Source organism: Sabulicella rubraurantiaca, assembly GCF_017355885.1.
In the GTDB taxonomy this organism is placed as follows: Bacteria; Pseudomonadota; Alphaproteobacteria; order Acetobacterales; family Acetobacteraceae; genus Roseococcus; species Roseococcus rubraurantiacus.
The window spans coordinates 111,286-166,585 of record NZ_JAFEUU010000007.1 but is presented as its reverse complement, the minus strand read 5'-3'; the positions used below and the strand labels follow the sequence as shown (position 1 = coordinate 166,585).

Genomic DNA, 55,300 nt, shown 5'->3' with positions numbered 1-55,300 from the left:
GGAGCCGGCAGCGCAATGGCAGGCTGGGCGACGTCGCGGGGCTGCCCGCTGCTCGCAGGCTCGGGCGATGGTTCCGGTTTCGGCGAAGTGTCCGGCAAGCCGCCCACCGGCTCGACCGCCGAGCCGCGGGGTTGCTCGAAGGCTTCAGCCTCGACGTGCGGACGCCAGCCCGTGGCCTCGGGCTCCGGGGCTGGGCGTGGCTGGGCTTTCGGCGCGGCGCCCGGCGCCTCGATGTGCGGGAGAACGGGGGCCTGAGGCCCGGGCGTGCCGCGCTCGAACTGCAGCGCCACATAGACGGAGAAACTTTCAATCGTCGCCTGCGTCGGAAGCGCGAAATTCACATGGAATTCCATCGCGTCCGGCCCCGGCCCACCACTGCCGGGCGAGGCGCGACGCGCGGCGCCGTTCATCGCATCAACACTCCAGGAGACGCCCAGGCCACCCGGCCAGTCCTGCTGCGGCGCCAGCAGAGCCATGTCCTCAGCCGTCGCCATCATAGGGGCGAGAAGCGAGACGGCACTCATGCCCTGGCCCGCCCGGAGGAAGGCCGCCTGGTTCACACCTCCATCGGGCAGGTGCGAGGACAGGACGCGGATGTATTCGGGGCCGCCCACGCCGGCCAGGGCGCCCTCGATGGAGTTCGGGCGCGGGCGGGTCGATCCGGCAGCCCTCTTCCTTGGGTTCTCTTCCGTCTTGCCCGAAGCGCCCTCCTTATCCTCGGCGGGGTCTTCCTCAAGGAAAGGCTCGTCGAGTTCCGTCAGCTGGGCTTCCTTGTCCAGCAGGATGGGCGCGACGGGTTCGGGACGTGGTGGCGGCACAGGGGCCGGAAGACCGAAGGGCAGGGCCTGCGCGGGGCGGTCCGAGAAGGTCAGGTGGAGGTTGGGAAGCGCGTCGAGGCTCAGCGGCCCGGGCCTTTCCAAGCCCTCGGCGCGAGAAGCGGCAGGAAACATCGCACCCCCTTCACCGGGGCCGCCCTGCGCCCCCGACCCTGAAACAGTGCGAAGGAATGAAAGTTTCGCGGCTAAAGCCTGCGCGCGAAATTATATGCCGGCGCGTCACATGAAGACCCATGGGCGCTTGCGCCATGCTGTGCGGCGCGTCCGCCGCTGCTGAAGTGCCCTGAGCGGCCCGCTGCCCGGCTCAGTCGCCTTCGAGTCGCGCGATATCCTCGTCCGAAAGTCCGAAATGATGGCCGATCTCATGGATCAGCACGTTGCGGACGAGGCGGAATAGATCCTCCCCCGTCTCGATCCATTCGAGCAGGATCGGCTCGCGGTAGAGGTGGATCGTGTCCGGCTCGGAGGGCGCGTCCAGGCTGGATTTCGCGGTCAGCGGAACGCCCCGGTAGAGGCCCGTCAGCTCCCAGGGGCTGTCGAGGCCCATCGCCTCCACCACATCCTCCTCGGCCACGTCCTCGACGATGATCGCGGCACCCTGCACCATGCGGCGCAGCTCCTCCGGAATGGCGGCGAGGGCGTCCTCAGCCATCTCCAGGATATCCTCGACGGTGGGGGGCGTGGTGGGGCGCATGCCCCTTTAAGGCACGGAGAGGCGCGATGGTCGAGAAGCTGGACGAGGCGGCGCGGAAAGCACTGCCAAGCACCCTGCCGGATTGGGAAATGGTGGAGGGGCGCGACGCCATTCGCCGCCGCTTCCGTTTCCGCGACTTCTCCGAAGCCTGGGGCTTCATGACGCGGGTCGCGCTGCTCGCGGAGGCGCAGAACCATCACCCCGAATGGTCCAATGTGTGGAACAAGGTCGAGATCGTGCTGACCACCCACGATGCAGGCGGGCTGTCGAAGCGCGACCTGCGCCTGGCTGAGGCCATCGACGACCTCCCACGCTAGTCCGGTTGCGCGGGCCGGAGCTTGGGAACAAATAGCGGACATGGACGAAGTTCTCTCCATTCCTGCCCGCACCGCCTCCGTGACCCGCGCGGCAATGCGCCTGTGCATCGCGCGGGCCTGGGCGCCGGTGCTGGAGGTGCCGCTGCCCAATGGCCGCCGCGCCGACATCCTGGCGCTGCGCCCCGATGGCGGCTTCGTCATCATCGAGGTGAAATCCTGCGCCCGCGACTTCCTGAGCGACGGGAAGTGGCCGGAGTACCGCGAGTTCTGCGACGAGATGCACTTCGCCGTGGACATGGACTTCCCACAGGAATTGCTGCCCGAGGATTGCGGGCTGTGGGTGAGCGACGGCTACGAGGCCACCGCCATCCGGGAATCCTTCCAGCACAAGATGGCCCCGGCGCGGCGCAAGGCGCTGACCCACCGCTTCGCCTGCATCGCCGCCTCGCGCCTCGCCGCCGAGGTGGACCCGGTGGGGGCCATGGAGCGCCGCGCCGCTCTGCTCTCCGACTGAGGCATCGGCAGTGATCCTGTTCTTCTCAGCCGGCAGCCCCTATGCCCGGATCATCCGCATTCTGGCGCGGGAACGGGGCCCGAGGCTGGAGGAGCAGGAGGTGCCGTTGCGCGATCCAACCTCGCCCCTGCTGCCCCTTCACCCGGCCGGGCGCGTCCCGGCGCTGCTGGATGGCGATGCGCTGATCGCGGAAACGCTGCTCATCCTCGCCCATCTCGGATGGCTGTCGGCGGATGTGGCGGGCCGGTCCCGCCTGGGCCGGGCGCTGTCGCTGCTGGACGGCATCGCCGTCTGGAACCGCGAGATGCGGCGCCCGGAGGAACTCCGCTCCCCCGCCGTGCTGGCGCTGGAGGAGACGCGCGCCGCCCGCATCCTCGACGCGCTGGACCCGGCGGAGTTCGACCCGGCCTCGGCGGAGGGGACCGCCCTGCTCTGCACCCTCGGCTATGGAGAGCGGCGCCATCGCGTCTGGCGCTGGCGCGAAGGTCGGGGCAGATTGGCGGCGTGGTTCGATGACGCGGCGCGGCGTCCCGCCTTTTCGGAGACGTTGCCGCCCATTTCCGGGATCTGAGCGAATGAGCAGCAACAGCGAGGCCATCTGGCGCCATGTCGAGGCGAAGCAGGAGGAGGCCATCGCCCTCTCCGACCGGGTGTGGGGCATGCCCGAGCTGGCCTATGCCGAGACGCGCTCCGCCGCCGAGCATACCGCCTACCTGAAGGCCGAGGGCTTCCGCGTCACCGAGAACCTCGCTGAGATCCCGACAGCCATGATGGGCGAGGCGGGCGAGGAAGGCCCGGTCATCGCCATCCTGGGCGAGTTCGACGCCCTGCCCGGCCTGTCCAACGAGGCGGGCGTCACCGAGCACCGCCCCATTCCGGGCGACGGCAACGGCCATGGCTGCGGCCACAACCTGCTGGGCGCCGCCTCGCTGCTGGCCGCCACGGCGGTGAAGGACTGGCTGGCCGCCAACGGGCTCAAGGGCCGCGTGCGCTACTATGGCTGCCCGGCCGAGGAAGGCGGCGCCGCCAAGGGCTTCATGGCCCGCGCCGGACTGTTCGACGACGTGGACATCGCGATCTCCTGGCACCCCTCCTCCTTCGCCGGGGTGAATGAGCCGCTGTCCCTCGCCAACACGCGTATCGACTTCACCTTCCATGGCCGCGCCAGCCACGCCGCCGCCTCGCCGCATCTGGGCCGCTCTGCCCTCGATGCGGTGGAGCTGATGAGCGTGGGCGTGAACTATCTGCGTGAGCACATCCCGCAGGAAAGCCGCATTCACTACGCCTATCTCGATGCGGGCGGCGTGGCGCCGAACGTGGTCCAGGCCAAGGCCAAGGTGCGCTACCTGATCCGCGCCGCTGATGTTGCCTCGTTGAACAAGCTGGTGGAGCGCGTCCGCAAGATCGGCGACGGCGCGGCGCTGATGACCGAGACGCGCGTGGAGACGACCGTAATCTCCGCCGTGTCCAACCTGCTCGGCAACGACCCGCTGGAGCGGCTGATGCAGGACAATCTCGACCGCCTCGGCCCGCCGCCCTTCGACGCGGAGGACCGCAAGCGCGCCGCCGAGTTCCAGGCGACGCTGAGCGAGGAGGACATTGCCTCCGCCTTCCGCAAAGTAGGGCTGCCGCGCACCGACGCGCCGCTGACCGACCGCATCGTGCCGCTGGACAGCAAGCGCGCGCCGATGGTCGGCTCGACCGACGTGGGCGACGTGTCCTGGGTGGTGCCGACGGTGCAGGCGCGCGGCGCGACGCACGCCATCGGCACGCCGCTGCATTCCTGGCAGGCCACGGCGCAGGGCAAGCTGCCGCACGCGCATAAGGGCCTCGTCCATGTCGCCAAGGTCATGGCGGGCACGGCGGTGGACCTCATCCAGCGCCCCGACGTGATTGCCGCGGCCAAGGCGGACCACAAGGAGCGCTCGGGCGGCACCTATGTCAGCCCGCTGCCGGCGGACGCCAAGCCCGCCATCGGAATGTCGCTCGCGGTCTGATGATCGTCGCGCGGGACGCCGCCTCGCTGCGCGAGGCGGTTGGCGGCTGGAAAGCCGCTGGGCAGCGCGTCGCGCTGGTGCCCACCATGGGCTATCTGCACGAGGGCCATCTCGCCCTCGTGCACCGTGCGCGGGAACTCGCGCCGCGCGTCATCGCCACGATCTTCGTGAACCCGACGCAGTTCGCGCCGCACGAGGATCTAGGCCGCTATCCGCGTGACGAGGCAGGCGACATGGCGAAGCTGGAGGCGGCGGGGTGCGACCTGCTCTTCGCCCCGCCGGTGGAGGTGGTCTATCCGCCCGGCTTCAGCACCGCCATCACGATGCGTGGTCCGGCCGAGGACCTCGAAGGCGTCTTTCGCCCGCAGATGTTCGGCGGCGTCGCCCTGGTCTGCACTCGCCTCTTCGGCCTGACCGGTGCCGATGTCGCCGTGTTCGGCGAGAAGGATTGGCAGCAGGTGATGGTGGTGCGGCAGGCCGTCTCCGACCTCGCCCTGCCCATCGCCATCGAGACGGTGCCGACCGTGCGGGCGGAGGATGGCCTCGCCCTCTCCTCCCGCAACGCCTATCTCGGCCCGGAGGAACGGCGCGTGGCGCGGGCGCTGCATGCGGCGCTGGCGCGTGCCGCGGAGCGGCTTCGGGCGGGTGCGAATTCTGCCGAGGCGACGGCGCAGGCGGAGCGCGAGCTGCTGGAGGCCGGGTTCCGCCAGGTGGATTACGTGGCGCTGCGCCGGGAAGCCGATTTCGCGCCGATGGAGCATGGCGGCGAAAAGGGCCGCCTCCTCGCCGCCGCGTGGCTCGGTCAGGTGCGTCTGATCGACAACCTTCCGGTTTGATTCACCCCCGCGCCGGGCTTTGCGTCCGGCGCGGAAATCGCGGCGCTGAGCCGAGGGCCGGAGCACAAGGTTCCGGAAATCCTCAGCAGCCGTGCCAGCCGCCGCCCCTCACCGGCGCGAACTCGATGATCCCATGGAGCTGGTCAGGCGCCTCCAGCACCAAGGCGGCGCCCTCCGGGAATGCGCGACCGCCGACCCGCCCGTCGCCGAGGACCATGATGGCCGGGGCCCGGTGCCCTACGAGGACACGCACCATGCCGGGCGGAACCGGCGCGAAGAACAGGCGGCGATGCTCCGCCAGCACCCAATCGAGCCGTCCCCCCGCATAGTCGTCGGCCAGCAGGGAGTCGGTGACGCGCACCCGCGCCGCGCCCACCATTTCCTCTGCCGTGTCGCGCGCCCGGAAGACCGGCCCGGCGAGGACGGGTTCCTCCACCCTCACGCCCAGCTCGGCAAGGCGCTGCCCGATCTCGCGGGACTGGGCGCGGCCGCGCGGGGCGATGTTGCGCTGCCCGGCGCGGTCCCCCACGCGGAAGGAACGGTCGCAGGGCTCGCCCCGCGTGTCGGCGTGGCGGAAGAACAGGGCCACCCCGCCTGCCCGGATGCGGGCCAGGAGCGGCGCGGCGCCCAGCGAGTCCCAGCGCAGCGGAACCAACCGCCCCTCCTGCGCCGCGGCGAGCGGGATGCCGGGCAAGGCGAGGAAAGCCAGGACGGAGCGCCGGTTCGGCCGCAATCTCCACCTCCATGAACAGGCCCCCCCCCATCAGGCGAGCCGGCGTCGCAGCGTCAACCGCATCGTTGTTGTTGCGACTCACTCGCAATTGCACTATCCCGGATCGGCAGCAAGGAGACACTGCCATGGCGACTCGCGGCCTTCCTTCCTGGCCCTGGCTTGATGCCGAAGCCGCCGCCCTGCCGGAGGCCGAGGCCCTGGCGCTGGACGCCATGCGCGCCTGGGCGGAGGAAGGCTCGGCTGGGCCGGTGGCGCAGGCAGCGCTGGTACTGGCCTCCGCCGGTGCCGAGGGCGCGGCGCTTCCCCTGAACGCGGCGCTGCGCGCCCTGCCCGGCCTCGTTCCCGCATGCCGTGTCTGCCCCGGCGTCACGCGCGGCGAGGCGGATTTCCTGCTCGCCCTGGGAGCCGCGCAGGCGGGGCGGCGCTCGCTCGCGCTGGCGATGCTGCACCGCCTCGCCCCGCCTCTCGCGGCCTATCAGGCGATGCCGGGTGTGATCGGCCTTGCCTGCGCGCTGCGGCGGTCGGGCCTCCTGCTCTGTGGCCCGTTCTGAGGCTTAGGCCGGCGCCGCCCCCACGGGCGGCCCGGCCGGGCGCCACACGCTGGGGCGCACCGCCGAGGCGGTGAGCAGCCCATAGGCGGTGATGCCGAGCGCGACGGCGAGGAACTGCCCCTCGATGCCGAAGCCCAGGATATCGGCGAAGAGCCAGCCGCCCCCCACCGCGATGCCGAGGCGCGACAGCCCAGCCGCCACCGGCCAGCCCATGCGCCCCGCCCCCATGGCGGCGAAATACATCGCCATGCCGAGGCCGAACCCGCCAAAGGCCGGGCCGATCAGCACCAGCGCCGAGGCGGCGATCTTCGCCACCTCCTCATCCGAGGCAAAGAGGCGGGCGAAGCCCATGGGAAAGAAGGCCACGACCAGCCCAACCACCGAGCAGATGACGAAGGCCATGGCGCCGCCCACCCAAGCGGTGCGGCGCGCCGTTTCCCAGTCCCCCTGCCCCACCGCGCGTCCGACCAGCGCGGTCAGCGCCGATCCGACGCCGAAGGCCAACGGGATCATCATGAATTCCAGCCGCGCGGAGACGCCGTAGGCCGCCACCACCGCCGAGCCGTGCTGGGCCAGGCGCGCCGTAACCAGGATGGTGGCAAGGTTGGAGACGGCCGCCAGCGCGCAGGCCACCGCCCCCACCGCCAGGATGCGACGGAACAGCGCCCATTCCAGCCGGGCGCGCAGGTCGGGCCTGAACCCGGCCGCGCCGCTGAGCACCACCGCCAGCATCGCCGCCGCACCCACCCAGAAGCACAGGGCGAAGCCCAGGCCGAGGCCGGAGAGCCCCATCCCCAAGGGCTCGGCCAGCACCCAGCTCACCGCCGGATAGGCCAGCCAGCACAAATTCAGCACCCGCGCCGCCAGCCCATGGCGCCCGCCTCCGCGCAGGACGGAGGCAAGGGTATTCGCAAGCCAGGCCGGCACCGCCCCGGCGCCGAACAGCCAGGCGGCATAGGGGACACCGGCCGCCGCTGCTTCCGGCCCGCCGATCAGCGACAGCACCGGCCGGCCGAACACGGCGAGCGGCAGGATGAATCCCGCCGCGAAGAGCAGCGCGATCAGGATGGCATGCAGGGCGAGGCGCGCTGCCTCCTCCGGCTTGCCGCCACCCAGGGCGCGGGCAATCGCACTGACCACGCCGCCGCCCATGGCCCCCGCGCTCATCTGGCCCAGCAACAGGGCGAAGGGCAGCACCACGGCCCAGCCCGCCAGAGCGGCGCGGCCCTGGCGCGCGGCCAGCCAAGTCTCGATCAGCAGCGCCACCACCTGCAGGGATGAGAGCAGCGTGGTCGGCGCGGCGAGCGCCAGGATGCGCCGCGCCAGCTCCCGTGCCGGGGGACGTCCCGCCGCCGTGCTCACGCGAAGCGTTCCAGCGCAAAGGCCGACAGGTCGGTGTTGGCGGGCGGGCCGAGCATGGCGCGGGCCAGCATCGCCCCGGCCGGCGCGGAGGCGGTCAGCCCCAGATGCCCATGGCCGAAGCAGCACCACAACCCGGGATACGCGGTGACCGGCCCCATCACGGGCAACGTGTCGGGCAGGCAGGGGCGGTGCCCCATCCAGAAGGGCTTGGCGCCTTCGGTACGGGCGCCGGGAAGCAGCTTCCGCAGATCATCCAGCAGGAGGGCGGCGCGCGCGGGGCTGGGCGGGGCGTCATTCGCCCCGAATTCGACGGTCCCGGCCACGCGCAGCCCCTCCTCCATTGGCGTCACGAATGCCTTGCGGTCGGCAGGGACCAGCGGCCGCCGCGGCATCAGCTCCGGATCGGGAATCATCACGTGATAGCCGCGCTGGGCGATGAGCGGCACGTCGATGCCGAGGCGGCGCAGGAGGTCGCGCGACCACGTCCCCGCCGCCAGCACCACGTGGTCCGCGTTCAACGTCTCGCCCCCGGCGCGGATTCCGGTGACGCGCCCCTTCTCCGAAATGATGTCGGTGACCTCGGCGCGGCGGATCTCGCCGCCCAGACGCTGCACGCCGCGCGCGACCACGCGGGCATGGCGCAGCGGGTTCACGATGTGACCCTGCTCCGGCAGGAAGACGCCGATCGTGTAGTCGGGGCTGATGCCGTTCTCCAGCGCTTCGATCCCGGCGCGGTCCAGCATCTCCGTCCGCTGGCCATACTCGCGGCGCAGCGCCCAGGCGGATTCGTCCTTCGCCAGATGCGCTTCGTCCCGGTAGAGGTAGAGCTGACCCTCGTCGCGAAGCAGATCCTCCGCGCCTTCCTCACGCAGGATCTCGCGGTGGCGGGTTTCCGCCCCGGCGAGGAGCTGGGACATGCCCTCGGCGATGTCGCGCACGCGCTCGGGCCGCGCGGCCAGGACGAAGCGCCACAGCCAGGGCAGCGCTGCCGGCCAGGCGCGGGCCGGAATGTGCAGCGCCCCCTTCCGGTCCAGCAGCATCCCCGGCACGGATTTCAGAACCCCCGGCATGGCCAGCGGCGCGACCGAGCCCTGCGAGATGGCGCCCGCATTGCCGGAGGAGGTTCCCTCCCCCGGCCCCGCGCGGTCCACCACAATCACCTGCGCGCCGGCGCGCTGGAGGTGCCAAGCGGTGCAGAGGCCAACGATGCCGGCCCCAACCACCAGGATGCGTGGCTGGCTCACCGCGTTTCGGTGCGGAAGGACTTGGCGACGATGCGCCACCCCTCGCCGGTCTTCAGCAGCAGCAGGTAGTCAGTGAAGAAGCGCGGCGGGATGCAGCAATTCACCTTCACGCAGGCCGCCTCCTCCCCTGCCATGTCCATAGCGAGGATGCGGTCCTCGCGATGCAGCCCCTGCTCGGCGGGCTTGGGGCGGGTGGCCATGCGCTCCAGCCATTCGGCACGCGGCAGGTCATTGAGGCCGCCACTGTCATCCACCGAATAAAGATGGGCGCAGGGGTGGAAGGCGGAGGCGATCTTCGTGCCGTCGCCCTCGTAGAGCCCATCCAGGTAGAGGCGCACGACCTTCTCGATCTCGGCCAGGGCGCCCGGCATCACCGTTCCATCCATCAAACGTTCCTCCAGATCCCGCGCGTATCGAGCACGACGCGTCCGTTGAGCCGCTCGGGCGGCACGGCGCGGAAGGCGGCGTGGTCCACCAGGAGCAGCAGCGCCGCTTCTCCGGACAGCGCCTCCTCGAGCGTGGCTTCACGCAGCCCGGCAGGCAAATGTTTCAGATGGGGCTCCACCACGCGCACCCGGCATGGGTGACGGCGGGCCAGCGCTTCCGCGATGGCAAGGGCCGGGCTTTCGCGCAAATCCGCGACATCGGCCTTGTAGGTCAGGCCCAGGCAGATGACCTCCTGCCCCGCCGCGCAGAGCGCCGAGGCGCGCTCCAGCCATTCCTCCCGCGCCGCCGCGTCCACGGCCCGCGCCGCGGGGATGAGAAGCGCGCGGTCCGGCGCGCCCTCGGCGAGGAACCACGGGTCCACCGCGATGCAATGCCCGCCGACGCCAGGGCCCGGCCGCAGCACATCCACGCGCGGGTGCCGGTTCGCGAGCTCGATCACCGCAAAGGGGTCCAGCCCGTGATGCCGCGCGATGAAAGCCACCTCATTGGCGAAGGCGATGTTCACGTCGCGGAAGCTGTTCTCCACCAGCTTCGCCATCTCGGCCGTCGCGGCGTCGGTGCCCGTCACCTCGCCCTCGACGAAGCTTCGGTAGAAGCTGACAGCATGTCGTGTCGCCTCCTCGGTCGTTCCGCCTGCGAGGCGCGGATTGCGGCGAAGCTCCGCCAGGAGGTTGCCGGGCAGGACACGCTCCGGCCCATAGGCGACGTGCAGCGTGCGGAGATCGGGCCGCGCTTCGCGAAGCCTATCCTCCAGCGCGCGCGTGGTTCCGACCGGGGAGGTGCTTTCCAGCAGCACCAGCGCATCCTCCGCCAGCACCGGGGCGATGGAATCCGCCGCCGCCCAGACATGGTCCAGCACGGCGCGCCTTTCGGGCCCGAGCGGCGTCGGCACGGCGATCACGAAAGTCTCGGCTGGAACGGGCGCAGCGTGCAGCGTCAGCATGCCGTCGCGCAGCGCGTCACGCAGCAGCGGCTGCAGCGCCTCCTCCTCGGCGAAGAAGCGTCCTTCGGCAATGGAATTGCGCCGCGCCGCGTCCGGCTCCACGCCACTCACTCGGTGCCCCGTCGCGGCCAGAAGGGTGGCGGTGGGCAATCCGACATAGCCGAGGCCCAGGACGGAAACGCGCATCCCCACCAGCTTGGCATCGCCAGGGGCTTCCGCGAAGCGCCCGCCGGGGCGAAGCTGCGCGCCGAGGAGAAATGTCCATGACTTCACGCCGCGCGCTGCTGGCCGCCCCGTTGATGCTTCCCGCCCTGGCGCGGGCGCAATCCTCGCGCCCCATCCGTATCATCGTGCCCTACGCGGCGGGCGGCGGCACCGACATCCTCGCCCGCGCCCTTGCCGAAGCGATGCGTCCTTCCCTGCCAAGTCCGATCGTGGTGGAGAACCGCGCCGGCGCGGCGGGCGTCGTCGGCTCCGAGGCCGTGGCGCGGGCCGAGCCTGACGGGCACACGCTCTGCGCCGTCGTCTCGACGCATGTGATGAACAAGCACGCCATGGCGCAGATCCCCTTCGACCCGCTGCGCGACTTCTCGCCGGTGGCGATGCTGTCGCGCTCGACCTTCGTGCTGGCCGCGATGGCGTCGCTGCCCTTCAACGACATCGCCGGGCTGCGCGCCCATGCCCAGGCCAATCCGACGCGCCTGTCCACCGGCAGCACGGAAGCGCTCTCCTCTTTCATCGGGCAGGAGTTGGCGCGGCGCCTCGGCATCGAGACGCCGGATGTCGCCTATCGCGCCGGCTCGCAGCTGATGACGGACATTGTCGCCGGCCACCTTCCGCTGGGCTGGACCACCACGGCCAGCGCCACGCCGCACATGACGACCGGGCGTGCCAAGGTGATCGCGGTGTCCACCGCAACCCGCACCCCCTTCTTCCCCGACGTGCCTTCCGTGCAGGAACAAGGCGTCGCGGATTTCGACCTGTCGGGCTGGGTCGCGCTGCTCGGCCCCGCGCGGCTGCCCGATGCCGTGGCCGCCCGCCTCTTCTCCGCTGTCGAGACCGCCTATTCCGACCAGGCCTTCCGCCAGCGCCTCGTCGCGCTGGGCATCGAGGCCGATCTGCGCCCGCCAGCCGCAGCAGCAGAGGCGCTGCGCCGCGAGGACCGCATCTGGGCCGCGGCGCGCGCCGCCGGCCACATCCAGCCCCAGTAAGGACCGACCATGGCCCATCCTTCCCTCAAGGCCGCCTTTGACGCGAAGAGATTCATCGTCGCGCCGGGCATCTTCGACATGATCTCCACCAAAGTCGCGGATGGCATGGGCTTCCCCTGCCTCTACGTCACCGGCTTCGGCACCGTCGCCTCGCATCTCGGCGTCGCCGATGCGGGCATCGCCACCTATTCCGACATGGTGGGCCGCGCCGGCGCCTTCGCACGCATGGCGAGGACGCCTGTGATCGCCGATGCCGACACTGGCTATGGCGGGTTGCTCAACGTGCGCCACACCGTCCTGGGCTACGAGGCGGCAGGCATCACCGGCATCCAGCTGGAGGACCAGGAGGTGCCGAAGAAATGCGGCCACACACCCGGCCGCCGCGTCATCCCGGCCGAGGACATGGTGCTGAAGATCAAGGTCGCCGCCGAGGCACGGCGCGACCCCAACTTCCTCATCGTCGCCCGCACCGATGCCCGCACCTCGCTGGGGCTGGAGGAGGCGATCCGCCGCGGCCGCATGTATGGCGAGGCGGGCGCTGACATCGTCTTCGTCGAAAGCCCCGAGAGCGAGGCCGAGATGGCTGAGATCTGCCGTTCCATCGACAAGCCGCTTCTGGCGAACATGGTGGAGGGCGGGCGCACCCCCGTCCTGCCGGTGGAGCGGCTGAAGGCCCTCGGCTACGCCATTGCCATCTACCCCGCGGTCGGCTTCCTGGCCGCCGCCAAGGCGCTGGAGGGTGCCTATGCCACGCTGCGCGACACGGGCGAGCCGCCGGCGGAATCCTACGGCTTCGGCCGCATTTGCGAGCTGATGGGCTTCCCCGAGGTCTGGGAGTTCGAGAAGAAGTGGGCGCGCGAGCCATGAAAGCCCTGGTCTTCGACGTCTTCGGGACGGTGGTGGACTGGCGCTCCGGCGTCGCGCGCGAACTGGCGGGCTATCTCTCCGCCATCGGCCGCACCGACCTCGACCCCTTCGCCCTCGCCGATGCGTGGCGCCGCCGCTACCAGCCCGCCATGGAAGAATGCCGCTCCGGCCGCCGCCCCTGGACGCGGCTGGATGTGCTGCACCGGGAGAACCTGGAGGCGATGCTGGCCGATCACGGCATCACCGGCGCCGACCCGAAGGATTTGGATGCGGTGAACCTCGCCTGGCACCGGCTGGACCCCTGGCCGGATGTGCTGCTGGGGTTGCACCGGCTGAAGCGGCGATTCTTCCTGGCGCCGCTTTCCAACGGCAACATCGCGTTGCTGGCCAACATGGCGAAGCGCGCCCGCATCCCCTGGGATGCCGTGCTGGGCGCCGAGCCGGTGCAGGCCTACAAGCCGCAGCCCGAAGCCTATCTCCGCACCGCCGAACTCCTGGCGATGCGGCCCGACGAGGTGTGCCTCGTCGCCGCGCATAACGGCGATTTGCGCGCGGCGCGGAAGGCCGGGCTGAAGACCGCCTTCGTCGCCCGCCCGACCGAGCATGGCGAGGACCAGGCCATCGACCTCACGGCCGAGGAGGATTGGGACGTGGTGGCGAAGGATTTCGTGGAACTGGCGGCGAAGCTGGAGGCCTGAGCCTTCAGTCCGGGAAGGCGACGCGGATCTCGCCCGGGGATTGTCTGACCCGGGCGGCCTGCCGCGTCGCCAGCCACAGGGCGAAGGCGGCCTTGGCCTCCTCGCTACCTTCCAGGTCGGCGATGTTGGGCCGCGCTGTGGGCTTCGGCAGTGTCACACCCGGATGCGACACAGTGACGGAGACGCTGCCCTCCATGCCCCGCGCCGTGACCTGCGCCTCGGCCAGCCCGCGCGATGCCAGCAACTCGCCCAGCTCGACCAGGAAATCCTGCACGCGCACCATGGTGTCTCGCCGCGCGCCCCAGGCCCCGCCGAGCGCCGTCGCACGATCTTCCACCTCACGATGCATCCCTTCGTCCAACTTCAGGGCGAAGCGCGCTTCCCGCGCCACCAGCGGCAGGGTGGCGAGGTGCAGCACGAAGGCCGCCAGCGCGCCGAACGTCAGCGCCGAGGCGAGGGCCGGCAGGTATTCCCGGAACGTCGCCGGGGCGGTCAGCACCGCGAAGCCCATCACCAGCCCCAGCCCCACCACGAGGGAGCGGCGGATATCGAGCATCCGCACGGTGATGAGCTGGCAGCCCGTCGCGATCATGAAGCAGGCGACGTAGAGCAGCATGGCCGCCTTCACCGGCGGCGGGATCAGGATGAACAGCGCCACCAGCTTGGGCGACAGGGCGAGCAGCAGCAGCAGCGCGGCCCCCACCCAGACGATGCGCAGCGACAGTGTCCGGTTGGCAATGGACAGCCCGACGCAGGCGGAGGACGGGCCGGGCGCCATGGCCCCCATCGCTCCGGAGGCGGCAAGCGCCACGCCATGCGCCAGCAGCCCGCGCCGCAGCGGCGGACCATCCGGACGCTCCCACGACCCGTCGGAGGCGCGCTGGAAGGCGACCAGATTGCCCAGGATGGTCGCCTTCGCAGGAAACACCGCGAAGACGAAGGCGAGGACCAGGCCAATGGAGAGCCCGTCGAAGCGGGGCGCGACCGGCTCCGGCCAAGCGAACCACGGATTAGCGGCCAGCGTCGCCGCGCTGTCCGGCTCCAGAAGCCCGCCCAGGGCCGACATCGCGATGCCGCACGCCGCGCCGATCAGCATCCCATAGGGCGCGAGGCGCTGGCCGCGCAACGCCACGGCCCCCATCACCGCGAAGGACAGGAAGGTGATGAGGATGTCCCAGGGGATCTCCGTATCGAAGGGACGGCCGATGACGTGCAGCACGTCCAGCATCACCGGCAGCAGCGAAGCGCCAAGCAGGAAGACGACGACGCCGGCGATCTCCGTCGGGACCAGGGCCTGCGGGCGCGGGATCAGGAAGGTGGCCGCGATCGCGAAGCCGCCGGCGACCAGGAGAAGCGCCCCCGCCTGGGCAGGGCTGAGCCCAGCTCCGGCGGCCAGCAGCACCGCCCCCAGCATCACCGGCGTCGGGATGGAGGGCATCTGGTAGCCCGCGCCGATTGGCCCGCGCGTCAGCGCCTGCGACACCTGCAGCACGACGCAGCCCAGCAGGGCGAGGCTGATGAAATTCGCCGCGCCGCGCGCATCCAGCCCGAAAGCTGTCGCCGCGACGACCGGCAGGACCAGGTAGATGGCCTGCACCGCGATGTGCTGCGTGGCCAAGCCAAGCGAGGCGCCCGGCGGCGCCACCTCATCCAACGAGAAGATCACGCCTTCCGGCCGGGTCCGGCGCTTGTCCCTGGACCGGTCGAAGCTCACGCCAGCGCCAGGGCCTCGCGCGCCGCTTCCCAGGACGCGTGATCCGGCGCGCAGATCAGCCCGCCCGAATGGCGGCGCGGTGTATAGGGCGTGCCGTCGAACTGCGCGGCGAAGCCACCCGCCTCGGCATGGAGCAGCACGCCCGGCGCGTGGTCCCAGGGCATCAGCCGGTTGTAAACCAGGAGATGCGCGCCGCCCGTCGCCGCCAGCCGGTATTCATGCGCCGCGCAGCGATAATTCACCGTACCGCCGAGGACGGACAGACGCGGCAGCACGCGGTCCTTGCGCGCGGGGTCCATGAACCCCCAGGACACGGCGCCGATCATGAGGGGAACGGGCACGGCGGGTGCGACGCGGCAATCGGTGCGGTGTCCCGAAGGATCCTCCACCCAGGCGCCCTCACCACGCAGGGCGATGGCGGTGTCCTGGCCCAGCGGGTCGTGGATCCAGGCGCCCACCGTCTCGCCGTTCAGCACGGCCGCCAGCATCACGCCGAAAAGCGGCACGCCGGCGGCGAAATTGGCAGTGCCGTCCACCGGGTCCAGCACGAAGCACAACCCCTCGCGCTCCAGCAGGTGCAGCACGGCAGGGTCGGCGGCCGCCGCCTCCTCGCCCAGGATGGCCGCCTCGGGCCAGCGTGCGGAGAGTTCCGCCTCGATCCGGCGTTCCGCCGCCTCGTCCGCCTCGGTCACGAGGTCGAAGGCCGAGGCCTTGGTCCGCACCTGCCCGGCGGCGAGGCGCCGGAAGCGCGGCATGATCTCCGACCGCGCCACGCTGGCCAGCAGCGCTGCGACCTCGCTCACCCCCTTCGCAGTGAACTTCATCGGGGAAGCTGCGCGAAGCGCGCATGGTCAGCGGGGGAAAGGCGGACGCGGATCGTCACCCCGTCATCCGTATCGGCGCGCGACGTCACCTCGCCATGCCTGTACAGCCAGGCCAGGCGCGACCCGTCCTCCGTCTCCAGCCGGTACTCCCGCTCCTCCATGCCCGCGGCGAGGCGCTCGTCCAGCAGCGCGCGCAGATCCTCCAGCCCCTCGCCGGTGAGGGCGGAGATGGCCATCGCACCCTCGGCCCGCGCCTCCACCGCTTCCGGGCCGCCCAGCAGGTCGGCCTTGTTCAGCACTTCGATGGTGCGACCGCGCCAGCCGGGGTCGAGCGTGGCGTTGGGTCCTTCGGCGAGGCCGTCCAGCACCGTCACCACGTCCTGGCGCTGCGCTGCGCTGTCCGGATGCGCCACGTCGCGCACATGCAGGATGATGTCGGCCGAGGAGACTTCCTCGAGCGTTGCCCGGAAGGCCTCGATCAGCTGGGTCGGCAGTTCGGAAATGAAGCCCACCGTGTCCGACAGGATGGCGTGGCGACCCGAGGGCAGCGAGATCTCGCGCATCGTCGGGTCCAGCGTGGCGAAGAGCTGGTCCCGCGCATAGACGCCCGCGCCGGTCAGGGCGTTGAACAACGTGGACTTGCCCGCATTGGTGTAGCCGACCAGGGCGATCACCGGATACGGCACACGCTCCCGCGCGCGGCGATGCAGGCCACGCGTGCGCCGCACCTGCTCCAACTCGCGCTTCAGCTTGACGATGCGCTCGCCGATCAGGCGACGGTCGATCTCGATCTGCGATTCACCAGGGCCGCCAAGGAAGCCGAAGCCGCCGCGCTGCCGCTCCAGGTGGGTCCAGGACCGGACGAGGCGCGTGCGCTGGTAGTCGAGATGCGCCAGCTCGACCTGCAGCGTGCCCTCGCGCGTCCGCGCCCGCTCGCCGAAGATCTCGAGGATGAGGCCGGTGCGGTCGATGACCTTCACGCCCCATTCCCGCTCCAGGTTGCGCTGCTGGACCGGCGTTAGCGCCGCATCCACCACCACGAGTTCGGCCTTCTGCTCCTGCAGCGCCGCCTTGACCATCTCGACCTGTCCCTCGCCGAGCAGGGTCGAGGGACGGCGGGCGCGCAGCGGGTGGATGGCCTCGTGGACGATGGCGACGCCGATGGAGGCGGCGAGGCTGACCGCCTCAGCCAGCCGCGCCTCGGCTGCGCGCGGCATGGCGCTGGCTGGCGCGAATTCGAGCACATTGCCCCGCGCCGTGCGCTCATAGGGCAGGATGACGGCGCAGCGCGTCGGCTGTCCGCCCGCTGGCGGGGTTTCAGTCGTCCCGGCCAGGGGACGGCTCCCTGTTCATGGTGAGCGTCGTCTCGCGCACGGGTCGCGTCTCACCAGAGGGGAGGGTCTGCCCGGTCCCGGCCTGCGGCCCCGCCGCCTGGCCGGCAGCTTGCGGGTCGAACAGCATGATCGGCGCACCGGGCATGACAGTGGAAATGGCGTGCTTGTAGACAAGTTGCGTGTGCCCGTCCCGGCGCAGCAGGACGGAGAAATTGTCGAACCAGGTGATGATGCCCTGAAGCTTCACCCCGTTCACGAGGAAGACGGTCACCGGCGTCTTGCTCTTCCGGACATGGTTCAGGAACACGTCCTGCACGTTCTGGGACTTCTCGGGCACCACGCCCTCCTTCCTCTTCTCTTGCCGCGGACCCGGCCCGCCTATCCTGCCCCCCGAATGTCGGGCGTCCCTGCGACCTTGTCCAGCGCCCGTACATGCGTGGCAAGCGCAGCTGCGCTCGGGAAATGCAGGACAGGGGCGCAGATCTGCACGCCACCGTCATGCTCCGCCATGCCCAGCAGCACCGGAACGCAGCCTGCCGCGCGCGCCGCCTCCATGTCCAGGGCCGTATCCCCGACATACCACGCGCCGGGACCGGGCATGGCGCCCATTTGGGCAAGTGCCATGAGCAACGGCGCCGCATCGGGCTTATCCGCCGTCGCATCCCCTGCCCCCACCAGCGCATCGAAGCGCCAGCCGAGATGATCCGCCTCCGCCCGCAGCAACGGGCCCTGCTTGTTGCTCACCACCCCCACCGGGATGGAAGGAAGAGACGCCAGCATGTCGGGCACGCCGGGCATGGGCTCCAGCACTTGCAGATGGGTGGCGCGCACGGCGGCGTAGAAGATGTCGCGCGCCTTCTCCCATTCCGCGCCGAACATCTCCGGAAAGGATTCGCGCAGGGAGCGGCGGACATTCGCCAGCACCGTCTCACGATCCCATTCCGGCATGTCGAATGCGCGGAAGGCCGCGTTCAACCCGGCCTGGATGGCGGCCCAGCCATCCACCAGCGTGTTGTCCCAGTCGAAGAGGATGACGTCAGGCCGCACGGTTGGCGCCGCCCTGCACGTGCCGGGCGAAGATCGCGAAAAGCTGCCGCGTAATGGGACCCACGCCGCCATCCCCCACCGGCTTGCCGTCCACCTTCACGATCGGCTTCACGAAGGAGGTGGCGGAGGTCAGGAAGGCTTCCCGAGCGCGTCGCAGCTCCTCCAGGCTGAACTCGCCCGTCTCGTAGGCGATGCCCTCGGCGTCCAGCTCGCGGATCAGCGCGGCGCGGGTGCAGCCGGGCAGGATCGCGTCGTCCAGCTGGCGGGTCCGCAGCCGCCCCTCCTCGTCCACGATCCAGAAGGAGGTCGCGGCCCCCTCCCGCACCATGCCCGACGCCTCGTCGAACAGGATGGCCTCGCTCGATCCCTGTTCGCGTGCCGCCTGCCGGGCCAGCACGTTGGGCAGCAAATTCACCGTCTTGATGTCGCAGCGCGCCCAACGCAGGTCGGGATGGGTGATGGCCGTGGTGGTCCAGGCCTCGATGTCGCGTGGATAGGGCGGGATGCGCCGCACCGTCACCACGAGGGCGGGCGGCACCGGCCGCGTCGGGAAGGCGTGCTCCCGCCGCGCCACGCCGCGCGTCACCTGCATGTAGAGCAGCCCCTCGGTGATGCGGTTGCGCCGCGCCACCTCGTGTAGCACCTGCCGCAGCGCGAGGCGCGGCATCGGCATGGGCAGCCGGATCTCGCGCAGGGACCGCTCCAGCCGGTCGAGGTGGAGATCCTCGTCCACGAAGCGGGAGCGGTAGAGATGCACCACCTCGTAGATGCCGTCGCCAAACTGGTAGCCCCGGTCCTCAATGTTCACGCAGGCGTCGCGCTGGGCGCGATATGCCCCGTTCACATAGGCGATGCGTGACATCAGGCGTTGCCCCCCGCTCGGTCCTCGGCCTGCACACCCAGGAATTTCAGTTTCCGGTGCAGGGCGCTGCGTTCCATGCCCACGAAATTCGCCGTGCGGCTGATATTGCCACCGAAGCGCATCAGCTGCGCCTCCAGATATTGCTTCTCGAACATCTCGCGCGCCTCGCGCAGCGGCAGCGTCATGATCTCGCTGGAGCGGTCGAGTCGCAAGACGGCCGGCGCGGCGCCGACGATTTCCGGCGGCAGCGCATCGGCACGGATCGGCGCCCCCGCGTCACCTGGTGCCATGATGAGCAGCCAGTCCACCAGATTGCGCAGCTGCCGCACATTGCCCGGCCAGTCATAGGTCTGCAGCGCCGCGATCGTGTCCTCCGCCAGCTCCCGCCGGGCGAGGCCGGAGCTTTCGGCGGAGCGCGTCATGAAGTGGCGCGCCAGCGCCGGCACGTCCTCGCGCCGCTCGCGCAGGGCGGGCATGCGCAGCGGCACGACGGAAAGCCGGTAGAACAGATCCTCGCGGAAGCGCCCGGCCGCGATCTCGGCCTGGAGGTCGCGGTTGGTGGTGGCGAGGACGCGCACATCCACCTTCACCCGCGTCGCGCCGCCAATGCGCTCGAAACCCTGCTCCTGCAGGGCGCGCACGATCTTGCCCTGGGTTTCCAGCGGCATGTCCGCCACCTCGTCCAGCAGCAGCGTGCCGCCATGGGCGCGCTCCAACACGCCGGCGCGGCGCGGCGCATCGCCGGATTGCTCAACGCCGAACAGCTCCTCCTCGATGCGGGAAGGGTTCAGCGTGGCGCAGTTCAGCGCGACGAAAGGCCCGTCGGCGCGGCGGGAGCGCGCGTGGAGCATCCGCGCCGCCACCTCCTTGCCCGAGCCGGCGGGACCGGAGATCAGCACGCGCGAATTGGTCGGCGCGATCTTGTCGATGGCGCCGCGCAGCTGGCCCATGGCGGCGGACCCACCGACCAGTTCCATCTCCGAGCCGGCGCGGAGGCGGAGGTCACTCACCTCACGCTTCAGCCGCGCTGCCTCGAGAGCGCGCTGCACCACCAGCAGCAGCCGGTCCGACTTGAAGGGTTTCTCGATGAAGTCGTAGGCGCCGTTCTGAATCGCCTGCACCGCCGTCTCGATCGTCCCATGGCCCGAGATCATGACGCAGGGGACCTGCGGCTCCTCCCGGTTCATCGCGTCAAGGATGCCAAGCCCGTCCAGGCGGGAATTGGCCAGCCAGATGTCGAGGATGACGAGCGAGGGCCGGCGCGAGCGGAAATGCGCCAGCGCCGTGTCGCTGTTATGCGCCTGCCGCGTCTCGTAGCCCTCGTCGGACAGGATTCCGTCGATGAGCGAGCGGATATCCGGCTCGTCATCCACGATCAGGATGTCATGCGCCATTCGCCGGCTCCATCATCCCAGGCTCCGTGATGCGGGAAGGCAGAAGCAACTCCGCACGCGCGCCCCTCCGCCCATCCGGGCCTGGCGGGGCGTCGCGCAAGGCGATGCGTCCACCATGGTCCTCCATGATCTTCTTCACGATGGCGAGCCCCAGACCCGTGCCTTTCGTCTTGTGCGTCACATAGGGTTCCGTCAAGCGCTCCCGCTCCTCCCCTTCCGGCAGCCCGATCCCGTCATCCTCCACCGAAAGGCACAGCATCCCCTGCGCCATTTCCAGCGCGACGCGGATGTGCCCCAAGGGCGAAGGCGGCGCGCCATCCTCCGATGCCTCGGCCTGGGCGCGCATGGCGATGGAGTCCGTCGCATTCTGCAACAGATTGGTGAGCGCTTGGTTGATCAGGCGGCGGTCGCACAGCACATGGACCTCCTGCGGCGGCAGCACCGTCTCGAAGGTGATCTCCGGCCGGGCGTTCTGCTGCAGCACCAGGGCCTCCCGTACCAGCCGCCCCATCTCCTCCTGCCGCATCACCGGCTGCGGCATGCGCGCGAAGGCCGAAAACTCGTCCACCATGCGTCCGATATCTCCCACTTGGCGGACGATGGTGTCGGTACAGGCCTTGAACGTATCCGGGTCGTCCTGGATCTGCTTGAGGTAGCGGCGCTTCAGCCGCTCTGCCGAAAGCTGGATGGGCGTGAGCGGGTTCTTGATCTCGTGCGCGATGCGGCGGGCGACATCGGCCCAGGCCGCCTGGCGCTGCGCCGCCAGCAGGGCGGAGATGTCGTCGAAGGTCAGGACGAATCCAGCCCCGTCCAGCTCGGGCGAAAGCCGGGCCAGCAGGGTGCGGCGCTCGCTCGGCGGGCCGATGCGGATTTCCTGGGTGCCGCCCTTCCCCGCGAGCAGCGGCGCGAATTCGGGCACGACCTCGGACATCGGGCGGCCGATCTCCCGCTCCAGGTCGAGGCCGAGAAGCTGCGAGGCGGAGCGGTTGGGCAGGTTCACCCGCTTGTCGGGGTCAAGCCCGACGATCCCTGCCGAAACGCCGCCCAGCACCGCCTCGGTGAAGTTCTGCCGCTCCTCGATCTGGCGATAGGCCTCCATCAGCTCGCTGCGCTGGGCGGCGAGCTGGTTGGTCATGCGGTTGAAGGCACGCGACAGGGAGCCGACCTCGTCATCCGTGTCTCCCTCCTCCACGCGCACGGACAGGTCGCCGCCGCGCACGCGCTCCGCCGCCGTGATGAGGCGGGAGATCGGGCGCGCCAGCTGGTTCGCGAGCAGGAGGCCGATCAGCACCGCCGCCAGCAGCACCAGAAGCGCGCCGATGGCGAAGATCATCACGAAGGTGATCTGCAGGCCTTCGCGGTTGCGGTCCAGCGCCTGATAGGCGGTCACCGCCGCCTCCGTGCGCTGCATATGCTCTAGCACGGAGGCATCCACCGGCCGGCCGATCATCATCATCAGCCCGGAGGAGGTGGTGAGCGCGATGACGGCGCGCACCCGCCCCTCCTCGTCGCCCGTCACCACCGCCACGCCGCCGCCCTGCGCCGTCTCGATCGCCCAAGGGGGCGGCGGCTGGAGGACGAAGTTCGCGCTCATGCCGGCGTGGGCGACGACGCGGCCCAGGATCGGCTCGAACACCACCGCCTCTGTGAGACCGCGTATGCCGGCCTGGGTCGCCACCACCCGCGCGAAGGCGAGGGACTGGTCGGGCAGCAGCACCGTTGCCCGGTTCAGGTCGTTCGCCATTGCCAGCGCGTCGGCGCGGATATTGTTCTGGTGCTCCTCCAGATAGGCGCGCGAGGCGGAAAGCGAGGCTTCCAGCGCCGTCCGCACCCGGTCGGAGAACCAGGCCTGGATGCCCAGGTTGAAGAACAGCGCCGCGAAGCCGCCGAGAAGCAGCGCCGGCACCACTGCGACGACCGAGAACAGCAGCACGAGCCGCGTGTGCAGTCGAGACCCGGCCGCGCCGCGCCGCCTTTCCACCCAGACCCGCACCAGCCGCCCGGCGAGCGAGGCCACCAGCAGCAGGATGATGGCCAGGTTGACGAGGACAATGCCGACGATCTGCCCCGGCCGCGTCGGGCCGAGGGGCGAACCGTCGGAGAGCAGCACGAAGGTGGCGATGCCCATGAACAGGGCGCCGATCGCCAGTCCGAGCGTGACCCCCCTGCCAAGCAGCATGTCCGCCGCGCGCCGCAGCAGCGGCACGCGGGGCTTCGCTGTCATGCGAGGCCCCGAACCACCGGCAATTCGAGGTCCTTCAGCTTCTTCCGCAGCGTGTTCCGGTTCAGCCCGAGCATCGCCGCAGCCTTGATCTGGTTGCCCCGCGTAGCGCTGAGCGCAAGGCGCAGCAGCGGCCGCTCCACCTCCGCGATCACCCGGTCATGCAGGTCGCGGATCGGCATCCCGTCCTTGTGCGCCGCCATGAAGCTCTTGAGGTGGCGCTCGACCGCCTGTTCTAGAGTCTCGGCCGCGCGGGGGGCGCCGGGCTCGGCGGGGGCCTCGGCCTCGGCCAGCTCGGCCGCGACCGCTTCCTCGCCGATCACCTCCTGCGAATACAGGGCGGCGAGGCGGCGCATCAAGTTCTCCAGCTCGCGGGCATTGCCGGGCCAGGCATGGCGCTTCAGCCGCTCCATCGCCTCGGGCGTGAGGCTCTTGGCGGGCAGGCCAGCAGCGCGGGCGCGCTCCAGGAAATGGCGGGCGAGGAGCGGGATGTCCTCCACCCGCTCGCGCAGCGGCGGCAGGCGGATGGGCACGACGTTCAGGCGGTAAAACAGATCCTCGCGGAACAATCCTGCGCGGATGGACGCACGCAGGTCGCGATGCGTGGCGGCGACGATGCGGACATTGGCCTTCACCGGCTGCCGGCCGCCGACCGTGGTGAACTCGCCCTCCTGAAGCACGCGCAATAGGCGGGTCTGCGCCTCCGGCGGCATGTCGCCGATCTCGTCCAGGAAGAGCGTGCCGCCGGCCGCCTGCTCGAAGCGGCCCACGCCGCGCGTCAGCGCGCCGGTGAAGGCGCCGCGCTCATGGCCGAACAGCTCGCTCTCGATCAGTTCGCGCGGGATGGCCGCCATGTTGATTGCGACGAAGGGTCCCTGCCGGCGCTTGCCGTAGTCGTGCAGCGCGCGGGCGACCAGCTCCTTGCCCGTGCCGCTCTCCCCCGTGACCATCACCGTCAGGTCCGCGGTCGTGAGGCGCGCAACGGTCCGGTAGATCTCCTGCATCGCCGGGGAGCGGCCGACCAGCGGCAGGCGGTCCGTGTCCGGTTCCTCCTCCGTCGCGGCGGCGCTGGCGGGCGAGGACAAGGCACGCTCCACCACGCTCAGCAGCTCCTTCAGGTCGAAGGGCTTGGGCAGGTATTCAAAGGCGCCGCGCTGGGCGGCCTTCACGGCCGTGGTGAAGGTGCTCTGCGCGCTCATCACCACCACGCGCAGATCGGGGCGCACGCGCTTCATCCGGGGCAGGAGGTCCAGCCCGTTCTCGTCGGGCATCACCACGTCGGTGACGACGAGGTCGCCCTCCCCGTCCTCCACCCAGCGCCAGAGCGTGGAAGCGGAGGAGGTGGCGCGCACGTGATACCCGGCGCGGCTCAGCGCCTGGGACAGCACGGTGCGAATGGCGCGGTCGTCGTCGGCGATCAGGACGGTGCGGCTGTCGGTCATGCGTCTTCCTCGTCCTCAGACACCGTCGCGCCGGCGGGGGCGCCGGGCAGGGAAAGCCGGAAGGTGGTGCGGCCCGGCCGGCTGTCGCACTCGATCAGCCCGCCATGGTTGCTCACCAGCTTGGCCACGAGGGCCAGGCCGAGCCCCTGGCCGGATTTCTTGCTGGTGACGAAGGGCTCGAACAGCGTGGCGCGCATCGGCTCCGGGATGCCCGGGCCGTTGTCGCGCACCATCACGGTGAGCGGCAGGTGGACGCGCTCGCTCGAACCCGGCACGGCGATGCGGACACCGTGGTGATAGGCGGTGATGAGCTGGATCTCGCCCTCTGCCGGATTCACCGCCTCGGCGGCGTTCTTCACAAGGTTCAGCAGGATCTGCACCAGCTGGTCCCTGTCGCCCCAGACGGCAGGAAGCGAAGGGTCGTATTCCTCCACGATGCGCAGATGCGCCGCGAAGCCCGACTGCGCCACGCGCTTCACGTGGTCCAGCACGGAATGGATGTTCACCGCGCGCGGCTCGATCGGCCGGTCGCCGAACATCTCCATCCGGTCCACCAGGTTGCGGATACGGTCCGTTTCCTCCTGGATCAGCTGGCACAGCTCGCGGTCGCCCTCGGCGGCGCCCTGCTCCAGCAGCTGCGCTGCGCCGCGGATGCCGGAAAGCGGGTTCTTCACCTCATGCGCCAGCATCGCCGCCATGGCGGTGGCGCCGCGCGCCGCGCCCAGGAAGTGCAGCTGCCGGTCCAGCATGGCGGCGGTGGAGCCGTCCTGCAGCGTCAGCACCACATGGCCCGGATGCTCGGCCAGCGGTGCGCCATGGGCGCTCACGCCCTGGCGGTGCAGCCGCGGGCTTTCCAGCGAAAGGTCATGGTCCGCGACGGGACTTTCCAGGCGCCGCACCTGCCCGAGCAGCGCGAAGAGCCGATTGTCCGGCGGCAGCAACTCGCCCAGCGCCATGCCTTGCAGGGTGGTCTGCGAGAGCTGGAAGAACTGCTCCGCGGCCGGGTTGGCGAGGCGGAACCGGTCCTCCGCATCGAGCACCACGGCAGGCAGCGGCAGGGCAGAGAGCACCGCTGCAGCCTCGGGCGGCGCGCTGGCGCGGGCACGGCGGGCCAGGGCCGCGACCTTGGCGATCACCCCCGGCCGGGCCTCGGCAGTCACGGGCATCAGGCCGCCTCGCGGAAGGAATCTCGCACGGCCTCGACGCCGCGCTCGATGAGGGGGCGGTAGAAGCCTTCCATCAGCGCCTCTGCCGCTTCCGGCGTCTCGACCGTGTTGACCCGCGCGCGGAACTCGGCGGAGCCGGGCAGCCCGCGCGAGTACCAGGCGATGTGCTTGCGCGCCATTCGCACCCCCGTCCCCGTCCCGTGATGGGCCAGCATGGCACGATAGTGGCGCAGCAGGGTATCGAGTTGCTCTTCCAGGGTCGGGTCGGGCAGCCTCTCCCCGGCCTGGAGGAAGCGGGCGACCTGGCGGGGGAACCAGGGGCGGCCATAGCAGCCGCGCCCGATCATCACGCCATCCGCGCCGGAGCGGCGCAGCGCCTCCGCCGCATCCTCCACCGAAACGATGTCGCCATTGGCGATCACCGGGATGGAGACGCCTTCCTTCACGCTGGCGATGAAGTCCCAGTTCGCCGTGCCGGTGTAGAGCTGCTGCCGCGTGCGGCCATGGATCGTCACCAGGCGGATGCCGCATTCCTGGGCAATTTTCGCCAGACGCGGGGCGTTCAGCGACTGGTGGTCCCAGCCCATCCGCATCTTCAGCGTCACCGGGACGGAGACCGCCTTCACGGTGGCTTCCAGGATAGCGGCGGCGCGCACCTCGTCGCGCATCAGGGCGGAGCCGGCGCTCTGGCCCACCGCCACCTTCTTCACCGGGCAGCCGAAATTGATGTCCACGATGGCCGCGCCGCGATCCACCACGAGGCGCGCGGCCTCGGCCATCACGGCCGGATCGCAGCCTGCAAGCTGGACGGAAGAAGGAGCGCCGAAGCCCTCAACCTCCGCCATCTTCAGGCTCTGGCGGTTCTCGCGGATCATCGCGGTGCTGGCGATCATCTCGCTCACGACGAGGCCGGTTCCCTCCTCCCGCGCCAGGCGGCGGAAGGGCAGGTCGGTGACGCCGGACATGGGCGCGAGGATCACGGGAGTCTCGATCCGCACCCCTGGGGCGAGGTCAATCGGACGCAGCGGATTGGCTGGGGTGGGGGTGCCCATCATTTGTGCACATCTACGCCGAACGCCGCGCCACGTCCACGGCGGCGCAAGGGCGCAGCCACCCTCCTGGCCAGGGAGGGTGAGGCGTTCTAAAGCCCGGCGCGATGCAGATCGCAGCCCTCCTCCTGGCGGCCGGCCAGGGCAGCCGTTTCGGCGCGCCGGAACCCAAGCAATACGCCCTGCTGGGCGGGCGCCCCGTGCTGCGCCGCGCGGCGGAAGCGCTGCTCGCCTCGGGCCATGTGCAGGTGCTGCAGCCGGTCTGCGCCGCGGGCGAGGAGGCGCGTGTCGCCGCCATGCTGGAGGGGCTGCCCCACCGCCCGCCCGTCACTGGCGGCGCGACCCGGCAGGAGAGCGTGCGGCGCGGGCTGGAGGCGCTGGAGGCCTCGCCGCCCGACCTCGTCCTGGTGCATGACGCGGCGCGGCCGGTGGTCCCGCCCGGCACGGTCGCCGCGCTCGTGGCGGCGCTGGAGCAGCATCCGGGCGCCATCCCCGCCCAGCCGGTCAGCGACACGCTGAAGCGCGGCGTCGAGGGATGCGTGGGAGAGACGGTGCCGCGTGCCGGATTGTTCCGCGCCCAGACCCCGCAAGGCTTCCGCTTCGCTCCCTTGCTCGCCGCCCATCGCGCGGCGGAAGGCGAGGCGACGGACGACGCGCAGCTGCTGGAGTGGGCCGGGGAGACGGTGGCGCTGGTGCCCGGCCATGAGGCGAACGTGAAGATCACCTTTCCCGAGGATTTGCGGCGCGTGGAGGCGCAGATGACCCCTTCCCTGCTGCCCCGCATGGGGCTGGGCTATGACGTGCACCGCCTGGTGGCGGGACGGCCGCTGATCCTGTGCGGCATCACCGTTCCACACGAACTCGGCCTCGATGGGCATTCCGACGCGGATGTTGGCATCCACGCGCTCTGCGACGCCATCTATGGTGCCCTGGCGGAAGGCGATATCGGCCGGCACTTCCCGCCTTCCGAAGCGCAATGGAAGGACGCGGACAGCGCCCGCTTCCTGCGCCACGCCGCCGGGCGCATCGCGGCGCGCGGCGGGATGCTCGTGAATGCCGACGTGACCCTGATCTGCGAGCGGCCGAAGATCACGCCGCATGCCCCGGCGATGATCGCCCGCCTCGCCGAACTCCTGGGCGTGGAGGAAGGCCGCATCGGCGTGAAGGCCACGACGAGTGAGAGGCTGGGCTTCACCGGCCGCGGCGAGGGTATCGCGGCGCAGGCGGCGGTCAGCCTGCTCGTCCCCGCCTGACGCCTAAAAAAGGGCCGCCCCAGCGGAAGCAGGGCGGCCCAAGGCAAGGTTGAGGAAGGCAAAGCTGTCAGAACGTTCATGTGACGCTCCGACTGCCGCCAGATGGGGGCGGCCGGGCGATGTTCAATACCTTTGATGGAAAGGTCCGGATCTTCACCGGGCTTTGTTCTCCCCCTCGCCGCGCGATATCCTCCCCCTAATACGCAGGAGGAACTCATGGCCCGACATGACGCCGCCATCATCGGCTGGGCGCATAGCCGCTTCGGAAAGCTGGAGGACGCGCCGGACGCGGAGGCGCTGATCGGCCTCGTCGCACGCCAGGCCATCGAGGATGCGGGCATCGCGCCCGAGGATGTGGACGCCGTCTTCCTCGGCACCTTCAACGGCGGGTTCCAGCCGCAGGACTTCCCCTCCTCGCTGGTCTTCCAGGCCGTGCCGGAGCTGCGCTTCAAGCCCGCCACCCGCTTCGAGAATGCCTGCGCGACCGGCAGCGCCGCCATCCATGGCGCGCTCGACTTCCTGGGCGCGAAGCGCGGCCGGATCACCCTGGTCGTCGGAGTGGAGAAGATGACTGCCACCCCTGGTCAGCGCGTGGGCGAGATCCTGCTCAGCGCCTCCTACCTGAAGGGCGAGGCGGGGATCGAAGCGGGCTTCGCCGGCGTCTTCGCCCGTATCGCCGAGGCGTATTTCCAGCGGCACGGCGACCAGTCCGATGCGCTGGCCGCCATCGCGGCGAAGAACCACAAGAACGGCGTGGACAACCCCTTCGCGCAGATGCGCAAGGATCTCGGCTACGAATTCTGCCGCGCGGAGAGCGAGAAGAATCCCTTCGTCGCCCGCCCGCTGAAGCGCACCGACTGCTCGCTGGTCAGCGACGGGGCGGCGGCGCTGGTGATCGCGGAAGGCGACGTGGCCGCCACCGCCCGTCGCGCGGTGAAGTTCCGCGCCACCGCGCAGGTGAACGACTTCCTGCCCATCGCCCGGCGCGACATCGTTCGCTTCGAGGGAGCACGCGAGGCCTGGGGCCGGGCGCTCGAGGATGCAGATCTGTCGTTGAAGGACCTGTCCTTCGCCGAGGTGCATGACTGCTTCACCATCGCCGAACTCATCGAATACGAGGCGATGGGCCTCGTCCCCGAAGGCCAGGGCGCCAAGGCGGCACTGGAGGGCTGGACGCAGCGCGACGGACGCCTACCGGTCAACCGCTCGGGCGGGCTGAAGGCCAAAGGCCACCCGATCGGCGCCACCGGCGTGTCCATGCACGTGCTCTCGGCCATGCAGCTGTGCGGCGAGGCGGGCGACATGCAGCTGCCCAAGGCCGAGGTGGCGGGCGTGTTCAACATGGGCGGCGCCGCCGTGGCCAATTACGTGAGCATCCTCGAAAGGGGCTGATTCCATGAACGTGCTCCACCGGCCGGCAGCGCTCGACACGTCTCGCTACATGTCGGGCTTCGGCAATGGCTTCGAGACCGAAGCCCTGCCGGGCGCCCTGCCGGTGGGCCACAACTCGCCGCAGCGCTGCGCCTACGGCCTCTATGCCGAGCAGCTCTCCGGCTCGCCCTTCACCGCGCCGCGCGCCTCCAACGAGCGCTCCTGGCTCTACCGCATCCGGCCGACCATCGCGCATTGGGGCACGATGCGCCCGGCCCATGCCGGGTTCTGGCGCTCCGCCCCCTCCGGCGAGGGCGCGGACGTGCCGCCCGCCCCGATGCGCTGGGCGCCGGTGCCGGTGCCTGAGGGCGCGGCCACCTTCCTCCAGGGCATCCACACCGTCACCACCGCGGGCGATGCGGGCGCGATGGCGGGGATGGCGGCCTCGCTCTGGCTCTGCAACCGCAGCATGGAGGACGAGGTCTTCTGGAACGCGGATGCCGAGATGCTGCTGGTGCCGCAGCAGGGCGCGCTGCTGCTGCGTACCGAGTTCGGTCGCATCGAGATCGCGCCCGGCGAGATCGCGGTGATCCCGCGTGGGGTGAAGTTCGCGGTGGACGTGGAAGGTCCCTCCCGCGGCTATCTTTGCGAGAATTACGGCGGTGCCTTCACCCTGCCCGAGCGCGGGCCGATCGGCGCCAATTGCCTCGCCAATCCGCGCGACTTCCTGTCCCCCGTCGCGCATTACGAGGACCGGGAGGCGCCACACCGCCTGGTGGTCAAATGGGGCGGCCGGCTCTGGGAGACGGAGATCGGCTGGAGCCCGCTCGACGTCGTGGCGTGGCATGGCAACTACGCGCCCTACAAGTACGATTTGCGCCGCTACTCGCCGGTCGGGCCACTGCTCTTCGACCACGCGGATCCGAGCATCTTCACCGTGCTCACCGCGCCCTCCGAGACGCCGGGCACGGCCAATATCGACTTCGTGATCTTCCCCGATCGCTGGATGGTGGCGGAGAACACCTTCCGCCCACCCTGGTATCACATGAACGTGATGAGCGAGTTCATGGGGCTGATCTACGGCCAGTACGACGCCAAGCCCGAAGGCTTCAAGCCGGGCGGTATCTCGCTGCACAACCAAATGCTGCCGCATGGCCCCGACGTGGATGCCTTCGAGGGGGCAAGCCGCGCCGAGCTCAAGCCGCACAAGCTGGAAGGCACCATGGCCTTCATGTTCGAGACACGCTTCCCGCAGCGCGTGACGGACTGGGCCGCCGGCCTGCCCCAGCGCGAGCGCAGCTACGAGCATTACGGCAGCGCGCTGCGCCGCCACTTCGACCCCACCCGCTGGGAACCCTGATGGACCAGACCCACGATCCCTCCCTCCGCTCCTGGGTGGAGGGAGCGGATAGCCACGCCGATTTCCCGATCCAGAACCTGCCGCTGGGCGTGTTCTCGCCGCCAAGCGGCGGGCCACGCGCGGGCGTGGCGATCGGCGACTTCATCCTGGACCTGGGCGCCGCAGGGCTGGACGTGCCGGTGCCGCTGAACGACTTCCTGGCGCAAGGCGCTGCGGCGCGGCGGGCGTTGCGCGCGCGCGTCTCCGCCCTGCTGGCTTCGGGTGCCGCGCCCCGCCCCGAATGGCTGCACCGCCAGGCGGATTGCCGGATGCACCTGCCGGCACGCATCGGCGACTACACGGATTTTTATGTCGGCATCCATCACGCCGTCGCGGCGGGGCGGCTGTTCCGGCCCGACAACCCGCTCCTGCCCAACTACAAGCACATCCCTGTGGGGTATCACGGGCGCGCCTCCAGCGTCGTGCCCTCCGGCATCGCGATCCGGCGTCCCAGCGGACAGCGCGCCCGTCCGGAGGGGCCGAGCTTTGGCCCCGCCGAAAGGCTGGACTTCGAGCTGGAGCTCGGCTTGTGGGTCGGCCGCGGCAACGAAATGGGCGAGCCCATCCCCATTGCCCGCGCCGCCGAGCACATTGCCGGCTACTGCCTGCTGAACGACTGGTCGGCGCGCGACATCCAGGCCTGGGAGTACCAGCCCCTCGGTCCCTTCCTGGGCAAGAGCTTCGGCACCACGATCAGCCCCTGGATCATTACGCCGGAGGCGCTGGAACCCTTCCGCATCCCACAGGACCCGCGCGAGCCGGGCGACCCGAAGCCCCTGCCCTATCTGTGGGACGAGGCGGACCAGAGCAGCGGCGCGCTGGCGCTGGAACTGGAAGCCTTCTTGGTGACACCCAGCCTGCGCGAGAAGGGCCTGCCCCCGCACCGCATCACCCTCAGCCACGGGCGGCACCTCTACTGGACCCCGGCGCAGATGGTGGCGCATCACAGCAGCAATGGCTGCAACCTCCAGCCTGGAGACCTCATCGGCACCGGCACGGTCAGCGGTCCGGATCGCTCCGGCTATGCCTCGTTGCTGGAAGTGACCTCGGGCGGGCGCGAACCGCTCACCCTGGCCAGCGGTGAGACGCGAACCTTCCTCCAGGATGGGGACGAGATCGTGCTCGCCGCCCGCGCCCGGCGGGAGGGGACCGTTTCCATCGGCTTCGGCCCCTGCGTCGGAAGGGTTACGCCGGCTCCGGCGTGAGGCGTGGCTTGCCGTCGAGGAAGCCGTCGCGGCCCTCCTCCACGGCGTGGCAGGCCACCAACGTCTCCGGCGTGCCGCGGGCCGGGATCATCGCCGGAACCTCGATGCGGCAGCGCTCATTGGCCAGCGGGCAGCGCGGGTGGAAGGGGCAGCCGGGCGGCGGGGTGATAGGCGAAGGGACCTCGCCGCCGACCGGGATGCGGGTGCGCCCAGTCATCTCCAGGTCCGGGATCGCCTCCATCAGCGCGCGCGTGTAGGGCTGGCGCGGCGTGTGGAACAGCGTCTCGGAAGGTGCGAGTTCCACCAGCTTGCCGAGATACATCACCCCCACCCGGTCGCTCACCTGCCGCACCACGGCGAGGTTGTGCGAGATGAACAGGTAGGTGAGGCCCAGCCGCTTCTGCAGCTCCAGCATCAGGTTCAGGATCTGCGCCTGCACCGACACGTCGAGGGCGGAAGTCGGCTCGTCGCAGACCAGGAACTCGGGGTTGGAGGAGAGAGCGCGGGCGATGGAGATGCGCTGGCGCTGCCCGCCCGAGAATTCATGCGGGAATTTCTGGCCATCCAGCGGCGAGAGACCGACCTGCGTCAGCAGCTCCCCCACCCGCTCCAGCTGCTTCCGCCGGTCCCTGATGAGGCCGAAGGCGCGGATCGGCTCGGCGATGATATCGGACACGCGCCAGCGCGGGTTCAGGCTGGCATAGGGGTCCTGGAAGATCATCTGCATGCGCTGGCGCTTGGACGCGTCAGCCCGCGCCTCCGCCAGGGGCATGCCGTCGAAGAACACCTCGCCGCGCGTCGGCTGGTAGAGCCCCACCACCAGCCGCGCCACAGTGGACTTGCCACAGCCGGACTCGCCGACGAGGGAGAGCGTCGTCCCCTTGGGCACCTGGAAGGACACCCCGTCCACGGCGCGCAGGATGCGCTTGTCCTCGCGCGCGATGACGCGCTGGAGCAGCGGGCGGGACACATCGAAATGCCGCGCGGCGTCGCGCAGCTCCAGCATGATCGGCTCAGGCAAGGCCGGACTCCTGAAGTCGGTGCGCCTCCTCGGGCGCGTAGAGCCAGCAGGCGGCGCGGTTCGCCTTGGCCGGCATCAGCTCGGGCCGCTCGACGCGGCAGCGATCGAAGACGAAGGGGCAGCGCGGGTTGTAGGGGCAGCCCGGCGGGATGGCGGAAAGCCGCGGCATCGCGCCCTCGATGGCCTGAAGCCGCTCGACTCGGTGGGAAATGGGCGGGATGGAGCCCATGAGGCCGGCGCTGTAGGGGTGGGCGGCGTTCTTCACCACCTCCCGCACCGCGCCGATCTCGATGATGCGGCCCGCATACATCACCGCCACGCGGTCCGCCGTCTCGGCGATCACGCCCATGTCGTGGGTGACGAGCATCATCGCCGTCCCCTTCTCCCGCGCCAGGTTCTTCAGCAGCGCGATGACCTGGGCCTGGATGGAGACGTCGAGCGCCGTGGTCGGCTCATCCGCCACCACCAGCTTGGGCTCGGCGCAGAGGGCGAGCGCGATGACCACGCGCTGGCGCATGCCGCCGGAGAACTCGTGCGGGTAGGAATCCACGCGCTGCGCGGCGGCGGGGATGCCCACCAGCTCCAGCCATTCCACCGCCCGCTTCTTGGCCTCGGCCGGGCCGATGGGCAGGTGGGTGGTCATGGTCTCGGCCAGCTGGTCGCCCACCGTGTAGAGCGGGTTCAGCGTGGTCAGCGGGTCCTGGAAGATGGCGCCGATCTGTCGGCCGCGGATGCGCCGCAGCTCCTCATAGGGGAGGTTGTCGATGCGCCGCCCCTCCAGCCGGACCTGCCCGCCCGCGATTCGGCCCGGCGGCTCCAGCAGGCCGATGATGGCGGCGCCGGTCATGGACTTGCCGGCGCCGGACTCGCCGACGACGCCCAACACCTCGCCGGGCGCGATCTCGAAGGACACGTCGTCGAGGGCGACGAGGGTGCCGCGGCGCGTGGGGAACTCCACGCGCAGGTTCTGGACCTGAAGAAGGGACATCTCAGCGAAGCTTCGGGTTGAGGGCGTCGCGCAGCCAGTCACCGAGCAGGTTGACCGACAGCACCATCAGGATCAGCGCGACACCGGGAAAGATGGTGATCCACCACTCGCCGGAAAAGAGGAAATCATTGCCGATGCGGATGAGGGTCCCCAGCGAGGGCTGGGTCGGCGGCACGCCGACGCCTAGGAAGGACAAGGTCGCCTCGGCCAGGATGGCAAAGCCGAGGTTGAGCGTCGCGATCACCAGCACGGGCGACATGACATTGGGCAGCACGTGGGAGCGCATGATGGCGAGGGGGCGCAGCCCGATCACCCGCGCGGCCTGCACGTATTCCTTGTTGCGCTCCACCAGGGTCGAGCCGCGCACGGTGCGGGCGAATTGCGGCCAGTTGGAGATGCCGATGGCGAAGATCACGACGAAGAGCGCGATCTGGTCGTGCACCTCGCGCGGGAGGGCGGCGCGGACGACGCCATCCACCAGCAGCGCGACGAGGATGGAGGGGAAGGTGAGCTGGATGTCGGCAATGCGCATCAGCACCGCATCCGTCCGCCCGCCCAGGTAGCCGGCCAGCAGGCCGAGCACGACGCCCAGCGTGGTGGAGAAGATCACCGCGCAGAACCCGACCAGCAGGGAGACGCGCGCCCCGTACATGATGGCGGAGAGCATGTCCCGCCCCTGGTCGTCCGTGCCAAGCGGATAGGTCGCATCGCCCTCCTCACCCCATGCGGGGGGCTTGAAGGCGTCCATGAGCTGCAACGATGCGAGGTCGAAGGGATTGTGCGGCGCCAGCACCGGCGCCAGCACCGCGCCGGCGATGCAGATGAACGCCACCAGGGCCGAGATCATCGTGACCGGCGAGCGGGTGAAGGACCACCACAGGTCCGAATCGAAGAACGCCTTCATCTCAGTGGCCCCGGCCCCGTCCGATGCGTAGCCTGGGATCCACGGCGTAGTAGAGCAGGTCAACGATCAGGTTGATGGAAACGAAGACGGCCGCGATCATCATCAGATAGGCCGCCATGACGGGAATATCCGCGGCGCCCACGCTCTGGATGAAGAGCAGCCCCATGCCCGGCCACTGGAACACCGTCTCGGTGACGATGGCGAAGGCGATGATGGCCCCCAGCTGCAGGCCGGCGATGGTGATGACCGGCACCAGCGTGTTCTTCAGCGCATGGCCGAAATGCACCGCCCGGTTGGGCAGGCCGCGGGCGCGGGCGAATTTGATGTAGTCGGTCCGGAGCACTTCCATCATCTCGGAGCGGACGAGGCGCATGATGAGGGTGAGCTGGAACAGGCCGAGGGTAATGGCCGGCAGGATCAACGCCTTGATCCCGGACCAAGTGAGCAGCCCTGTGCTCCACCACCCCAGCCGCACCACGTCGCCGCGCCCGAAGGAGGGCAGCCAGCCGAGCCAGACCGAGAAGACGAGGATGAGCAGGATGCCGATCAGGAAGGTCGGCAGCGACACGCCGATGAGGGAGAAGGTCAGGAAGATGCGGCTCAGCCAGGAATTGCGGTAGAGGCCAGTGTAGACCCCCATCGGCACGCCCACCGCCATGGCGATGATCGCGGCGCAGAGCGCGAGTTCCAGCGTGGCCGGGGCACGCTCCGCGATCAGTTCCGCGACGGGGCGGGAAAGGCGGTAAGACAGGCCAAACTCGCCCTGGATCGCGTTGCCCAGGAAGGTGAGGAACTGGACGAAGAAAGGCTTGTCCAGCCCCAGCTCCTGCACCAGCGCCTGGCGCTGCGCCTCGGTGAAGTCCTGCCCCAGCATGATCGCCACCGGGTCGCCCACATAGGCGAACATGGCGAAGGAGATGAAGGACACGACCAGCATGACGGGCAGCGCCTGGAGCAGGCGCGAGACGATGAAGGAGAACATCGAGTTCCTTAGTTGACCGTGGTCCAGCGGAAATAGGGCTGGTTGTTCGCCATGTGCGGCATGGAAATGTTGGAGCGCATCGCCCAGGGGATCATCTGGTGGTGCACCGGGATATGCGGCACGTCCTCCCGGTACAGGCGCAGCGCGTCACGGATCGCCGCCTGCCGCGCCTCGCCCGTCTCGGTCTTCATGCGCTGGACCAGCACGTCCATCTGGGGGTTGCTGTAGCGGCCAAAGTTCCAGATGCCATCGCCCTGCGCACCGTTGCGGGTCGCCAGCAGGGACTGGAAGGAATACAGCGCATCCAGCGTCGGCACGCCCCAGCCCAGCATGTAGATGCTGCTGTCGTCGCGCTGGATCTTCGCGAAGAAGGGCGCCAGCGGCATCGCGTTCAGCCGCGTCCGCACCCCCACCCGCGTCCACATCGCCGCGATGGCCTGGCAGATCTGCTCGTCGTTGATGTAGCGGTTGTTGGAGCAGTCGAGCGTGATCTCGAACCCGTTCGGATAGCCAGCCTCGGCCAGCTGGGCGCGGGCGCGGGCCTGGTCGTAGGGAAGGCGCACATCCTCCTCGCGCACGTAGCCGTTCACCTGCTCGGGGAAGAGGGTGCCGGTGACGACGCTCTGGCCGCGCATGGTGGTGCGGTGGATCGCCTGGATGTCGATGGCCTGATAGAGGGCGCGGCGCACCCGCACGTCGCGCAGCGGGTTGCGGCCACGCACATCGCTGTACAGCAGCTCGTCCCGGCCGACGTCCATGGCGATGAACAGGGTGCGGACCTCGGGGCCTTCCAGCACGCGGGTGTTGCCGGCCTGGCGCAGCCGGTTCAAATCCTGCAGGGGCGGGTCCATCACGAAGTCGATCTCGCCCGACAGAAGCGCCGCGACGCGCGTGGCGTCGGAGGCGATGGGGCGGAACACCACCTCGGTCACGTTGCCGTTGTTCGACGCGTCGGCCCAGCCCCACCAGTCATTGTTGCGGACCAGCACGGTACGGACATCCGGCTCCCGCGACTGGAGGCGATAGGCGCCGGTTCCGTTGGTGTTGCGGACCGTGTGCATCTCCTCCCGCTGGCGGGTGTTCTGCGGGCGGGTCGCGTTGTGCCGCTCGGACCAGGACCTCGACATCATGTAGACGCTGGCGAGCTTGTTGGGCAGGATCGGGTCCGGCGCCTTGGTCACGATGTCCACCGTGTGGCGGTCCACCGCCTCGGCATGGTCGATCGTGTCCACGAAGATGCCGAAATTGCTGGTGGGCTGCAGGGAACGGGTGATGCTGAACACCACGTCGTCGGCGGTGAAATCCTCGCCCTCGTGGAACTTCACGCCCTGCCTCAACATGAAGCGCCAGCGCGTCGGCTCCACCTGGCTCCAGGACAGGGCGAGGCCCGGCTCGAGCCCAAGCCGCTGGTTGCGGGCGATCAGCGCGTCATAGATCTGCTGCAGCACCATGGTGACGGTGCCCACGTTCTGGCTGTGCGGGTCCATCGTGTTCGGATCGCCGCTCGCGGCCCAGCGCACCGTGCGCGCCTCCGCGGCGCCGGCAACGGCAAGGAGCGCCGCCGCGACGAGGAACAGGCGTCGGATCATCCGCTTTCTCCAGAAGGCCTCCCCGTGGGCCGTGGGCCCAGGGATTCCCCGCTATAGGCCCGGCTCGGCCGTGTTGGAAGCCCAATCCTTGAGCAGGGTATAGCCCAGCGCCAGCGCCACTGGGCCGAGGAACAATCCCAGGAATCCGAAGGCGAAGACCCCGCCCAGCGCTCCGAGAATGGTCAGCAGCAGCGGCAGGTCGGCGCCGCGGGCGATCAGCCAGGGCCGGATCACATTGTCCACGGAGGAAATGCCGAGCGCCCCATACAGCGCCAGGAAGATGCCCCATCCGGTCGAGCCCGTGGCGAAGAGCCAGATGGCGGCGGGGATCCAGACCAGTGGCGCGCCCACGGGCAGGATGGAGATGCATGCCGCGATCACCCCCAGCAGCACCGGGTTCGGCACCCCCGAGATCCAGAGCCCGATCGCCGTCATGAAGCCCTGGGCCAGCGCGGTGCCGAGCAGCCCATAGACCACCCCCCGCGTGACATTGGCGGTGAGCAGCCAGAGCCGGTCCGCCCGCTCCCCCGCGAGGCGCCGCAGCACGGCCAAGGCCCGCGCCGCGATGGCAGGCCCGTCCCGATAGAAGAAGAAGGTGAGGATGATGGCGATCACCACCTCCGCTACCCCGGACAGCACGGCCAGCAGCACGGACAGGGCGCTCTGCGCGATGGCGCCCGCATAGGGCTCAAGGGTCGAAAGCATCCCCCCCATGTCGCCGACGAAGCCTCGCGCCCATTCGGCAAGCGAGGCGCCCACGAAGGGGATGGCCACCAGGAAGGGGGACAGGTCAGGCGGCCCTTCGATCAGCAGCCGCTCGATCCAGCGTCGGATGCCCTCGATCTCCTCGCCGCGCACCGGGGCGGCGAGCAGGATCGGCACGGCGATGAGCAGGAACTCCGCGATCACCATGACGAGCGCGGCGGCAGTGGGCCGCAGCCGGGCCTGGTCGGTGAGGAAGCGGTACGCTGGCCAGGTGACGAAGGCCAGGATCACCGCCCAAAGCAGGGCGGAGATGAAGGGTCGGAGGACAAGGAAGCACGCCGCGGTCAGCGCCGCAGCCGCCGCCAGCCCGATGATCCGTGCGATCAGCTCGTCCCGCATCCCTTCCCTTTGCCGCAAGCCGCCCCCTTCGGATAGAGTGTCCTGCCGTGAACATCCTGGCCCCACCACCCCCCCGCCTGTCCATCGAGGTCGTCTTCGACTTCGTCTGCCCCTGGTGCCACCTGGGCATCGCGCGGCTGCTGCGGGTGCTGGCGGCCCGCCCCGACCTCCAGGCCGAGCTTCTGTGGCGGCCCTTCCTCCTCAATCCGGACATCGCCCCGGGCGGCACGCCCCGTCAGGACTGGCTGACCCGCAAGTTCGGCGGAGAGGAACGGGCGCGGCGCCTCCACGGCGCCATTGCCGAGCTGGGCGCGGCGGAGGGCATCCCCTTCCGATTCGATCTGCAGCGCCGTGTCCCCTCCTCGCTCGACGCGCACCGGCTCCTGCGCTGGGCGGGGCGGCACGTGCCGGCTGCCTCGCTCGTCTCCGCGATCTTCCGCGCCTATTTCGCCGAGGGGCGCGACATCGGCCAAGCCGAGACGCTGGTCGCCCTCGCCGCCGCGGAAGGGCTGGATGCGGAGGAGACGCGCAGCTTCCTCGCCGGGCAGGGCGAGACGGAATGGGTCCACCTGGAAAATCTCCGGGCGCACCGCCTGGGCATCAACGGCGTGCCCTGCTTCCTGGTGGATGGCGTCCACGCCATCGCCGGCGCGCAGGAACCGGAGGTGCTGGAAAGGCTGATCGAGGTCGCCCTGGCGTCCTGAGGGCTTGCCCCTCGGGGCCAGTGGCGGAATTCTCGGGTTCCGCGCCCCGGTCCTGTGTCCCGGGGCGGACCTTCGCTTCCGAGGAAACGCCATGACCCGCAAGAGCCCCGCCGATCTGCGCTCCGCCCGCTGGTTCGGCCCGGCCGATCTCCGCTCCTTCGGCCACCGCTCCCGCGCCATGCAGATGGGCTACGCGCCGGAGGAGTGGCAGGGCCGCCCGGTCATCGCCATCGTCAACACCTGGTCCGACCTCCAGCCCTGCCATTCCCACTTCAAGACGCGGGTGGAGGATGTGAAGCGCGGCATCCTGATGGCGGGCGGCTTCCCGGTGGAGCTCCCGGCGCTCTCCGTCTCCGAGAGCTTCGTGAAGCCCACCACCATGCTCTACCGCAACATGCTGGCGATGGAGACGGAGGAGCTGCTGCGCTCCCACCCCGTGGACGGGGCGGTGCTGATGGGCGGCTGCGACAAGACCACGCCCGGGCTGCTGCTGGGCGCCACCTCCATGGACATTCCGGCCATCTATGTTCCGGCCGGGCCGATGCTGCGCGGCAACTTCCAGGGCAAGACGCTCGGCTCCGGCAGCGATTCCTGGAAATACTGGGATGAACTGCGCGCCGGCACCATCACGCAGGAGGATTGGCTGGGGGTGGAGGCGGGCATTGCCCGCTCGCCCGGCACCTGCATGACCATGGGCACGGCCAGCACCATGACCGCCATCGCCGAGGCGGTGGGGTGGGTGCTGCCCGGCGGCTCCTCCATCCCCGCCCCGGATGCCGGGCATATCCGCATGTGCTCGGAAAGCGGCCGCCGCGCCGTGGAGATGGTGTGGGAGGATCTGCGCCCTTCGCGCTTCCAGACCCGCACCGCCTTCCTGAACGCCATCGCCGTCGCCATGGCGATGGGCTGTTCCACCAACGCGATCATCCATCTCATCGCCATGGCCCGCCGCGCGGGACAGGAGATCGGCCTCGACGATTTCGAGGCGGCAAGCCGCTGTGTGCCGGTGATCGGCAATGTCCGCCCCTCCGGCACCTCCTACCTGATGGAGGATTTCTTCTATGCCGGCGGGATCCGCGCCCTGATGGACCGGATCAAGGACCACCTGGACCTGTCCTGCCTGACGGTGAACGGCCGCACCCTGGGCGAGAACATCGCCGGCGCGCGCTGCTTCAACGACGACGTGATCCGCACGGTGGAGAACCCGATCTACGGCGAGGGCTCGCTGGCGGTGCTGAAGGGCAACCTCGCCCCCGATGGCTGCGTCATCAAGCCCGCCGCCATGGACCAGCGATTCCTCAAGCATCGCGGCCCGGCGGTGGTGTTCGACGACTACCCCTCCATGAAGAAGGCGGTGGAAGACGAATCCTGGGACGTGACGCCCGACCACGTCATGGTGCTGCGCAACGCGGGCCCGCTCGGCGGGCCGGGCATGCCGGAATGGGGGATGCTGCCCATGCCCAAGGCGCTGCTGAAGCAGGGCCACCGCGACATGCTGAGGATCAGCGACGCGCGCATGTCCGGCACCTCCTATGGCGCCTGTGTGCTGCACGTCGCGCCGGAAAGCTTCGTCGGCGGGCCGCTGGCCCTGCTGCGCAACGGCGACATCGTCTCCCTCGACGTGGATGCCCGCCGCATCGACATCGAGGTGAGCGCCGAGGAGCTGGAGGCGCGCCGCGCCGCCTGGACCCCGCCCGAGCGGCGCTACGAGCGCGGCTATGGCTACATGTTCAGCCGCCACATCCAGCAGGCCAATCTGGGCTGCGACTTCGACTTCCTCCGCAGCGATTTCGGCGCCCCGGTCGCCGAACCCGCCATCTATTGAGGGACGCGCCATGCCGCTATCCGACGAGACCCGCGCGAAGCTGAAGCGCGTCAGCACGGCCACCCTGGCGACCGCCCTGTTCAAGCGCGGCTTCCGCCAGCAGATGATCCAGGATGTCCACCCCCTGCACCCGCCAGGCGGGGACTCCATGGTCGGCGAGGCCTTCACCCTGCGCTACATCCCGGCGCGCGAGGACCTCAACACGCTGGAGGCGTTCAAGGACCCCGAGCACCCGCAGCGCAAGGGGGTGGAAACCTGCCCGCCCGGCCACGTGATGGTGATGGACAGCCGCAAGGATGCGCGCGCCGCCTCGGCCGGGGGTATATTGGTGGCGCGGCTGATGGCTCGCGGCGTGGCCGGCGTCGTCACCGATGGCGGGTTCCGCGACAGCGTGGAGATCGCGGCGCTGGGCATCCCGGCCTATCACCACCGCCCCTCCGCTCCCACTAACCTAACGCTGAACCACGCCATCGCCCTGAACGAGCCCATCGCCTGCGGCGACGCGCCGGTCTTTCCCGGCGACGTGCTGGTGGGCGACGGGGATGGGGTGATCGTCATTCCCGCCCACCTCGCCGACGAGATCGCGGCCGAAGCGACGGAGATGACGGCCTACGAGGATTTCGTCACCGAGCGCGTGAAGGACGGGCACAGCATCCGCGGCCTCTACCCCGCGACCGACCCGCGCAACCTGGAGATCTTCGCCGCATGGCGGAAGGAGAAGGGCCGCTAGATGCCGGGCGGGCGCTGGAGCGAGGTCGTCCGCTATCCCGACCCGGCGATCGAGATCGTCCACCCCTCCTTCGCCCGCTACCGCCTGAACGCCGCGCATGTGGAGGTGCTGGCCACGGGCTTCCGCTGGGCCGAGGGTCCGGTGTGGTTCGGCGACCAGCGCTGCCTGTTCTTCTCCGACATCCCCAACAACGCCATCCTGCGCTGGAGCGAGGAAACCGGTCTGGCCACGGAGTTCCGCAAGCCGTCGAACAACGCCAACGGCCACACGCGGGACCGCCAGGGCCGCCTCGTTTCCTGCGAGCACGGGAGCCGCAGCGTCACCCGCACCGAGCATGACGGGCGCATCAGCACCGTGGCGAGCCACTTCGAGGGAAAGCGGCTGAACTCCCCCAACGATCTGGTCGTGAAGTCCGACGACAGCATCTGGTTCACCGACCCGCCCTTCGGCATCCTCGGCTTCTATGAGGGCGAGCGCGCGCCACGCGAACTGCCGACCGATGTCTACCGCATCGACGGCGTGACGGGCGCGGCGACGCGGGTGGCAAGCGGCATCCAGCGGCCCAACGGCCTCGCCTTCTCGCCCGACGAGCGCATCCTCTACATCGTAGAGTCGGGTTCGGAACCCCGGACGATCCGTGCCTTCGGCGTGTCGCAGGATGGGCGCAGCCTCGACGGAGGCCGCCTCTTCTATCGCTGCGCGCCGGGCGAGACGCCGGACGGATTCCGCGTGGATCTGGACGGCAATCTGTGGTGCGGCTGGGGCATGGGCGAAGGGCTGGACGGCGTCTGCGTCTTCAATCCGGAGGGGGAGGTGATCGGCCGCATCCACCTGCCCATCCGCTGCGCCAACCTCGCCTTCGGCGGGCGGCACCGCAACCGCCTCTTCATGACCTGCGGGACGATGCTGATGTCGCTCTACACCGCAGCGCAGGGCGCGACCTGGCCCGACGCGCCCGTCACCAGAGGCGAAACGCATCCGTGATCCGGCGGGCGGAGCCATCCGCCGCCACCAGGATCACGTCGAAGCGCACGCCCTGCGCGCCATGGCCGGGGTGATGCGCCATCCAGGCCTCGGCTGCGGCCATGAGCCGCGCCTGCTGCCGAGTAGTCAGGGCGAAGGCCGCCTCCCGCCAGGAAGGGCGGGCTTTCACCTCGACGAAGGCGAGCAGCCCGTCGCGCTCGGCGACGAGGTCCAGTTCGCCTGCCGGGGTGCGGACGCGGCGGGCCAGCACCTCCCAGTCGTCGCGGCGCAGCGCATCCTCGGCCACCGCCTCGGCATCCAGGCCAAGGCGATGGGCGGCTTGGCCGCGTTGCACGCGGTCAGGCCGCAAGGGCCTCGCGGATCGCGCTCACTGCCTCGGGGATCATGGCGGCAGTCACGTCCAGATGGGTGCAGGCGCGGACACGACCGCCCAGGCCGCTGACCATGATGCCCTTTTCCATCAGCCGCTTCTGCAGGGTTTCGACCGAAACACCTGTCCCCTTGATGTCGAAGAAGACCAAGTTGGTGTCCGGCTCCTCCACCACTACGTTCTCGATCTGGCGCAGGCCGCGCGCCAGGTCGCGCGCATTGGCGTGGTCTTCGGCCAGCCGCTCCACGTGGTGGTCCAGGGCATAGATGCAGGCCGCGGCGCAGACGCCGCCCTGCCGCATGGAGCCGCCGAGCCGCTGCTTCCAGCGCCACGCCGCATCGATGAACTCGCGCGAGCCGCAAAGCACCGCGCCCAGCGGCGCCCCCAGCCCCTTGGTGAAATCCAGCCAGACCGAGTCGAACCCGGCCACCATCTCCGCCGGCGCGACGCCCGTGGCGACGGTGGCATTCAGCAGCCGCGCCCCGTCCATGTGGGTGGCCCAGCCCTGCTCGCGCGCGATGCCAGTCAACTCGTTCAGCGTCTGGAGCGGCCAGACCGCGCCGCCGCCGATATTGGCGGTCTGCTCGATCTCCAGCAGGCGCTGCGGCGGGGCGTAGCGCGTGCGCGGACGGATGGCGGCGCGCAAGTCATCGGCGGTGAACATGCCGCGCGCGCCCTTCAGCCCCATGATCTGCACGCCGGTCAGGGCCGCATGGGTGCCGCCCTCGCTGTGCAGGATATGCGAGGTCTCGTGCGCGATGACCTCGTCGCCCTTTCCGCAATGGGTCAGGATGGCGACGACGTTGCACATGGTGCCGGAGGGCAGGAACATCGCCGCCTCCTTGCCCATCAGCGCGGCCATGCGGTCGCAGAGTTCCCACACGGTCGGGTCGTCGCCGTGCTGCTCGTCCCCCACCTCGGCGCGCATCATCGCCTCCTTCATCGTGGGCGTCGGGCGCGTCTGCGTGTCGGAGTAGAGGTTGATGCGGACCGGCGGCGCGTTGCGCGGCGGGCGGACGGGCGTCCAGGACGCGGCGGAGGGGGCGTGAACCATAGGCCGCTTCTACAGCTTCCGCGCCTGCTGGGCGAGGTAGCCGCGGTTGCGCGTGGGCGTCACCAGCACCTCGTTCACGCAGACATGCGGCGGGCGCGTCGCCAGGAAGAGGATGAGCTCCGCGCAATCCTCGGGCTGGAGCATCTCGCTCAGCTCCTGCTCGCTCAGCTTGTTCGGGCGCTTGTCCAGGATGGGCGTGCGGACCTCGCCGGGGCAGAGCGCGGTGGAACGGATGCCGTTCCCGCATTCCTCCATGTTGATGGAATGGCTCATCGCCACCACGGCGTGCTTGGAGGCGGCATAGCCCGGCCCCGCCATGGGCGAGACGAATCGCCCGGCCATGGAGGCGGTGTGGATCATCACCCCGTCCTTCTGCTTCCGCATCAGCGGCAGGGCGGCGATGGCGCCATGGAAGGCGCTCATCACGTTGCCGTCCACCAGCTCGCGGATTCCCTCGGGCGAGAGCTTGGCCCAGGACCGGTCGTTGATGTTCAGCCCGGCATTGTTCACCAGGATGTCGAGCCGGCCGAACTCCTTCTCGATGAAGGACGCGACCGCCTGCACCGATTTCGCGTCGGACAGGTCGGCGGGCTGCACATGCGCCGCTTTCCCGATCCGCGCCGCCACCGAATCCAGCTTCGCGCGGGTGCGGCCAGTGAGCAACACCGTGCAGCCCTCGGCGGCCAGGGCGATCGCCGCTGCCTCGCCGATGCCGCTTCCCGAGCCCGTCACCCAGGCCACCTTGCCGTCCAGTTGAGCCATGAACCTCTCCTCGCCTCTCTTTGCGGCGAGCCTATCCCATGCTTGGCTTCCGGCAACCGGCAGAGAAGGCGGGAGGAGACGGAATGGCCAAGTTCACCATCGTGACCCCGAAGGGCGCGAGCTTCACCACCGCGGGCGGCGGCTACGACTACGAGATGGAGGCGCTGAAGGCGCTGACCGACGTGCAGGCCGAGATCGTCGAGGGGCCGACCGACTCGGCTGGGTTCATCGCGATGGCGAAGGACGCGGATGCCATCTACGCCAAGGGCATCCCCATCACGGCGGAGATCATCAAGAACCTCGGCAACTGCAAGGTCATCGCGCTCGGCTCCGTCGGCGTGGACAGCGTGGACGTGAAGGCGGCGACGGCGGCGGGCATCCCGGTCACCAACATCCCCGACACCTTCATCGAGGAGGTGGCGGACCATGCCCTCACCCTTCTCCTCTCCACCTTCCGGCGCGTGATCGAGCAGGACAAGATGGTGCGGGAGGGGCGCTGGAGCGAAGGGCGCCCGGCGCTGCTGAAGATCCCCCGGCTTTGGGGCCAGACACTTGGCCTCATCTCCTTCGGGCGCGTGGCCCGCGCCGTGACGCGGCGCGCCAAGGGCTTCGGGCTGAACATCATCGCCTACGACCCCTTCGTCGAGGAAAGCGTGATGTACGAGATGGGCGTCACCCCGGTGACTCTGGAGGATCTGCTGGCCAAGTCCGACTTCGTCTCCATGCACGCCCCGGCCCGGCCCGAATGCACCCACATGCTGCGGGCCGAGCACTTCAAGGCGATGAAGCGCACCGCGATCTTCCTCAACACCGGCCGCGGTCCGACCGTGGATGAATCGGGGTTGATCGAGGCGCTGGAGCAGGGCTGGATCGCCTATGCCGGGCTCGACGTGCTGGAGGTGGAGCCGCCCTCGCACAACAACCCCATCCTCAAGATGGACAACGTCATCCTCTCCGCCCACACCGCCTCCGCCTCCGCACGGTTCGACGAGGCACGCAAGCGCCGCGTCGGCGCGGAGCTGGCGCTGGTGGCACAGGGCAAGTGGCCGATGTCCTGCGTGAATCCCGCCGTACTGCAATCCACGAAGCTGCGCCGCTGGCAGCCCGTGGCGATCGGGCGCGGCCCGAATAGCTGACGCGCCCGGGCGGCCCTTCCCGGCGGAACCGGCTTCCGCCATGAAGGGAGAAACCATCCGGGGGCATTCATGCTGCTCTTCCACCCGGCGCGCGCCCCCGAATGGCGCGCGCCCGACCCTGGCCCTGGCCGCTCCGTCCATTTTCCGGGCGGCGCCGCCAAGGGGGTCGAACCGATGGGTGGCCGACTGAGCGAGCCCGACGCGGATGGCTGGTCGCGCTTCCAGCCTGATCCTGCCGCGCCCTTCCACGGCATCGCCCTCATGGTCCCGTTCCTGGCCGGGCGCGGGCAATCCCTTTCGGTGGAGTTGCGCCCGCCCCCGGGCTCACGGCTGCGCATCGATTTCAGCGGCGACGTGACGCGGATGCGCAAGGCCTATGTGCATCTCGATGCCGAAGGCCGGGTCGAGCACCTCGGCGAGGAATTGCTGAGCTGCAAGACGACCCCCCTGCCCGATGGCGGGTGGCGGTTGGTGGCAAGGCTGCTGCCGATCCGCAGCCGCATGGCCTGGATCGGCATCCATCCCGAAAATGCCGGCGCCGAGCCGCTGGCCTGGCGCGAGGCACGCTTCGAGACATTCCTGCTCGACCAGCCCTGGGCCAGCCGCGCCGAGGCAGGCTTGGTCGAGGAGGATGGGGTGTTGCACGCCTGTCACGCCTGGAGCCTCTTCGGCGATTACGGCCAGCTGGATTTCGAGATCTTCCGTCCCGGCACCGCGTTGACCGGGTTGGCGCTGGAATCGCCCCTGCCCCTCTCCTACGCCTCCTGGATCACCTCGGATCCGCCGAGGGACGAGGCGCCGCAATGGCCCGAGGGGCTGTTTCCCATCCCGCCGCCTACCCGGCCGCCCTGGCCGTTGCAGTCACCAGGGCTGATGGAGCAGCTCGGGCCGGACGAATCCTGGCGCGGTCACCGCATCCGCTTCCTGCTCGACCAGCCCTTCGAGATGGAGCGCGCCAAGCTGGGCCCGGAGGGGTTCATGCTCACGCTGCGCCTCCATGCCCGCTTCAGCGACGGTCACTCGGCGGTGATCCGAGCCAAGCCCAGCGCCAAGTTCGTGGATGACTGGAGCCGGCTCTGCGATGCGCATCTGGCGCGCGCGCTGGAAGAAGGCGGCGAGGGGCAGGTCTTCCTCGAACTCGGTGCCCGCGGACCGGCCAGCATCGAGCGGCGCAAGGAACTGGACCCGCGCTGGCGCTACATCGCCTCTGACATCCATGACGGGCCGAATGTGGACCTCGTGGCCGACGCGCACCGGCTTTCGGAGATCCTGCCGGCCGGCTCGGTGGGGGTGTGCTGGTCGAACAGCGTCATGGAGCACCTGCTCTCGCCCGAGCGTGTGGTGCTCGAGACCAATCAGCTGCTGCGGCCGGGCGGGCTCTTCGTCGCCGTGGTGCCGTGTTCCTGGCCGCTGCACGCCGAGCCCTGGGATTTCCAGCGCTTTACCGTGCACAAGTGGACGGCGCTGCTGAACGACCGCACGGGGTTCGAGATCCTGGACCGCTTCGAGATGCTGGATTTCGCCACCGTCCCGCGCCTGCCCTACATGGCCGGGCTGGACCGCATGCCCGAGGCCCCTGCCCCCGGCATGACCGGCGTGGTGGCGCGCAAGACGGGCCCCGCCCAGGTGACCTGGGAAGGCTGGCACCCCGGCTTGGCGAGCGGCCGCTACGACCCCTGAGTTTGCGGCTGGGCGGCAACGCCCGGCCCGTTGCGGCCGTAAAGCTGCATGGCCCGCCGCTCGAAGGCACGGACCATCAGCCGCACCGCCTCGTTGAACACCGTGCCGATCACCGCCTGCAACAGGCGGGAGCGGAACTCGAAATCCACAAAGAAATCCACCTCCGTCCCGCCCGGGACCTCGCGGAACTTCCAGGTGTTGTTGAGGTAGCGGAAGGGGCCGTTGAGATACTGAACCCGGACCTGATGCGGCCGGTCCAGCGTCACCTCCGAGCGGAAGGTCTCCCGGAACAGCTTGAAGCCGATGGTCAGGTCGGCAACCAGCTTGTCCTCCGTGCGCGAGATGATGCGCGCCCCGACGCACCAGGGCAGGAATTCCGGATAGCGGCGCACATCGGCCACTAGCTCGAACATGTCCTCCTGCCTGTGGCGCAGGATGCGCTTCTCGGCGTGGGTGGGCATCAGGCGGCCGGGGCCAGCTGGCGGCGTCGCGCCGTCTGAAGCGCCGCGAAGTCGCGGTCGGCGTGATAGGAGGAGCGGGTGAGCGGCGTGGCGCTGACCAGCAGGAAGCCCTTGGCCCGTGCCAGGGCAGCATAGTCCTCGAACTCAGCAGGCTCGACGAAGCGCGCCACGGCGGCGTGTTTCACGGTGGGCTGGAGGTACTGGCCGATCGTCAGGAAATCCACCTCGGCGGAACGCATGTCGTCCATCACCTGCTGCACCTCGATCCGCTCCTCGCCCAGCCCGACCATGAGGCCGGACTTGGTGAAGATCGTGGGGTCCAGCCGCTTCACCCGGTCCAGCAGGCGCAGCGAGTGGTAGTAGCGCGCGCCGGGCCGGATGGTCGGGTAGAGGCGCGGCACGGTTTCCAGATTGTGGTTGAAGACGTCCGGCCGCGCTTCCACCACAACCTCCAGCGCGCCGTCCTTGCGGAGGAAGTCGGGAGTCAGCACCTCGACCGTCGTGCCGGGCGCGGACTCGCGGATGGCGGCGATCGTGCGGGCGAAGTGGCGGGCGCCGCCGTCGCGCAGATCATCCCGGTCCACGCTGGTCACCACCACGTGACGCAGCCCCATCTTTGCCACCGCCTCGCCCACGCGGCGGGGCTCGTCCTCGTCCAGGGCCTTGGGCAGGCCGGTGGCGACGTTGCAGAAGGAGCAGGCGCGGGTGCAGATCTCGCCCATGATCATCATGGTGGCGTGGCGCTGCGACCAGCATTCCCCGATATTGGGGCAGGCCGCCTCCTCACAGACCGTGACCAGCTTGCTGTCGCGCATGAGCGCCCGCGTCTCGTGATAGACGGGGTGGGTCGGCGCCTTCACCCGGATCCAGGCGGGCTTGCGCTGGATGGGATTATCCGGGCGGTGCGCCTTTTCCGGGTGGCGAACGACGCCCCGATCGGCGCCGTGGTTGATCTCGATGCGGGCCATGGCCGGGCAGATATAGCGCGCCCGGCCGGTTTACGAACCCCTGGCTTTCAGATGTGGATGACCCTTCCGTAAGCATCCAGCACGGATTCGTGCATGGCCTCGGAGATGGTCGGGTGCGGGAAGACCGTGTGCATCAACTCGGCCTCCGTGGATTCCAGGGTGCGGGCGATGCCATAGCCCTGGATCATCTCCGTCACCTCGGGCCCGACCATGTGGGCGCCAAGTAACTCGCCGGTCTTGGCGTCGAACACGGTCTTCACGAAGCCCTCCGGCTCGCCCATCGCGATGGCCTTGCCGTTGCCGATGAAGGGGAAGCGGCCGATCTTGACCTCGTGGCCCTTCTCCTTCGCCCGGGCCTCGGTCAGGCCGACGCTGGCGACCTGGGGGCGGCAATAGGTGCAGCCCGGAATGTTCAGCACGTCCATCGGGTGCGGGTGCAGCCCGGCAATGGCCTCCACGGCGATGATGCCCTCATGGCTTGCCTTGTGGGCCAGCCAGGGAGCGCCGGCCACGTCGCCGATCGCCCAGATGCCCGTCTCGCCGGTGCGGCACATCTCGTCGATGACGATGTTGCCCCGCTCCAGCTTCACCTTGGTGCCTTCCAGGCCGAGATTCTCCGTGTTGGCGACGATGCCGACGGCGGAGATCAGCCGGTCGGCGGCGATCTCGCTCACCTTGCCGCCCGCCTCGACTACGGCGGTGATGCCGCCGCCGCTCTTGCGGACGCCCTGGACGCGGGCCTCCGTCAGCACCTTCATTCCCTGCTTCTCGAAGCTCTTGCGGACAAAGGCGCTGATCTCCGCATCCTCGACCGGCAGGATGCGGTCCATCACCTCGATCAGCGTCACCTCGGCGCCCATGTTCAGGTAGAAGGACGCGAATTCGGAGCCGATGGCCCCTGAACCGACGACGATCAGCTTCTTGGGCATGACCTCGGGCACCATCGCCTCGCGATAGGACCAGATCAGCTTGCCGTCCGGCTCCATGCCCGGCAGAGCGCGGGCGCGGGCGCCGGTGGCCAGGATGATGTCCTTGGCCTGCAGCTCGGTCGTCTTGCTGTCCTTGGCCGTGACGGTCAGCTTGCCCGGCCCGGCCAGCTTGCCGGAGCCGTCGAACACCGTGACCTTGTTCTTCTTCAGCAGGTGCTTCACCCCGCCGGAGAGCTGCCCCGCCACGGCGCGGGATCGCTTGATGACCTTGGCGAAGTCGTAGCGCACGTTATCCGCCGCGAAGCCATAGGCGTCGAGTGTGTGCAGGAGGTGGTTGATCTCCGAGGCGCGAAGCAGCGCCTTGGTCGGGATGCAGCCCCAGTTGAGGCAGATGCCGCCCAGGTGCTCGCGCTCCACCAGCGCGACCTTCATCTTGAGTTGAGCGCCTCGGATCGCGGCGACGTAGCCGCCCGGGCCGCCGCCCACCACCACCAGGTCGAAGCTCTCGGCCATGTCTCAGCCTCCTTGCGCCAGGCGGGCCAGGGCGGGGCCGCTGACGCGCATGTCGGTCCACTCGTTGCGGGGCGCGGCGCCCATCGCCTCGTAGGCGGCGATGGCCGGCGCGTTCCAGTCCAGCACGTTCCACTCCAGATGCGCGCAGCCTTCCGCCACCGCGCGCCGCGCCACCTCGGCGAAGGCGGCGCGGGCGATGCCGCGGCGGCGGTGCTCCGGCTCCACGAAGACATCCTCGATCCACAGACCGGGCCGGCCCGCGAAGCTCGAGAAGGTGCGGGTCACGACGCAGACCGCGACGGCCCGCCCATCCGCCTCGCACAGCATCGCCTCGGCCTCCGGCGCGGGGCCGAAGAAGGCACGGCGGTAATCCTCCGCCGTCGCGGTGAACTCGTGCGCGATGCGCTCATACTCCGCCAGCGCGCGGACGAGGCGGAGGATCTCCGGAACATCCGCCTCCGTTGTCGCGCGCCAGCGATACATCGCGCCGTCGAGCGGCCGATTCACGCCCTCGCTGACGCTCGGACGATCGGGCGCCATGTCACAGCATCAGGCTCAGCGGGGTCTCGATCAGCCCCTTGAGGGTCTGCATGAACTCCGCGGCCAGGGCGCCGTCGATCACGCGATGATCCACGGAAAGCTGGCAGGTCATCACCGTGGCGATGGCCAGCGCGCCGTTCTTCACCACCGGGCGCTGCTCGCCCGCGCCCACGGCCAGGATGCCGGCCTGGGGCGGGTTGATGATCGCGGCGAAGTGGCTGACCCCATACATCCCCATGTTGGAGATGCTGAACCCGCCGCCCTGGAACTCCTCCGGCTTCAGCTTGCCGGACTTGGCGCGGGCGGCGAGGTCCTTCATCTCGTTCGAGATGGCGGAAAGCCCCTTGCGGTCCGCCTGCTTCACGATCGGGGTGATGAGCCCGTCCGGGATCGCCACCGCGACGGAGATGTCCACGTCGTCGAATTGCAGGATCGCGTCATCCGTCCAGGCGGCGTTCACCGAAGGATGGCGGCGCAGCGCCACAGCGCAGGCCTTGATGACGAGGTCGTTGACCGAAAGCTTGAAGGCACCCGGCCCCTCCTTGGGCGAGGAGGCGTTGAGCTCGCCGCGCAGCTTCAGCAGCGCGTCCAGCTCGATGTCCATCGCCACGTAGAAATGCGGGATGGTGGATTTCGACTCCGACAGGCGGCGGGCGATGACCTTCCGCATGGAGGAGTTGGGCACCGCCTTGTGCGGAGCGGTGATGGCGACGGGTGCGGGCTTCGGCGCGGCCGGCGCTGGCGCGGCAGCCTCGCGCTGCCCCGCGGCGGGGGCCTCGGCCTTCGCGGCGGGGCGGCTCATCGCTGCCTCGATATCCGCCTTCACGATGCGCCCCTGCGGGCCGGAGCCCTTGATGCCGCCGAGGTCCAGCCCCGCCTGCTGCGCCATGCGCCGCGCGAGCGGCGAGGCGAAGACGCGGTCACCCCCAGCCGGCTGGGGCGCCGGCGCGGAAGCACCGGAGGAGGTGGGCATAGGCGGGGCCACGGGCTGCTCGGCCGCGCCTTCCACCTTGCCGCCTGCATCCTTCACCGCTTCCAGCGCCGGGGCCTGGGAGGCGCTGGGCGAGGGCTTGCTGCCCGCATCCCCGCCCTTTGCGCCGCCTTCCGGCACGGCCTCGCCCGGCTCCACCAGCACGGCGATCACCTGGTTGACCTTCACCCCCTCGGTGCCGCCCTGGACGAGGATCTTGCCGAGGACGCCTTCGTCCACCGCCTCGACCTCCATCGTCGCCTTGTCGGTCTCGATCTCGGCGATCACGTCGCCGGACTTGACCGTGTCGCCTTCCTTCTTCAGCCAGCGCGCCAGCGTCCCCTCCGTCATGGTGGGGCTCAGCGCGGGCATCAGGATGTCCGTGGCCATGGGCGTCGTCCCTCAGCGGTAGGTCACGTTGCGGGCAGCTTCCACCACCTGCTCGAGCCGCGGCAGGGCCAGCTTCTCGAGGTTGGCGGCGTAGGGCATCGGGATGTCGAGCCCGGCGACGCGCACCGGCGGCGCGTCGAGATGGTCGAAGGCGTGCTCCATGATCTGCATCGCGACCTCGGCCCCGATGCCGGCAAAGGGCCAGCCCTCCTCCACCGTGACGAGGCGGTTGGTCTTCCGCACGCTGTTCACGATGGTCTCGGTGTCGAGCGGGCGGAGCGAGCGGAGGTTGATGACCTCGGCGCTGATGCCCTGCTCGGCCAGCTTCTCCGCCGCCTGCATCGCCATGCCGACCATGATGGAGAAGGCGACGATGGTGACGTCGGTCCCCGGCCTCTCGATCTTCGCCTTGCCGATTTCGAGGATGAAATCCTCGTCGGTCGGGCACTCGAAGCTCTGGCCGTAGAGGATCTCGTTCTCCAGCACGATCACGGGGTTCGGATCGCGGATGGCGGCGCGCAGCAGGCCCTTGGCGTCGGCCGCGCTCCAGGGCGCGACGACCTTGAGGCCGGGGCAGTGCGCGTACCAGGAGGCGTAGCACTGCGAGTGCTGCGCTGCGACGCGGGAGGCAGCGCCGTTCGGCCCGCGAAAGGTAATGGGGCAGCCCAGCTGGCCGCCGGACATGTAGAGCGTCTTGGCCGCCGAGTTGATGATGTGGTCGATGGCCTGCATCGAGAAGTTGAAGGTCATGAACTCGACAATCGGCTTCAACCCGGTGAAGGCCGCGCCCACCGCCATGCCGGTGAAACCGTGCTCGGTGATGGGCATGTCGAGCACGCGCTTCGGACCGAACTCGTCCAGCAGGCCCTGCGACACCTTGTAGGCGCCCTGGTACTGCGCGACCTCCTCGCCGATCAGAAACACGTCCGCGTCACGGCGCATCTCGGCTGCCATAGCATCGCGAAGCGCCTCGCGCACCGTGATCTTCTGCGTCGCCCCCCAATCGCGCTCCGGCTTGGCGGAGGGGGTGGCGGCCGTGGCGGCGAAGGGATGCTCGTCCTTCTTGGCGCGGGCCTCGTGGTCCTCCGCCTGCGGCAGGGGCGCCGCCTTCTCGCGCTGCTCGGGCACCTTGTCGCCGGAGGCGGCGGGGGAAGGCGCGGCCGCGCCGCCGCCCTTACCGCCGTCCAGCTCCGCGATCACGGAATTGACCGAGACGTTCTCAGTCCCCTCGGGGACGAGGATGCGGGTGATGGTCCCCTCATCCACCGCCTCGACCTCCATGGTGGCCTTGTCGGTCTCGATCTCGGCGATCACGTCGCCGCTCTTCACCGTCTCGCCTTCCTTCTTCAACCAGCGTGCCAGCTTGCCCTCGGTCATGGTGGGCGAAAGGGCGGGCATCAGGATCTCAGCACCCATCTCAGCGCGCCTCCTCGATCACCACGTCGGTCCACAGCTCGCTCTCCGGCGGCTCTGGGCTTTGCTGCGCGAAATCGGCGCTGTCCTGCACGATCGCCTTCACCTCGTCGTCGATCGCCTTGAGGTCGCCTTCCGTGACGCCCATGGCGAGGAGGTCGTTGCGCGCCATCTCCAGGCAGTCGTGCTGCTCGCGCATGCGCTGCACCTCGTCGCGGGTGCGGTACTTCGCCGGGTCGGACATGGAGTGGCCGCGATAGCGGTAGGTCTTCATCTCCAGCAGGTACGGGCCGTTGCCGGCGCGGCAATGCGCCACGGCGCGCTGCGCCGCCTCGTGCACGGTCTGGACGTTCATGCCGTCCACTTGCTCGCCCGGGATGCCCCAGGGCGAGCCGTTCCTGGACAGGTCCTTGGAGGCGGAGGCGCGCTCCACGCTCGTGCCCATGCCGTACTTGTTGTTCTCGATGATGAAGATGCAGGGCAGCTTCAGCAGCGCGGCTAGGTTGAAGCTCTCATAAACCTGGCCCTGATTCGACGCGCCCTCGCCGAAATAGGTCAGGGCAACGTTGTCGTTGCCCCGGTACATGTTGGCAAAGGACAGTCCGGCGCCGAGTGCGACCTGCGCGCCCACGATGCCGTGGCCGCCGAAGAACCCCTTCTCGCGCGAGAACATGTGCATGCTCCCGCCCTTGCCCTTGGAGTAGCCACCGATCCGACCGGTCAGCTCGGCCATCACGCCGCGCGCCTCCATGCCCGTGGCGAGCATGTGTCCGTGGTCGCGATAGGAGGTGATAACCTGGTCGCCCTCCTTGAGGGCCAGCTGCATGCCCACCACCACGGCCTCCTGGCCGATATAGAGGTGGCAGAACCCGCCAATGAGCCCCATGCCGTAGAGCTGACCAGCCTTCTCCTCGAAGCGGCGGATCAGCAGCATGTCTCGATAGGCCGCGAGGAGCTTGTCCCGGCCCATCGCCGGCTCCTTCGCGGCCTTGCCGCGTCGCTTCGTGGCGGGCTCGGTGGACATGCGCTTCCTCCTGGGCTTGTCCTTCCGACTTAAGGCCGACAGGAGCGAGCCGCAAGCGCGCCATCGCGCGAAACCCAGGTTTTGCAACGCAAAAAGAGATTTAACTCGATTATGGTTAAGCCTGTTTGAGAGCCTTGCGCCGCTCAGAAAACCCGCTGTCCCGGCAGGTAAGGGATCACGATCTCGTCGCGCTGGGTGAGGTTCAGCAGCGCCCGCGCCCGCTCCTCCAGCTGGTCCTGGTCGATCATGTCGCCCCGCAGGGCATTCACGCGCCGCTCCGCCGCCTCGCGCTCTTCGGTCGCGCGGGCCAGTTCAAGGCGCGCCTCGGCGATCTCGATGACCCGTGCCTCACGCGCGATCAATCCGCGTTCCCCGTGCGAGGCGTGCCAGAGGAAGAATGCAGTCAGCGCCGACAGCACAACCGGCGCAGCCAGAAGCCGCACGGCACGGCCCAGCGCCCGCTTCACCCGCTGCATGAAAATCTCCCCCAACCCCCATGCCGCAGCCCCCCGGCGCGGCGAGTGCAGATTCTCATGCAAGGCGGGCGCTGTCCAGCGCGATCGGCAGCGCCGATCGCCGGATTTCACGTAGTCATGCCGGAGTGCCGCCCGCACTGGCGGCACCCCGTGCCGCGCGGCTCAGCGCTTCAGGATGGTCCGCCCGGCATAGCGCGCGGCGGGGCCGAGATCCTGCTCGATGCGGATCAGCTGGTTGTACTTGGCCAGCCG

General features: G+C 69.7%; 54 protein-coding genes and 1 pseudogene (2 of these 55 running past the window's edge). 19 read left to right on the top strand and 36 right to left on the bottom strand.

Features of this window, described 5'->3' with window-relative positions; all coding sequences use genetic code 11:
- Together JTJ31_RS14470 and JTJ31_RS14465 are read right to left on the bottom strand one after the other, a co-directional pair.
- On the bottom strand, positions 1-950 hold the start of the coding sequence (locus JTJ31_RS14470; protein ID WP_207539423.1) for a hypothetical protein. It extends 1,246 nt beyond the left edge of the window; 950 of the gene's 2,196 nt are visible here — the first part of the coding sequence; it begins with the start codon at positions 948-950; its stop codon lies beyond the left edge, outside the window.
- A 190-nt stretch (positions 951-1,140) separates the two neighbouring features.
- The gene (locus JTJ31_RS14465) at positions 1,141-1,488 is read right to left on the bottom strand and encodes a metallopeptidase family protein (RefSeq protein WP_408015419.1); all 348 of its coding nucleotides are present in this window, start codon (positions 1,486-1,488) and stop codon (positions 1,141-1,143) included.
- Between the two features lie 68 nt (positions 1,489-1,556).
- On the opposite strand from JTJ31_RS14465, the gene JTJ31_RS14460 reads away from it, so the two are divergent.
- Genes JTJ31_RS14460 through panC form a run of 5 tightly spaced genes read left to right on the top strand, consistent with a single transcriptional unit; the run spans position 1,557 to position 5,194 of the window.
- Complete coding sequence (locus tag JTJ31_RS14460) at positions 1,557-1,847, top strand: 4a-hydroxytetrahydrobiopterin dehydratase (RefSeq protein ID WP_207539421.1); 291 nt, start codon at positions 1,557-1,559, stop codon at positions 1,845-1,847.
- Between the two features lie 40 nt (positions 1,848-1,887).
- On the top strand, positions 1,888-2,361 hold the full coding sequence (locus JTJ31_RS14455; protein WP_207539420.1) for an MmcB family DNA repair protein: 474 nt from the start codon (positions 1,888-1,890) through the stop codon (positions 2,359-2,361).
- Between the two features lie 10 nt (positions 2,362-2,371).
- A complete protein-coding gene (locus tag JTJ31_RS14450) occupies positions 2,372-2,932 on the top strand; it encodes a glutathione S-transferase family protein (protein ID WP_207539419.1) in 561 nt (186 codons plus the stop codon).
- Between the two features lie 4 nt (positions 2,933-2,936).
- Positions 2,937-4,358, top strand: a complete 1,422-nt coding sequence (locus JTJ31_RS14445; protein ID WP_207539418.1) for a M20 family metallopeptidase — start codon at positions 2,937-2,939, stop codon at positions 4,356-4,358.
- Positions 4,358-5,194 carry a pantoate--beta-alanine ligase gene (panC, locus tag JTJ31_RS14440; RefSeq protein WP_207539417.1) on the top strand — a complete coding sequence of 279 codons (837 nt, stop codon included), beginning with the start codon at positions 4,358-4,360 and terminating at the stop codon, positions 5,192-5,194. The genes JTJ31_RS14445 and panC overlap by 1 nt, the downstream gene beginning before the upstream one ends.
- 82 nt (positions 5,195-5,276) lie before the next feature.
- Here the strand turns inward: panC and JTJ31_RS14435 are convergent, their stop codons facing one another.
- Positions 5,277-5,927, bottom strand: a complete 651-nt coding sequence (locus JTJ31_RS14435; RefSeq protein WP_207539416.1) for a histidine phosphatase family protein — start codon at positions 5,925-5,927, stop codon at positions 5,277-5,279.
- 125 nt (positions 5,928-6,052) lie between these two features.
- On the opposite strand from JTJ31_RS14435, the gene JTJ31_RS14430 reads away from it, so the two are divergent.
- Positions 6,053-6,478: a hypothetical protein gene (locus JTJ31_RS14430; RefSeq protein WP_207539415.1), complete on the top strand. Its 426-nt coding sequence runs from the start codon at positions 6,053-6,055 to the stop codon at positions 6,476-6,478.
- 3 nt (positions 6,479-6,481) lie between these two features.
- Here the strand turns inward: JTJ31_RS14430 and JTJ31_RS14425 are convergent, their stop codons facing one another.
- From JTJ31_RS14425 to JTJ31_RS14410, 4 genes are read right to left on the bottom strand one after another with little or no spacing between them, the layout of a single operon-like run.
- Positions 6,482-7,840, bottom strand: coding sequence for an MATE family efflux transporter (locus tag JTJ31_RS14425; RefSeq protein ID WP_207539414.1), 1,359 nt, complete (start codon positions 7,838-7,840; stop codon positions 6,482-6,484).
- Positions 7,837-9,084: an NAD(P)/FAD-dependent oxidoreductase gene (locus JTJ31_RS14420; RefSeq protein ID WP_207539413.1), complete on the bottom strand. Its 1,248-nt coding sequence runs from the start codon at positions 9,082-9,084 to the stop codon at positions 7,837-7,839. Before JTJ31_RS14420 ends, JTJ31_RS14425 begins: the two co-directional genes overlap by 4 nt.
- Complete coding sequence (locus JTJ31_RS14415) at positions 9,081-9,470, bottom strand: nuclear transport factor 2 family protein (protein ID WP_207539412.1); 390 nt, start codon at positions 9,468-9,470, stop codon at positions 9,081-9,083. The genes JTJ31_RS14420 and JTJ31_RS14415 overlap by 4 nt, the downstream gene beginning before the upstream one ends.
- The gene (locus JTJ31_RS14410) at positions 9,470-10,747 is read right to left on the bottom strand and encodes a nucleotide sugar dehydrogenase (RefSeq protein WP_207539411.1); all 1,278 of its coding nucleotides are present in this window, start codon (positions 10,745-10,747) and stop codon (positions 9,470-9,472) included. Before JTJ31_RS14410 ends, JTJ31_RS14415 begins: the two co-directional genes overlap by 1 nt.
- Between JTJ31_RS14410 and JTJ31_RS14405 the strand changes: the two genes are divergently transcribed.
- The 3 genes from JTJ31_RS14405 to JTJ31_RS14395 are packed head-to-tail and all read left to right on the top strand — an operon-like array spanning position 10,738 to position 13,250.
- Positions 10,738-11,685, top strand: a complete 948-nt coding sequence (locus JTJ31_RS14405; RefSeq protein WP_207539410.1) for a Bug family tripartite tricarboxylate transporter substrate binding protein — start codon at positions 10,738-10,740, stop codon at positions 11,683-11,685. The two genes, JTJ31_RS14410 and JTJ31_RS14405, sit on opposite strands and share 10 nt — an antisense overlap.
- 9 nt (positions 11,686-11,694) lie before the next feature.
- Positions 11,695-12,552, top strand: a complete 858-nt coding sequence (locus JTJ31_RS14400; RefSeq protein ID WP_207539409.1) for an isocitrate lyase/PEP mutase family protein — start codon at positions 11,695-11,697, stop codon at positions 12,550-12,552.
- Positions 12,549-13,250, top strand: a complete 702-nt coding sequence (locus tag JTJ31_RS14395) for a haloacid dehalogenase type II (protein WP_207539408.1) — start codon at positions 12,549-12,551, stop codon at positions 13,248-13,250. The genes JTJ31_RS14400 and JTJ31_RS14395 overlap by 4 nt, the downstream gene beginning before the upstream one ends.
- Before the next feature lie 4 nt (positions 13,251-13,254).
- Here JTJ31_RS14395 and JTJ31_RS14390 read toward each other — a convergent pair whose 3' ends face one another.
- From JTJ31_RS14390 to dusB, 11 genes and pseudogenes are all read right to left on the bottom strand, one after another.
- Positions 13,255-14,964, bottom strand: coding sequence for a solute carrier family 23 protein (locus JTJ31_RS14390; RefSeq protein WP_207539407.1), 1,710 nt, complete (start codon positions 14,962-14,964; stop codon positions 13,255-13,257).
- On the bottom strand, positions 14,961-15,788 hold the full coding sequence (locus tag JTJ31_RS14385) for an inositol monophosphatase family protein (protein ID WP_207539406.1): 828 nt from the start codon (positions 15,786-15,788) through the stop codon (positions 14,961-14,963). Before JTJ31_RS14385 ends, JTJ31_RS14390 begins: the two co-directional genes overlap by 4 nt.
- Positions 15,785-17,005, bottom strand: a complete 1,221-nt coding sequence (gene hflX / locus JTJ31_RS14380) for a GTPase HflX (protein ID WP_207539405.1) — start codon at positions 17,003-17,005, stop codon at positions 15,785-15,787. Before hflX ends, JTJ31_RS14385 begins: the two co-directional genes overlap by 4 nt.
- A gap of 229 nt (positions 17,006-17,234) precedes the next feature.
- Positions 17,235-17,462, bottom strand: a pseudogene (hfq, locus tag JTJ31_RS25360) (RNA chaperone Hfq); the annotation flags it as partial.
- 38 nt (positions 17,463-17,500) lie between these two features.
- On the bottom strand, positions 17,501-18,169 hold the full coding sequence (locus tag JTJ31_RS14370; protein ID WP_328805748.1) for an HAD family hydrolase: 669 nt from the start codon (positions 18,167-18,169) through the stop codon (positions 17,501-17,503).
- Positions 18,159-19,031, bottom strand: a complete 873-nt coding sequence (locus JTJ31_RS14365; protein WP_207539402.1) for a D-amino-acid transaminase — start codon at positions 19,029-19,031, stop codon at positions 18,159-18,161. The genes JTJ31_RS14370 and JTJ31_RS14365 overlap by 11 nt, the downstream gene beginning before the upstream one ends.
- Positions 19,031-20,425 carry a nitrogen assimilation response regulator NtrX gene (gene ntrX, locus JTJ31_RS14360; RefSeq protein ID WP_207539401.1) on the bottom strand — a complete coding sequence of 465 codons (1,395 nt, stop codon included), beginning with the start codon at positions 20,423-20,425 and terminating at the stop codon, positions 19,031-19,033. Before ntrX ends, JTJ31_RS14365 begins: the two co-directional genes overlap by 1 nt.
- Positions 20,415-22,649, bottom strand: a complete 2,235-nt coding sequence (locus JTJ31_RS14355) for a sensor histidine kinase NtrY-like (protein ID WP_207539400.1) — start codon at positions 22,647-22,649, stop codon at positions 20,415-20,417. Before JTJ31_RS14355 ends, ntrX begins: the two co-directional genes overlap by 11 nt.
- Complete coding sequence (gene ntrC / locus JTJ31_RS14350) at positions 22,646-24,088, bottom strand: nitrogen regulation protein NR(I) (RefSeq protein ID WP_207539399.1); 1,443 nt, start codon at positions 24,086-24,088, stop codon at positions 22,646-22,648. Before ntrC ends, JTJ31_RS14355 begins: the two co-directional genes overlap by 4 nt.
- Positions 24,085-25,254: a two-component system sensor histidine kinase NtrB gene (locus JTJ31_RS14345; protein ID WP_207539398.1), complete on the bottom strand. Its 1,170-nt coding sequence runs from the start codon at positions 25,252-25,254 to the stop codon at positions 24,085-24,087. The genes ntrC and JTJ31_RS14345 overlap by 4 nt, the downstream gene beginning before the upstream one ends.
- Complete coding sequence (gene dusB, locus JTJ31_RS14340; RefSeq protein ID WP_408015418.1) at positions 25,254-26,309, bottom strand: tRNA dihydrouridine synthase DusB; 1,056 nt, start codon at positions 26,307-26,309, stop codon at positions 25,254-25,256. The genes JTJ31_RS14345 and dusB overlap by 1 nt, the downstream gene beginning before the upstream one ends.
- Before the next feature lie 101 nt (positions 26,310-26,410).
- Here dusB and JTJ31_RS14335 point away from each other — a divergent pair, with 101 nt between their 5' ends.
- The 4 genes from JTJ31_RS14335 (at position 26,411) to fahA (ending at position 31,531) form a co-directional block, all read left to right on the top strand.
- On the top strand, positions 26,411-27,556 hold the full coding sequence (locus JTJ31_RS14335; RefSeq protein ID WP_207539397.1) for a bifunctional 2-C-methyl-D-erythritol 4-phosphate cytidylyltransferase/2-C-methyl-D-erythritol 2,4-cyclodiphosphate synthase: 1,146 nt from the start codon (positions 26,411-26,413) through the stop codon (positions 27,554-27,556).
- Positions 27,557-27,772: 216 nt separating this feature from the next.
- Positions 27,773-28,948 (top strand): acetyl-CoA acetyltransferase, encoded by a 1,176-nt coding sequence (locus JTJ31_RS14330; RefSeq protein ID WP_207539396.1) that lies wholly within the window; start codon positions 27,773-27,775, stop codon positions 28,946-28,948.
- Between the two features lie 4 nt (positions 28,949-28,952).
- The gene (hmgA, locus tag JTJ31_RS14325; RefSeq protein ID WP_207539395.1) at positions 28,953-30,287 is read left to right on the top strand and encodes a homogentisate 1,2-dioxygenase; all 1,335 of its coding nucleotides are present in this window, start codon (positions 28,953-28,955) and stop codon (positions 30,285-30,287) included.
- Entirely contained in the window at positions 30,287-31,531 is a 1,245-nt protein-coding gene (fahA, locus tag JTJ31_RS14320) for a fumarylacetoacetase (protein ID WP_207539394.1), read from the top strand. Before hmgA ends, fahA begins: the two co-directional genes overlap by 1 nt.
- Here the strand turns inward: fahA and JTJ31_RS14315 are convergent.
- Genes JTJ31_RS14315 through JTJ31_RS14290 form a run of 6 tightly spaced genes read right to left on the bottom strand, consistent with a single transcriptional unit; the run spans position 31,512 to position 38,119 of the window.
- Positions 31,512-32,552 (bottom strand): ABC transporter ATP-binding protein, encoded by a 1,041-nt coding sequence (locus JTJ31_RS14315; protein WP_236020207.1) that lies wholly within the window; start codon positions 32,550-32,552, stop codon positions 31,512-31,514. The genes fahA and JTJ31_RS14315 overlap by 20 nt on opposite strands.
- Entirely contained in the window at positions 32,545-33,540 is a 996-nt protein-coding gene (locus tag JTJ31_RS14310) for an ABC transporter ATP-binding protein (protein ID WP_207539393.1), read from the bottom strand. The genes JTJ31_RS14315 and JTJ31_RS14310 overlap by 8 nt, the downstream gene beginning before the upstream one ends.
- A gap of 1 nt (position 33,541) precedes the next feature.
- On the bottom strand, positions 33,542-34,444 hold the full coding sequence (locus JTJ31_RS14305; RefSeq protein WP_207539392.1) for an ABC transporter permease: 903 nt from the start codon (positions 34,442-34,444) through the stop codon (positions 33,542-33,544).
- Position 34,445: 1 nt separating this feature from the next.
- On the bottom strand, positions 34,446-35,426 hold the full coding sequence (locus tag JTJ31_RS14300; protein WP_207539391.1) for an ABC transporter permease: 981 nt from the start codon (positions 35,424-35,426) through the stop codon (positions 34,446-34,448).
- Between the two features lie 8 nt (positions 35,427-35,434).
- The gene (locus tag JTJ31_RS14295) at positions 35,435-37,015 is read right to left on the bottom strand and encodes an ABC transporter substrate-binding protein (RefSeq protein WP_207539390.1); all 1,581 of its coding nucleotides are present in this window, start codon (positions 37,013-37,015) and stop codon (positions 35,435-35,437) included.
- A 51-nt stretch (positions 37,016-37,066) separates the two neighbouring features.
- Complete coding sequence (locus tag JTJ31_RS14290) at positions 37,067-38,119, bottom strand: AI-2E family transporter (protein WP_207539389.1); 1,053 nt, start codon at positions 38,117-38,119, stop codon at positions 37,067-37,069.
- A 47-nt stretch (positions 38,120-38,166) separates the two neighbouring features.
- On the opposite strand from JTJ31_RS14290, the gene JTJ31_RS14285 reads away from it, so the two are divergent.
- The 4 genes from JTJ31_RS14285 to JTJ31_RS14270 all read left to right on the top strand — a co-directional run bounded on the left by JTJ31_RS14285 (position 38,167) and on the right by JTJ31_RS14270 (position 42,362).
- Complete coding sequence (locus JTJ31_RS14285; RefSeq protein WP_328805747.1) at positions 38,167-38,823, top strand: DsbA family oxidoreductase; 657 nt, start codon at positions 38,167-38,169, stop codon at positions 38,821-38,823.
- 91 nt (positions 38,824-38,914) lie between these two features.
- Positions 38,915-40,648: an L-arabinonate dehydratase gene (gene araD, locus JTJ31_RS14280; protein ID WP_207539388.1), complete on the top strand. Its 1,734-nt coding sequence runs from the start codon at positions 38,915-38,917 to the stop codon at positions 40,646-40,648.
- Between the two features lie 10 nt (positions 40,649-40,658).
- Positions 40,659-41,378, top strand: a complete 720-nt coding sequence (locus tag JTJ31_RS14275) for a ribonuclease activity regulator RraA (protein ID WP_207539387.1) — start codon at positions 40,659-40,661, stop codon at positions 41,376-41,378.
- Positions 41,379-42,362, top strand: coding sequence for an SMP-30/gluconolactonase/LRE family protein (locus JTJ31_RS14270; RefSeq protein ID WP_207539386.1), 984 nt, complete (start codon positions 41,379-41,381; stop codon positions 42,360-42,362).
- Here the strand turns inward: JTJ31_RS14270 and JTJ31_RS14265 are convergent.
- The 3 genes from JTJ31_RS14265 to JTJ31_RS14255 are packed head-to-tail and all read right to left on the bottom strand — an operon-like array spanning position 42,337 to position 44,548.
- Complete coding sequence (locus tag JTJ31_RS14265) at positions 42,337-42,696, bottom strand: YraN family protein (RefSeq protein ID WP_207539385.1); 360 nt, start codon at positions 42,694-42,696, stop codon at positions 42,337-42,339. The genes JTJ31_RS14270 and JTJ31_RS14265 overlap by 26 nt on opposite strands.
- Positions 42,697-42,700: 4 nt before the next feature.
- Positions 42,701-43,786 (bottom strand): threonine aldolase family protein, encoded by a 1,086-nt coding sequence (locus JTJ31_RS14260; RefSeq protein WP_207539384.1) that lies wholly within the window; start codon positions 43,784-43,786, stop codon positions 42,701-42,703.
- 9 nt (positions 43,787-43,795) lie between these two features.
- On the bottom strand, positions 43,796-44,548 hold the full coding sequence (locus JTJ31_RS14255; protein WP_207539383.1) for an SDR family oxidoreductase: 753 nt from the start codon (positions 44,546-44,548) through the stop codon (positions 43,796-43,798).
- A gap of 83 nt (positions 44,549-44,631) precedes the next feature.
- Between JTJ31_RS14255 and JTJ31_RS14250 the strand changes: the two genes are divergently transcribed.
- Complete coding sequence (locus tag JTJ31_RS14250; RefSeq protein ID WP_207539382.1) at positions 44,632-45,684, top strand: C-terminal binding protein; 1,053 nt, start codon at positions 44,632-44,634, stop codon at positions 45,682-45,684.
- 69 nt (positions 45,685-45,753) lie between these two features.
- On the top strand, positions 45,754-47,364 hold the full coding sequence (locus JTJ31_RS14245; RefSeq protein WP_207539381.1) for a methyltransferase domain-containing protein: 1,611 nt from the start codon (positions 45,754-45,756) through the stop codon (positions 47,362-47,364).
- Here JTJ31_RS14245 and JTJ31_RS14240 read toward each other — a convergent pair.
- From JTJ31_RS14240 to eno, 9 genes are all read right to left on the bottom strand, one after another.
- Positions 47,352-47,825, bottom strand: coding sequence for a type II toxin-antitoxin system RatA family toxin (locus tag JTJ31_RS14240; protein WP_207539380.1), 474 nt, complete (start codon positions 47,823-47,825; stop codon positions 47,352-47,354). The two genes, JTJ31_RS14245 and JTJ31_RS14240, sit on opposite strands and share 13 nt — an antisense overlap.
- Positions 47,825-48,793: a lipoyl synthase gene (lipA, locus tag JTJ31_RS14235; protein WP_207539379.1), complete on the bottom strand. Its 969-nt coding sequence runs from the start codon at positions 48,791-48,793 to the stop codon at positions 47,825-47,827. The genes JTJ31_RS14240 and lipA overlap by 1 nt, the downstream gene beginning before the upstream one ends.
- 47 nt (positions 48,794-48,840) lie before the next feature.
- On the bottom strand, positions 48,841-50,235 hold the full coding sequence (lpdA, locus tag JTJ31_RS14230) for a dihydrolipoyl dehydrogenase (RefSeq protein ID WP_207539378.1): 1,395 nt from the start codon (positions 50,233-50,235) through the stop codon (positions 48,841-48,843).
- A 3-nt stretch (positions 50,236-50,238) separates the two neighbouring features.
- A complete protein-coding gene (locus tag JTJ31_RS14225) occupies positions 50,239-50,775 on the bottom strand; it encodes a GNAT family N-acetyltransferase (RefSeq protein WP_236020205.1) in 537 nt (178 codons plus the stop codon).
- Position 50,776: 1 nt separating this feature from the next.
- Positions 50,777-52,135: a pyruvate dehydrogenase complex dihydrolipoamide acetyltransferase gene (locus tag JTJ31_RS14220; protein ID WP_207539377.1), complete on the bottom strand. Its 1,359-nt coding sequence runs from the start codon at positions 52,133-52,135 to the stop codon at positions 50,777-50,779.
- 12 nt (positions 52,136-52,147) lie between these two features.
- A complete protein-coding gene (locus JTJ31_RS14215) occupies positions 52,148-53,551 on the bottom strand; it encodes a pyruvate dehydrogenase complex E1 component subunit beta (RefSeq protein ID WP_207539376.1) in 1,404 nt (467 codons plus the stop codon).
- A gap of 1 nt (position 53,552) precedes the next feature.
- Complete coding sequence (pdhA, locus tag JTJ31_RS14210; RefSeq protein ID WP_207539486.1) at positions 53,553-54,518, bottom strand: pyruvate dehydrogenase (acetyl-transferring) E1 component subunit alpha; 966 nt, start codon at positions 54,516-54,518, stop codon at positions 53,553-53,555.
- A gap of 197 nt (positions 54,519-54,715) precedes the next feature.
- The gene (locus tag JTJ31_RS14205; RefSeq protein WP_207539375.1) at positions 54,716-55,048 is read right to left on the bottom strand and encodes an FtsB family cell division protein; all 333 of its coding nucleotides are present in this window, start codon (positions 55,046-55,048) and stop codon (positions 54,716-54,718) included.
- 162 nt (positions 55,049-55,210) lie between these two features.
- On the bottom strand, positions 55,211-55,300 hold the end of the coding sequence (gene eno, locus JTJ31_RS14200) for a phosphopyruvate hydratase (RefSeq protein WP_207539374.1). 1,188 nt of this gene lie beyond the right edge of the window; the window shows 90 of its 1,278 coding nt (coding positions 1,189-1,278); its start codon lies off the right edge, out of view; it ends in the stop codon at positions 55,211-55,213.

What these genes read in the sequence shown, in the direction of transcription:
- JTJ31_RS14225 (WP_236020205.1), bottom strand. Translation starts at nt 50,775, where the DNA reads ATGGCGCCCGATCGTCCGAGCGTCAGCGAGGGCGTGAATCGGCCGCTC.
- hflX (WP_207539405.1), bottom strand. Translation starts at nt 17,005, where the DNA reads ATGCCGCGCGCAGCCGAGGCGCGGCTGGCTGAGGCGGTCAGCCTCGCC.
- JTJ31_RS14205 (WP_207539375.1), bottom strand. Translation starts at nt 55,048, where the DNA reads ATGCAGCGGGTGAAGCGGGCGCTGGGCCGTGCCGTGCGGCTTCTGGCT.
- JTJ31_RS14405 (WP_207539410.1), top strand. Translation starts at nt 10,738, where the DNA reads ATGACTTCACGCCGCGCGCTGCTGGCCGCCCCGTTGATGCTTCCCGCC.
- JTJ31_RS14295 (WP_207539390.1), bottom strand. Translation starts at nt 37,015, where the DNA reads ATGATCCGACGCCTGTTCCTCGTCGCGGCGGCGCTCCTTGCCGTTGCC.
- panC (WP_207539417.1), top strand. Translation starts at nt 4,358, where the DNA reads ATGATCGTCGCGCGGGACGCCGCCTCGCTGCGCGAGGCGGTTGGCGGC.
- lpdA (WP_207539378.1), bottom strand. Translation starts at nt 50,235, where the DNA reads ATGGCCGAGAGCTTCGACCTGGTGGTGGTGGGCGGCGGCCCGGGCGGC.
- ntrX (WP_207539401.1), bottom strand. Translation starts at nt 20,425, where the DNA reads ATGGCGCATGACATCCTGATCGTGGATGACGAGCCGGATATCCGCTCG.
- JTJ31_RS14365 (WP_207539402.1), bottom strand. Translation starts at nt 19,031, where the DNA reads ATGTCACGCATCGCCTATGTGAACGGGGCATATCGCGCCCAGCGCGAC.
- JTJ31_RS14330 (WP_207539396.1), top strand. Translation starts at nt 27,773, where the DNA reads ATGGCCCGACATGACGCCGCCATCATCGGCTGGGCGCATAGCCGCTTC.
- JTJ31_RS14215 (WP_207539376.1), bottom strand. Translation starts at nt 53,551, where the DNA reads ATGGGTGCTGAGATCCTGATGCCCGCCCTTTCGCCCACCATGACCGAG.
- hmgA (WP_207539395.1), top strand. Translation starts at nt 28,953, where the DNA reads ATGAACGTGCTCCACCGGCCGGCAGCGCTCGACACGTCTCGCTACATG.
- JTJ31_RS14465 (WP_408015419.1), bottom strand. Translation starts at nt 1,488, where the DNA reads ATGGCTGAGGACGCCCTCGCCGCCATTCCGGAGGAGCTGCGCCGCATG.
- JTJ31_RS14430 (WP_207539415.1), top strand. Translation starts at nt 6,053, where the DNA reads ATGGCGACTCGCGGCCTTCCTTCCTGGCCCTGGCTTGATGCCGAAGCC.
- araD (WP_207539388.1), top strand. Translation starts at nt 38,915, where the DNA reads ATGACCCGCAAGAGCCCCGCCGATCTGCGCTCCGCCCGCTGGTTCGGC.
- JTJ31_RS14310 (WP_207539393.1), bottom strand. Translation starts at nt 33,540, where the DNA reads ATGTCCCTTCTTCAGGTCCAGAACCTGCGCGTGGAGTTCCCCACGCGC.
- lipA (WP_207539379.1), bottom strand. Translation starts at nt 48,793, where the DNA reads ATGGCCCGCATCGAGATCAACCACGGCGCCGATCGGGGCGTCGTTCGC.
- JTJ31_RS14395 (WP_207539408.1), top strand. Translation starts at nt 12,549, where the DNA reads ATGAAAGCCCTGGTCTTCGACGTCTTCGGGACGGTGGTGGACTGGCGC.
- fahA (WP_207539394.1), top strand. Translation starts at nt 30,287, where the DNA reads ATGGACCAGACCCACGATCCCTCCCTCCGCTCCTGGGTGGAGGGAGCG.
- JTJ31_RS14415 (WP_207539412.1), bottom strand. Translation starts at nt 9,470, where the DNA reads ATGGATGGAACGGTGATGCCGGGCGCCCTGGCCGAGATCGAGAAGGTC.
- pdhA (WP_207539486.1), bottom strand. Translation starts at nt 54,518, where the DNA reads ATGGGCCGGGACAAGCTCCTCGCGGCCTATCGAGACATGCTGCTGATC.
- JTJ31_RS14290 (WP_207539389.1), bottom strand. Translation starts at nt 38,119, where the DNA reads ATGCGGGACGAGCTGATCGCACGGATCATCGGGCTGGCGGCGGCTGCG.
- JTJ31_RS14300 (WP_207539391.1), bottom strand. Translation starts at nt 35,426, where the DNA reads ATGTTCTCCTTCATCGTCTCGCGCCTGCTCCAGGCGCTGCCCGTCATG.
- ntrC (WP_207539399.1), bottom strand. Translation starts at nt 24,088, where the DNA reads ATGACCGACAGCCGCACCGTCCTGATCGCCGACGACGACCGCGCCATT.
- JTJ31_RS14250 (WP_207539382.1), top strand. Translation starts at nt 44,632, where the DNA reads ATGGCCAAGTTCACCATCGTGACCCCGAAGGGCGCGAGCTTCACCACC.
- JTJ31_RS14270 (WP_207539386.1), top strand. Translation starts at nt 41,379, where the DNA reads ATGCCGGGCGGGCGCTGGAGCGAGGTCGTCCGCTATCCCGACCCGGCG.
- JTJ31_RS14255 (WP_207539383.1), bottom strand. Translation starts at nt 44,548, where the DNA reads ATGGCTCAACTGGACGGCAAGGTGGCCTGGGTGACGGGCTCGGGAAGC.
- JTJ31_RS14455 (WP_207539420.1), top strand. Translation starts at nt 1,888, where the DNA reads ATGGACGAAGTTCTCTCCATTCCTGCCCGCACCGCCTCCGTGACCCGC.
- JTJ31_RS14245 (WP_207539381.1), top strand. Translation starts at nt 45,754, where the DNA reads ATGCTGCTCTTCCACCCGGCGCGCGCCCCCGAATGGCGCGCGCCCGAC.
- JTJ31_RS14355 (WP_207539400.1), bottom strand. Translation starts at nt 22,649, where the DNA reads ATGACAGCGAAGCCCCGCGTGCCGCTGCTGCGGCGCGCGGCGGACATG.
- JTJ31_RS14275 (WP_207539387.1), top strand. Translation starts at nt 40,659, where the DNA reads ATGCCGCTATCCGACGAGACCCGCGCGAAGCTGAAGCGCGTCAGCACG.
- JTJ31_RS14400 (WP_207539409.1), top strand. Translation starts at nt 11,695, where the DNA reads ATGGCCCATCCTTCCCTCAAGGCCGCCTTTGACGCGAAGAGATTCATC.
- JTJ31_RS14240 (WP_207539380.1), bottom strand. Translation starts at nt 47,825, where the DNA reads ATGCCCACCCACGCCGAGAAGCGCATCCTGCGCCACAGGCAGGAGGAC.
- JTJ31_RS14445 (WP_207539418.1), top strand. Translation starts at nt 2,937, where the DNA reads ATGAGCAGCAACAGCGAGGCCATCTGGCGCCATGTCGAGGCGAAGCAG.
- JTJ31_RS14335 (WP_207539397.1), top strand. Translation starts at nt 26,411, where the DNA reads ATGCAGATCGCAGCCCTCCTCCTGGCGGCCGGCCAGGGCAGCCGTTTC.
- JTJ31_RS14220 (WP_207539377.1), bottom strand. Translation starts at nt 52,135, where the DNA reads ATGGCCACGGACATCCTGATGCCCGCGCTGAGCCCCACCATGACGGAG.
- JTJ31_RS14345 (WP_207539398.1), bottom strand. Translation starts at nt 25,254, where the DNA reads ATGCCCGTGACTGCCGAGGCCCGGCCGGGGGTGATCGCCAAGGTCGCG.
- dusB (WP_408015418.1), bottom strand. Translation starts at nt 26,309, where the DNA reads ATGATGGGCACCCCCACCCCAGCCAATCCGCTGCGTCCGATTGACCTC.
- JTJ31_RS14460 (WP_207539421.1), top strand. Translation starts at nt 1,557, where the DNA reads ATGGTCGAGAAGCTGGACGAGGCGGCGCGGAAAGCACTGCCAAGCACC.
- JTJ31_RS14305 (WP_207539392.1), bottom strand. Translation starts at nt 34,444, where the DNA reads ATGAAGGCGTTCTTCGATTCGGACCTGTGGTGGTCCTTCACCCGCTCG.
- JTJ31_RS14260 (WP_207539384.1), bottom strand. Translation starts at nt 43,786, where the DNA reads ATGGTTCACGCCCCCTCCGCCGCGTCCTGGACGCCCGTCCGCCCGCCG.
- JTJ31_RS14385 (WP_207539406.1), bottom strand. Translation starts at nt 15,788, where the DNA reads ATGAAGTTCACTGCGAAGGGGGTGAGCGAGGTCGCAGCGCTGCTGGCC.